This is a genomic window from Leisingera coralii, assembly GCF_049056525.1.
GTDB lineage: Bacteria > Pseudomonadota > Alphaproteobacteria > Rhodobacterales > Rhodobacteraceae > Leisingera > Leisingera coralii.
On the sequence record NZ_JBHUPT010000034.1, the window covers coordinates 1 to 57,671 of the forward strand.

Sequence of the window (57,671 nt, forward strand, 5' to 3'; positions counted from 1 at the left end):
GCTGAACCGGCTTCTCTTCATCGTCTGTCTCCTCGGTTGGAGAACAGGCTAACCTCAAAGCGAGGACATTTCAGGGGAGCACGTCAGTGCTGTAGAACTTCGGCCTGAGTTGATCGCGCAGATGCGCCAAGATGGTGAGAATGAAATCCTAGTTTTTGAAGCTGAAATGCATATGGGACTAAGGCACGAATTTTGAGTCCAAAAAACAACTCGTTCCGCAGCAACAGAATGCTCTTTTAGGCTAATCGGCTGTTCGCTTCGCCTGTGCAGCGAACTTCCGCTTAGCCGCCCGGCCTGCATGTGCTGACCCACCTGACTGGTCACCAGGCATGGGGCCGCTTTGGGTTGGCTCGAGCCGATCACTTTAGCCAGGAACGCTGTCGCGGCGGGCAGCTTGGCGCTGCACCGCCGCAAGGCGGCAGTGAGCCCCAGTTTGACCGATGCTGCAATGTGCATGAATGTCTGGTCACAAATTTTGCAAGGATGGTGTTCATTGAGCGTTTGCATGGTTGGATCTTAGGCAGTCCTGGATTTATTCATTGGCGGGTATTGTCCAACTGAAAACCAGCAATAGAAAGCCTAGCGACTCCGGTGAAATCGGGGGTAACACAGTCCCACGCTGTACAAGCGAAAGGCTTCAATCATTGACTTCTCTAGCTATAAAAAAAGCCCCCAGACTTGGGGGCGAGAGTGTAAGGAGGAGCGATTATTAGGGATGCATTATTGTGGATTTACAACCAAAGTGCCGGACTTCATGGCGTCGATCAGTTTGTTGACTTCATCCACAACGTCCACCGGGATATCTGGGTGGAACGACCCGATCCGCATGGCCAGTTCATTGCCCATATCCGCCCGGTAGAGTGCACCTTCCAGTTTTCCAGCAGCTGCCAGTTCCAGGTAGGACCGCATGTTGCCTCGGACATCCAGAATAGCGGACTGCAGGATTTCCGGCCATTCGTTGATCGCATCACGATAGATGCCGATGCCATAGACGCCTTTTTCCTGAACGGCTTGCATGGAGCCCAGCGTCGCACTGTCCATTGTCGGCCAGACGACATCAGCGCCTTGGGAAATTTGGTTCAAGGCAGCTTCTTTGCCCTTGGCGATGTCATCCCAGTCGCCGGTCCAGGTAACCAGAACTCTGACGTCCGGATTGGCCGCTTTGGCGCCCGCTTCGTAGCCAGCAACCGTGTCGGTCGTGAACTTGAACTGCTGCGCCGCGATGATGCCGATGGTGCCTGTGTCTGACATGGAGCCTGCAACGTAGCCCATCAGATAAGCGATTTGGCTGAAATAGAAATCCGCGTTGGCAATGTTGTCTTTGGTACCCAGTCCGTTGTTCACCATGAACATGGTTTCCGGGAAGCGGGCTGCGACACGTTCCACTGCGTCCTGGAATTCTCCGCCGTGACCGATCACAAGGTCATATCCCCGGCGTGCGTAGTCACTCAGGACTTCGATTTGTTCCGGCTGATGCACGCTTTCGGAAAAGGCGGCTTCAAAGCCGAGCGCTTCACCTGCCTTGGTGAGACCTTCGAATCCGGCTTGGTTCCAGCCATTATCAGAAATCGATCCGGGCATAACGATCGCGGCGCGTTCGATCCCGTCAGCGGCCGCAGGCCCGGCCAACATCAGTGCCACAAGCCCCGCCAATAGTTTGGACATCAATTGCATTGTTGTTCTCCCATATTGGATATGTGGTGTCAGGGTGACGGGAGGATCGCGACGTGAAAAACGATTGTTTCTCACGTCACGCCTGAGATTTATCGATGCTCCCGGTCGTAGGGCAGTCCGACGCTTGCAGGTGCGCTGGCCTTGGCGCCGAGGACCACGAGTGCGATGAGCGATGCGAGGTAAGGCAAGATCAGGAAGAGCTGATAGGGAATCTCTGGCGAGGTGAATTGCAGTTTGAACTGCACCGCATCACAGAAGCCGAAGAAAAGCGCCGCGCAGATCGCGCCAATGGGCGACCAACGTCCCAAGATGATTGCCGCAAGCGCTATGAAGCCTTTGCCCGCGCTCATGCCTTCCGCAAACACATAGACTTGCGACAAGACCAGATGCACCCCGGCCAGCGCCGCGAGGGCTCCGCTGACTGCAATTGCGAGATATTGCATGCGAAAGACAGGCACCCCGGCCAAGTCCGCAGCCTTCGGGTTTTCGCCAACGGCGCGCAGGTCCAGACCCTTGTGGGATTTCATCAGCCAGAACCAGGCTGCTATTGCCAATCCGATCAAAAGGTAGAACAGCGGATCCTGGGAAAACAGGGACGGGCCAACGACGGGAAGATCTGACAAGAAGGGAATATCGATCTGCGAGAACCCGTTTACCCGCGCCCCTCCGGCCTGAGCCCCGAATATCTGACGGGACAGAAAAGCTGTGAGACCGGCCAGCAGCAGGTTGAGCGCGATACCGCCAACCAGCTGGTTGATGCGCAGCCGAATCGACATATACCCAAGCAGCAGGCCTGAGATCAGGCCGCAAATGATCCCGCATCCGAGCCCGATCATGGCGGAGCCCGTTGCGAAAGATCCAGCTGCAGCGCCAAGCGCTCCGGCAAGGATCTGACCTTCGAGGCCGATGTTGTACAGCCCGCCACGTTCCGCGATCACCCCGCCAAGGGCAGCAAAAGCAATTGGCGTACCCAATCGGGCGGTTCCGGCAAGGACGTCACCCAGCAAAACAAGATCAATCATAGCCTATGCCTCTTTCTTTTGGCGTTGTGTTTGGCGGCGCAGCCGCAGGTTTCTTGCCAGGGGTTTCAGAATGGATGTTGACCTGGTTCGCGGTGTCACGAGGGCGGCGGCGACAAGAACCACGACGAGCCCCTCGACCACTTCGATGACGGAACTGTCGACCCCGACGGCACGTTGCATCGTTCCCGCGCCGGCAGAGAGCCCGGCAAGGAACAGCGCGGTCAAAGGCGCGACAATTGGGTTAAGAGCCGCAAGGAAGGCGACGACAATTCCGTCATAGCCGTAGCCATCGCTAAACAGGTGGAACAGGCGGTACTTCAACCCGATCACCTCGATTGCGCCGGCCATGCCTGCAAGGCTGCCGCCAATCAACATGGCGCGGATGACGGTCTTTTTCTGGTCCACACCGGCATAGGCCGCAGCGCGCGCATTGCGCCCCACAAGGTCCAGCTGGAAACCCGATGGCGTGAAGCGCAGCCAGAAATACAAGATGACCGTCATGGCCAGCCCGAATACAAAGCCCACATGGGTATCAGATCGCGGCATCAGAATAGGCAGGCGATAGGCTTCTGAGACTTCCTCCGAATAAGGATATGGCGCGCCTTCGGCCAATAGCGGCCCGGCCACGGCGTAGCTGACGATGTGGATCGCAATAAAGTTCATCAGCAGCGTGACAATGACCTCATTCGTGCCCCGATAGGCTTTGAGATAAGCAGGAATTGCCGCCCAGAACGCCCCGCCGACGGCGGCGGCGAAAAATATCAGCGGCACGCCCAATAGACCGGGCAGATCGGGGATCGCCAAAGCAAAGACGGCGCCGAACAACCCGCCAATATAGATCTGTCCCTCGCCACCGATGTTGAACACACCGGCGCGCATCGGAATGATCACGGCCAGCCCCGCCAGAAGCATCGGCGAGGCTTTAACCAAAGTATTGGAGAAACCCCAGTAATTCAGGAAGGATTCCAGAAACAGAACCTTATAGGCCTCAAACGGGTTGTGCCCGTCCAGCAGGATCAGCACCCCGCCAACGCTCAGCGCTAAAAGCAAAGCGATCGCAATCCGGCGTTGCATGGTAAATCTGTTCATTGTACCTCCTCCGGCGCTGCGGTCATCAAGAGCCCGATATCTTGAAGAGTTGTGTTTTCTGGATCGACAACACCCGTGATCCGGCCAAAGGCCATCACGGCGACGCGGTCAGAGATGTCGAGCACATGTTCAAGTTCAGTGGAGATATAGAGAACCCCCACGCCGCTTTGGGCGACGGCACGGATCTGGTTCTGAACAAATTCCGTTGCGCCGACATCAAGCCCTTTAGTCGGCTGTACGACGACCAAAAGATTGCGCGTCCGGGCCACTTCACGGGCCAGAACGATTTTTTGTTGATTACCACCGGATAAAGCCGAGGCGTTCAGTTTCGGGTCAGGGGGCCTGATGTCAAAGGCCGCGACCACGTCGCTTGCGATCTCGTGCATCGCGCGCCGGGAAATCAGACCGCCAGACATGAACCTGTCTTCGCCAATGGATCGAAAGGCCATATTTTCTTCGACACTGAGCGACAGGACCAAGCCCTCGGCATGGCGGTCCTCGGGCACGAAGCCTATGCCATCTGCAATGCGCGAAGCGATGGAGGCGCTTGATATCTCCGTGCCATTAAGGTGGATGGCGCCGCTGGTTTGCCTTTTGAGGCCGGTGATCACCTCGCTCAACTCCGTCTGGCCATTGCCGTCGATCCCGGCGATTCCAAGGATTTCGCCAGCCTTCACGGAGAGGGTCACATCTTGCAGGATTTCCGCACCGCCTGGATCGGTCAGGCAGACATCAGAGACAACCAGAGCGTCCGGTGCTGAGCTGGTGTCGTTGCGCGCCTTTTTGGCCTTGGGCGTCTCGACCGTTTCGCCGGCCGGCTTTTCTCCCATCATAAGCGCTGACATATGCGCCATGGGCGTGGTCGCAACCGGAAGAACTCCCTCGACATGCCCATGGCGCATTATCATGACGCGATCGGCAATTTCGCGGATTTCATCGAGCTTGTGGCTGATGAAAAAGACAAGGCAGCCGTTGGCGACCAGCTTGCGCACCCCTTTGAGAAACGGCGCGACTTCGGTCGGGGCAAGAACGCTGGTGGGTTCATCCAGGATCAGGATCGATACATCGCGAAACAGCGCCTTAAGGATTTCCACCCTTTGCTTCATGCCCACAGGCATTTCCGTTACGCGGATGCCGAAATCGACGTTAAAGTCAAAGTCGCTGCAAAGCTGCCGAATGCGCGCCCGCGCTTCGGCACCCCTCTTTGTGCTGGGCAAGCCGATCAGAATGTTCTCTTCGGCGGTCATCGCGCCGACCAGGCTGAAATGCTGGTGGATCATGCCGATCCCATGCTCAATTGCTCTTGCTGGGCTGGTCACCGAAACAGGTGTTCCGCCCAGTTTGATTTCGCCGTTATCGGGCTGATACAGACCGATCAGAACGCTTGCGAACGTGGTTTTCCCCGCTCCGTTCTCGCCCAAAATCGCAATGCACTCGCCCTTCGAGGCCAGCAGATTGACGTCGTGCAATGCACGAACGGCGCCAAACGACTTGCCGATGCCGGTGACTTTCAAAAATGGATCCAAGACAACCTCCCAACTTTCACGCAAATTCAAGAGAGAATGCCCTATCTTCTCAAATTAGATGTTTTCACCTCACAGCTGAGAATTTCGCCCACATGTGAACTGGCAATCGGGTTAGAGTAGAGCGACGAAATAGCATCGCATCAGGAGAGCAAAGCCGCGCGTCATGGCGAAGATTCCGTCGTTGAAAAGCATTCAGGCCTTCGAAGCGGCCTGCCGGCATCTGAGTTTCAAGGATGCCGCCGATGAATTATGCGTTACTCCGACTGCCATTTCCCATCAGATCAAATCGCTGGAGGATCAACTTGGGGTGCCCCTGTTCCACCGGCTGACCCGCGCCTTGAAACTGACGGAGGATGGGGCCAATTACGCGCCCCACATCATTGAGGCCTTCAAGAACATCGAAGCCGCCTCTCTCGCGCTGGAGGAAGACGACCTTGCGGGCACATTGACAATCTCAACAACCGGGTCTTTTGCCGCCAATTGGCTTAGCCCGCGGCTGCGAGGCTTTTACGAGAAATACCCAGAGATTTCGGTAAGGGTTCTGTCAAGCGATCAGCTGGTGGATTTCAAATCCAGCGATGTGGATGTGGCCATTCGGTATGGCTTTGGCGATTATCCTGACAGCAATGTGGCTTGGGTCTTGAATGACTGGGTGGCCCCTGTCTGCAGCGTGGAAAAGGCGAAGTCACTGAGTTCCCCCGAAGATCTTCTGAAGTCTCGTCTGATCGAATACCAGTGGAGCGGGTTTTCCGATGCGGATCCGAGTTGGGAGCGCTGGATGGACGCGGCTGGCTTGCAGACTGGTGATGTCGAGCCCTATGTCACCTATTCCGAGGAACACATCTGCTTGCTGACGGCAAGCGATGGTCATGGTGTGGCCCTGGTCAGCCTTTTGGCCGCCGCGCGTTTTCTGGAACGCAATATGCTGGTCGCTCCCTTTGACACGGCATTGAAGAACAAGAGCTATTTTCTCGTCTGCCCGGAAACTTACGCCAATCGTGCACGCGTTCGTGTGTTCCGGGAATGGCTATTGGACCAAGCAGATGAGTTTCGCGACAGCGCCGTAGGTCAAAGGTTTTTTGAAGATTAGCGCGTCCGCAACGATCTAATCCGTCGCTTGAATTTTTGTCATTTCTAAATTGCCGAGAAGCATGCGTTTCTGAACCCCTAATCAGGAGTTCTTGCGCATGCAAAGTTTTGACCCTTCCCAACCCGATGGTTTCAATCAAACACTGGACAGCACGGTCTCTGCCGACGGCGTCCCGGTCATTGCAGAACGGTATACAGTGCCAGCACGTTGCGGTGTCGCGGTGCGTTTGACAGCCGGGCAGACTTTGACCATCACCAATCCGACCGGCTGGCAAGTCTGCGATTTCTGGGCGTTCAATGCGGCAGAGCTGCATGAATATATGTCAATGCCGCATGTGCACACGGATCTTCTGTCTGTTTTCCCAAAGGTCGGCGACAGGTTGGTCAGCAATCTGCGCAATCCTCTTTTGACGCTGACCCAAGACACATCGCCGGGTGTTCATGACACAACGATCGCCGCTTGCGATGCCAACCGGTACAAGCAATTGGGCGTCACTGATTACCACGACAATTGCGCCGACAACTTGAGGCAGGCCTTGCTTGCTATCGGGAAAAAAGCACCGCATGTGCCAGCGCCCTTCAATCTGTGGATGAACGTCCCAGTTCACCCTGATGGCAGCCTTGCCTGGGCTGCGCCAGTGTCAAAGCCGGGGGACAGCATGACCTTCAAAGCTGAGATTCCAGTCTACGCCGTGATGTCGGCCTGCCCGCAGGATATCACTCCAGTCAACGGGGACGAAGGCAAGCCGAGCGCGCTGGAATTTGTTGTTCATGACGGCTGATGGCGGCGACATATTTTCCGCCCGCTGGATCATCGAAGATGCCTTTCACAGTCACAACGACTACGCGCTTTATGTTCTAGACGGCAGAATAGCTGGCTTGGCGCCTCTGGCCGAATTAAAGTCACGTTATCCCAGCGCAAGGGTGCACTCGGACACAAACACTGCGATCCTGCCCGGGTTTGTGAATGCGCATCACCATTGCTATGGGGTGAACCTGATCAACCAAGGGATACGGGATGACCTGTTAGAGCCTTGGATTTTCGCCTCCGCTAGCGCAGCTGACGTTGCGCCGCGCCTCGCCACCGAATACGCGGCAATGCGCTTGCTGAAGAATGGGGTAACAGCTGTTGTGGATGCCTGCACCGCGGGTCACACAGCGGCCTTTGCCGAAGCGAAGATAAGGGACAAAATCACCGTATATAATGGGCTTGGCCTGTCCTGTGCCATCGCGCCGGGCGAGAGATGGCACAACCAGCTTGTGCATCCATACGGGCAAAGCCAGTCGTTTCTGACCACCTTGCCCGAGGTTCTGCGATGCAAACTGCAGCGCCAGCACGTTGCGCGAACACGTATTGATCCGCAAGGCTTTGTGCGGCTTCTGTCCCGGATGCATGGCGAATACGCGGCTTCTGAATGCGCTGATGTGTGGTTTGGCCCCACGGCACCGCATTGGACGGGCCAAGAGACCCTGCGCGACATCGCCAGGGAGGTTCGCGAAAGCGGCCAGCGCATTCACACTCATGCCGAGGAGTCTCGGCTGCAACACCTCTCGGCTACGGCCTGGAGTTTTCAGGGTGCCATCGCAGAATTGGGCAAAGCTGGCCTGCTCTCTGACGGCTTATCCTTGGCGCATATGGTCTGGGCGGACGAAAAAGATCTGGCGCGAGTGGCCGAGGCGCGCGCGCATATCGTGTGCAATCCCAGCTCCAATTTGCGGCTGCGGTCCGGCATTGCACCCGCTCCATTGATGAAGCGGATGGGCATCAATCTCGCACTGGGGATGGATGGGACCAGCCTGGCAGGCGATGACGATATGTTCGCCGAAATGCGTTTGGCGCAAGGCCTTTATTGGTCAAGTGATCGGGCGAACCCTAGCCTGACCGCGAAGGATGTATTCGACATGGCCACTATGGGTGGCGCGCGTTTGATGGGTATGGATCACAGCATCGGAAGCCTTTCCGCCGGCAAACGCGCCGACTTTGTGATCCTGCGCCTGGACCGTATGGAAGGGCCCTGGTTGGACCCCGGCTTTGATCCGGTTGAGCTGTTGGTCAGCTCGGCAAAGTCCACGGATATCCAGAGCGTCTTCACCGGCGGACAACTGGCCGTTTCGCACGGCGAAGCCAAAAAGTGCGACGAAAAGAAAATTCTTCAAAACATCACCGACGGCATGCAGCGCGCCGCTGATCAAAGGCTGAGCGCCAGTGAATATGCCGCCGTCAAATCCGCATTGCAGCGCTGGTATGACGATTGGCTGACGAAAAACGCCCCGCAATAGTGACAGAGGAGCAAGACCATGCAGAAGAAAATTATCTGGCCGAACGGCGCGCGATGCGCCTGTGCGATCACCTTTGATATCGATGCGGACAGCCTGATCCATATCGCAAAGCCGGTCGACGGGCATGATCGCCTCTATCCGATCTCCATGGGGCGCTACGGGCCGACAGTTGCCATCCCTCGGATTCTGGAAACCTACAAACGTCTCGGGCTGAAACAGTCCTTCTTCGCCCCCGGATGGGTCGTGGAGCAATATCCGGATGCTATGCAAGCCATCCTGAAAGATGGTCATGAAATCGGCCACCATGGCTATTTGCACGAAGACCCGACAAACCATAGCGCGTCTGAACAAGCCTATTGGTTTGAACGCGCGCTGGAGTCGCATAAGCGGGTTCTGGGCAATGTGCCAAAAGGCTATCGCGCGCCGGTTTACAATGTGACGCAAGCCGTCATCGACTTGCTGAACAAGCATGAATTCGACTATGACAGTTCGCTGATGGCGGATGATGTGCCATACCTCATGCGATCCGGCGGGCGGACTTTGGTCGAACTTCCATCGCATTGGGGGACCGACGACTGGCCGCAATTCGCCCATTTTGAGGAGATTGGCTACATGATGCCCGTCGCCGGGCCACGCGCCGGGCTGACCCCATTTTGGGAGGAATTCGAAGCCCAATACGAAGAAGGCGGCTTCTGGATTGGCATCTGGCATCCCTTCCTGACCGGGCGTTTGGCGCGGTGGCGGCAGGTGGAAGACTGGATGGAAACTATCTTGAACAGGGGTGACGTCTGGTTCGCCACTCTCGGAGAGATCGCGCAGCACGTGCGCACGCAATATGAGGCAGACCGGCAAAGCGTACGGGTTGAAGAACTGCCCTATTATCAGGCGCCGGTCCTGACGGCATGAATATCCTTCAACGGGCGCGCGACTTCCTGGCTTCGCTCGACGCGCAGCGCGAGGTATTCCTTGGCGTTGCGCCAGATAGACTGTTGCAGGATGCCCGATCCGCCGCCGCGCGGCAGGCCGCAGGGAAGCTGCTTGGCCCGTTGGACGGCCAGTTTCTTGCGGTGAAGGCCAATATCGACGTGCAAGCGCTCCGAAGCCATGCGGGGTCTTTGGCCATCGATCCTCAGCCAGCAGACAATGACGCCCCGATCGTGGCAAGGCTCCGTTCCGCGGGCGCGATCATTCTGGGCCATGTAAACATGTCGGAATTCGCGTTCTCCGGGCTCGGAGTCAATCCGCATTTCGGCACCCCTCTGAATGCGTTGGATAGCACAATGGTGCCTGGAGGGTCCTCGAGCGGATCGGCGTCAGCCGTTGCCTTGGGCTTGGCCGACATCGCCTTGGGCACAGATACCTCCGGCTCCGTGCGCATTCCGGCCGCCTGTCAGGGCCTGGTTGGGTTTCGCCCAACTATGGACCGCTATGAAAGCGTCGGGATTTTACCTCTGGCGCCTTCTCTGGATACGCCAGGCTCACTCGCTTTAAACGTCAGTCAGATTTGCGCTGTGGATCGCGTTTTGTCGGATTGCAAAGAAACCGGGCACGCCTGTCGTCAAATTCTGTGCCTGAGGGAAGATGCCCTAGCGGGATTTACCCCGGAAATCAAAGCAATGTACGAACATGTCCTGCAGCATTTGTCCGATCATGGCATCGAATTGGAAAGGGTTGGCATCCGAAGTTTCACTTGTGTCACGGAGATCTTCCAAACCTATGGAACGCTGGTGAGTGCCGAAGCCTTTCGTCTTCTGCCAGGTTTGGTCGGAGACCAGCAGGCCAGACTGGACCCAAATGTGCAGGATCGCCTTGCTCAGGCGGCTTCAATCCTTGGCACAGATCTGCAGGCATTGCTGGAAATCCGGCGGGCCCTCATCCCGGACTTTGGCAGGGAACTGGCAGGGAAGATGCTGCTTTACCCGACATTGCCGTCGTACCCGCCGTCTGTTCAGGCCGTGACCCGCGATAAAGGGGTCTTTGCACGGGAAAACGCCCTTATCCTGTCGGTATCGATGAAAGCCGCTTTCCTCAATGCCCCAACAATTTCCATTCCATTTGGAGAACGGAGACCGGGGAGCAGCCTATCCTTGAGCGGCGGCGCAAACAGGGACGCGGATGTACTTGCGACGGCGTCTCATCTGGAGAAGATTTTTTCAGCGATTAGAGATGGATGAGGTCAGTTCACTCTATTCAGAATTCTCTTCATTTGTACCTGCGCGTCACTGGCTTCACCTTTGAATGGTCCATTGCAAACTGACTAGGTGACAAGATGACCACAATCCTGAGAATTGACGCCAGTGTGCGCCGCACCGACAACCCTGTTGCGGCCTATAACTCCATTTCCCGCGCTTTGGCGGACAGTTTCGTGGAAGAATGGAAAACGGTTGATCCGGACGTCGAAATTATTCTGCGTGACGTCGGAATGACCCCGCCGGATTTCATTTCCAACGATTGGATCGCGTCCGTCTTTACAGCAGAAGAGGAACGCACTCCTGAACAGAGCGCTTTGGTCAGCTTGTCTGATACGCTGATTGACGAGCTCGATCGCTCCGACATCCTGCTGATTTCGACGCCCATGTACAACTACGGCATGCCCGCAGCCCTGAAGGCTTGGTTTGATCAGATCATCCGGATCAACAAGACATTTACGTTTGATTTGGCGCGCGGCGACTTCCCTCTGGAACCGATCATGTCCGGCAAAACACTGGTGCTGCTGACATCGGCTGGCGAATTCGGCTTTGAGGAGGGTGGAATTCGCAATGACTCGGGTCACCTTTCTGCGCATATCAGCACATTGCGCAAGTACCTGGGCGCAGAACGCATGTTCGAAGCTGCGGCCGAGTATCAGGAATTCGCCGATGAGCGTCACAAAGCTTCGGTCGCCTCAGCTCAGGCCCAGGCACGTCACATTGCGCGTGAGCTTGCCTAACCGTTAGCCAGTTTATGGAAAGTAGAACCTGATGAAATGAACAGGTTCTACATTTCCAACTGGTCACAGCTCAAGGTGTGTGAGGCAGGTGGTTGTGTCCTACGCCCTTACTTGAGTGGTTCAAGTCGCTAAAGATACGAAACGGCAGCGAATGCAGTTGTAAACCTTCATTTCGGATTGGCGGACAGTTTAAACCAATTTCTTGAATCAACATCCCCGCATTCGAACTCCAGGTTCGAAAGCGGACTTCGCTATGCTGCGTTTTAACGGCAGATTTGTCCGGCACTGTGTGAATGCGCCGTTGGCCTCACCGTGCGCCTGCAGCGAAAGACCGGTTCGGTGAAGCTGCGCAGCGGCGGCGAGAGGTGATGCGAAAGACCGCTGTGGGTCGGTCATGTCTGTTGACCTGGCCACGGCGCCACAGCTTTGAAAAGATCGGTACCTGCAGCTTCGCCGACGCTTGTGCAGGACGCGGTGAAGGGCAGCTTCCCGCCAGCACTGTTCGCAACCTCAGTCGGCAGCAATGGCCGGGCGATTGTCGAGTTTGGGCTGGCTATTGCACTGCGCGCGCCAGGAAAACGCACAGTGAGCCACGCCTTCTCAACGCCCAGTGTGTTGGTATGTTTACTGGAGCATCTAGCTCTCCGCAGACACGACAACGCCGCGCATTCCGCAAGATGCGCGGCGTTGTCGTGCCTGCCCGTCGGGGACGCCGAAGGGGTGCAGGGGGCGTGGCGAACGAGCCCCTGCGAGCAGGGGGACGCAAGGGGGAGTGCGGAACGAGGACCCTTGCTCCGGCTGAAGGCCCCGAGAGGGTCAGGGAGAGCGGCGCGTCTCCCTGGCGGCGCGGCAGCGGCGCTGGGGTCCAGGGGTCTCCCCTGGCGAACGACAGCCTGTGCACTAAGGCGCGCGCAGCGCGACGACTGCGCAGGCTGATTAGTGAGTTAGAGGGCCAGGCTCACACCGCATCGGGACCGTGAGAAGGGCGCGATTTCCGGATCGCGTGCATCAACAACATCTCCCTGTCTCCTGTCCTTCCGGAGATGCGCCCCATGGTCCACCAGCCCAGCCCAGAGTTCGCCGTCGTTTGTCGCTTCCAGGGTTTGTTCCCTGCCGATCTTGCCGGATACGAGAAGCATCGCACTCGCAATGGAGGCGATCTCGGCCATGTCGACCACACTCGTTCCCACCTGAACCGACCCGTGATCGGCAAGGCGGATTGGGCGGCAAGCACGGCCGCGATGATCGAGGACATGAAGGCGGAGAACTTCGCGGACGAGATCGAAACGCTCACGCGGCGGCGGCGGAAGAAACAGATCAAGGAGCGCATGGCAGAAGGCCCGCGCGATCCGTGGCAGGCGACCCGCCATGGTCCCCTGCGGGAGGTCATCCTGACGGCAAACCGCAAGTGGTTCGACGCTCCTGAAAGCGAGGCCGCTCGTGAGGCCCGCGCGTTGGCATTCCAGGATGCAGCCCGGGATTGGCTGTTGGAAAACTTCGGCGAGGATGTCGTGCATGCGCGCGCTGATCTCGACGAGCAGGCCTTTCACATCCACGCGGTCATCGTGCCAAAGGCCCAGGTGGACCTGAACGGCACAAAGCGTTGGATGCTCCAGCCGTCCAAGCATGATCTGATCAAGGATTACGAGGCGGCGCAGGATAGTGTGGGCCAGCATTTTGCCCCGCTCGGCCTTATGCGTGGTGAGCGGCGCGCAGCCGCCGTGCGCAAGGCGCGGCAAAACGGGGAAGAGGCACCGGCCTACCGGCAGCATGTGCGGACGGCCGACTGGCGCAAGGCCGAAGATACCCGGATCGCCGAAACCCGCGCGAAACTCGACCAGCGCGCTGAAGCCATGATTGCCGAGAAAGCGGCGATCGAGCAGAGACAGGACGCGCTCACGAGCCGGGAGAACGCAATAGAAGTGCGCGAGAAAGCAACCGCTGCGAAGGAGCAGGAAGCCGATGCGGTACTGGCTGTCGGGCAAGGATTGGCCGCAGGCGCCTTTGACATCGAGGACAGGCACGGAACGCCAGCGCTTGTCGAGACCCCGGAAGCCAAACCTGGGCTCCTGTCGAAGCTGAGGTCGCGGATGGCCCTGTCGTCTTCTGGCCGTGCTCGCGCGCTGCATGTGTTCTCGAAGGCGTTGGCGCGCTTGCGCAAACAGTCCCGTGATGAGGCGAAGACAGCCGTGGCTCGCGATACGGCCGAGATCGAAGCCGCGGATGAGAAGATCGTCGAGATTGCCTCTCGTCTTCCCGACGCCGAGCGCCGGTCCATCGGCAAGATCAGGCTCTCTCTCAGCGCACGCATCATGGCTCTGACCGGTCGCAATACGGCTCGCGAAACCCCAGAAAAAGGCGGGAATGACGGACGGCCGTAGTCGATTTTTCGATCTTTGTTTTGCGTGATTTCAACAACTTAACGCGGCCCTCTAAAAAAGAACGCGAAAATCGCTCCCGTTCAAAAAAAACGGTCGGACTATTCTTCTGTCCGAGGCGGCAGAGGTCTCGGCAGACACAACCAGAAACAGTCCTAAGAGGAAGACATGACCATGAAGATCCTGCTCGACACCACCCGTTTCCACGCCCCCGCCGATGGCCGCGGTAGCGGCAGTGACCGCCCCAAGTTGACCGCGAAACAGAGGGCAATTGCGGCGCTGGAAAAGGCCATCGACAAGGATGCCAAGGCCGAGGAACGCCTTGAAGCGGCCCGCCGCAAGGCCATCGGCGAACACTTCACCACCTGGATCGAAGGTGCCGATGCCTCGCTTATCGTCGAGGTCTTCGCCGGCCTTGAAGTGGCGGCCACGAAAGTCAACCGCAAGCGCATCGCCTCGCACCCGCTCCGGCCCGAGGCGGTCGATGCCATCGTTGAGAAGCGGCTCGCCGAGATCGAGCGCATCAAGCCGAAGAATCCGCAGAGCGTGAGCGTGAACGCCAGATGAATGACGGCGCGGCCGACGCGGCCTGATCATCGCAAGAACATTCCGCCCTCCGTGATTGGAGGGCGGCAAATCCCTCAGCCATCAACCACCCCGTCGAGCCGATACAATGCACGCCACCCTCGCCACCCTCCCATCGCAAGGACCCGGTTCCGCCGGTCCTGCCAAGCGTGGGATGGCGACGGAGGCAGCAAAAGCGCATCAGCAAGAGGTCGCGCGCCTCACCGCAGCCCGCGACAAGCTGGCGACTCTTCTGGCGGGCGGTGAAATCTGGGCGCTCCCGCTGTTCACCCGGCTTGAGGCCGAGCTGGCCCAGTTGGAGGCACGCGGGGATGTGCTCGCCCGCGCCCGGCAGATCGCCGAAATGGCGGCGCGCAAGGCGGCTTGAACGCGCCGCGTCCCTCTCAGGTCAGGTGCGCTGGCACCTCCAGCGCCACCGCTTGGGCCAGCTCCAGCTTTCGCTCCAAGGGCATCTCGTCGCCATAGAGCTCCCGGTTACGAGCCGACGCCACACTGTGGCCCATCATCTCTCCGCGATCATCCGAAGCAATCCCAGCAGCCTTCAACCGGCTTTCCCAGGTATGCCGCGTCCCGCCGGCCGTGTGCTTCGGCGACGGCATCAGGTCGTGGCCGCGCAGGTAGCCGTTGATGAGCGCCGAGTAGCTGCGCTTGTAGCGATAGCGCGGGAACCCGTCCGGATGCCGCCGCGCGGCCGCCAGCGCCACCCCGACGAGCGGCACCAGTCGGACCGAAGAGGTGTTCTTGATCTCACGCTTTTCCTCGCCGTCCTCGAAGGCAATCCGCAGATGCGGGATCACCGCATCCAGCACGATGGCATCGGACGGCAGATCGTGGATCTCCGCCTGCCGGCAGCCGGTCTCTATTGAGATCAGCAGAATATCGCGGGCCTCGTCGTTGAGGCCGTCGAGGGCACCGGGCGCGAACCACTTCTCGACGATCCATTCGACTGGAATCTCTGGCTTGCGGCTCTTGACCGCGTGGCGGTCCCGGATCGTGATGCCGATATAGGGGCGCGGGGGGTCTGCCATGTCGAGGCTCTCGTAGTAATGCGCCAGCATCGACGACATATTCGAGAAGTCCTTCTTCGCCGTTTCCGCGGTCTGGCCCTCCTTCTCGATCCGCTTCTGCCACCATGCCTTGTGCCGACGGGCATCCGCAGCCTCAAGCGACAGAACGGGCCGGTCGCCGCCAAGGGCGGCCATGAGGTTCGTCACCGCGCGCGTCCGCGGATTGCGCCACAGGCGCATCTGCGTGTCGCTTTTGTAGCGGTTGTCATGCGCACAGATCCGTTCGACTTCCTCGATGAGTTCCGACAGCATCAGTTGGGGTGCCTCAACTCCGCCGAGCAGCGCTCGCGCCGTCTCAGGGGTGTCCGTCGGCTTTAGGGTGTCGAGGCGCGCGAGGATCTCGTCGAGCGGCCCGCTCGCGAGGTCGTCGGCTTGGCGGTAGGTGATGCCCCGCGTTGCAGCCAGCGCGACCGCAGCCGAGAAGACGTCGCCCGGCTGCTGCGACTGGCCCATCGTCAGGCGGGCATCCAGTTCAGCCAGCACCGCCGCCTCCGCCGCCGGAAGGCGCGCACGCGCCTCCCGGTCGCTATCAGTGCGCAGGCTGCGATGGATCTCCGTCCGAGGCTCCACCCCGGTATAACGCTTGGGCACACGCATCCGCAGATGCCAGGTCCCGTTCCGCTTCGTTATGCCTGCCATCTGCCTGTCCGTTTCGTCAGTAATCAACTGGTATTGAGACCGTCTTCCGCGATCAAGGGTGCTCCACATTTTGCTACACATTTTTCTCGCGTGGCGAGCGATGAAGCTCGACCTACTTCCATAAAAAAATGAAGTTTATGGCCATCTCAGGGACTTATTTGAATCCTGTCTCTCCGCCATAACCCCACAGATCAGCTCGGATGAGAGGCGATGGCCTCTATCTGTATGTGTTTCAGCTAGCTGCGCGGATCAGATCTGCGGGCCGGATCAGTTCGGCCGCACCGCCACCAGAACGACGCCCAGTTCCTCTTCCAGTTCCTGCAGTTTCTTGAGCTGGTCTTCCGGCAGCGCGGCGGTATCCGCTTCCACCTCGGCCAGCGCCACGACAGGGCTTCCGATATCTTTCTCGAGAGCCTTGATCGCGTTGAGCTTCTCAGTTTCAAGTGTGGCGAGCGGGTACAGCATTGTTGTCTCCTGTCTGTTGATGAGGTTGAGTATAGCCGGTTTTTCCCGGTGCGGGCCGATTGATTTCAGGCTGGGCCGCGCGGCGGCCTAGTGTGCGCGGGTTTGAATAAAACGCTCAGCGTTATTTACTTTCCGGGGAGGCTGCACTGACCTTCCGGTCAGGCGGTTTGATTCGAAACTGCGGCCGGACCGGTCCGGCGCCCGGGCGGAAACAAACGCCGCAATCTGAGGGGATTGGAGGGGGATCCTGCCCATTTCTCTGCCGCCAGCCTGACCGCCGCCACAAAACCCGGCTCTATTGCCACAATTCATGCTTGTTTCGGTTGTGGAAACAACTGCCGCTCGAATGCCGCCGCCGCATGCCGGAATGCGCATGTTTGCCCGGTTGAATGATGGAATTACGCCTGATTGCGGAAACAATGGGGGCGGTTTCAGGCCGGATTCAGGCCGCAATCTTCAGCCGGCGCTGCCGAATGGGGGTAATTTTAGGCAATTTTTTGGCTTTGAGGTCGCAAGGACCTAAAGTATGCATGGATTAGCCCATTTGGGGGGGCGAGTTCTGCGAGCTGCTGGACTGTGGTGGACTGCTAAAAATTGAATCAAGTCCCGGTGCCGTGTTTTCGGGCACACCACTGATCAGAAAGCTGATGCTATCCGATTGCGCGCTGTTCTAGCGCGCAAACCAGTGCGTGCGCGTTCTGGCTCCCAACCCGCGTGGGCTGGTGGTTCCGGCTGCGGCAGTCCGCAAGGCTGTCCGGCGGACCCGGCAGATGGGGTTTTGCGCCTGACCGGTGAGGAGAGGGTAATGACAATGAGTAACGATAAGCCGAATCCGGCGAAGGACGGGATTGTTGAGGGCACTTCGGGCGACGACCTGATCGATGCCGCCTACACCGGCGATCCGGAAGGCGACATGGTCGACCACGGCGATGCCATCGACCCGGCGGCAGGGCCGGATGACGATGTCATCCTTGCCGGGGACGGTGACGACAGCATCTATGCGGGCGCAGGCAACGATACCGTCGAGGGCGGCAGCGGAGATGACCTGATCCTGGGCGACGGTGTGTCAGGCGCCACCCAGCCGGTCACCATTACCATCGACTGCACCACCGCGGGGATCAGGAACGAGGTATTCGCCTATACCATCGACCCGGACACCGGCGAGATCAGCAACGTCGTGGTGCTGACCGAAAACGCCAATAAGAGCGTTGGCGACAGCTTCACCTATGACGCGCCCGAAGGCGCCATTGTCGGGGTTGGCATCACCAACGTCAAAGGCACCTACTTCTCGTCCGGCTACGGCAGCAATGCGGATTTGAACTCCGACGGGCTGGTCCACACGCAGGGCTTTGGCCAGAACCCGGACGGCTCCGTGAAAATCGGCTTCGAGGATCTGCCCGGCCTTGGCGACCAGGATTTCGACGACGTCAAGCTGACCGTCGACCTGGGCGACTCGGGAACCACCTTCGACAACCCCCATTTCGACTATTCCTCGGATCCGCTGGACCCGGTGGTGCCGGGCGATGACCTGCTGATCGGCGGTGACGGCGATGACACCATCCTGGGCGGCGGCGGCGATGACACAATCATCGGCGGCAACGGTTCGGACTTTGCGGACGGCGGTGACGGCGACGATGTGATCGACACCTCCAAGGACAGCAGCGTGCCGCTGCCGGACCGCGGCTTCCCGGGCTACACCGGCACCAACCCGGACATCCCCTTTGTCCCGGCCGACCCCGATCCGTTTGACGACAGGGACACGGTCCTGGGCGGCGAGGGCAACGACACCGTCTTCACCGGCGACGATGCTGACCTGATCGACGGCGGCGCCGGCATGGATGTGATCGACGGCGGACTCGACGACGACACCATCGAAGGCGGTGCGGATGGGGATGTGCTGATCGGCAGCGAAGGTTCCGACATCCTCGTGGGCGGCGGCGGCGATGACACCATCTTCGGCGGCCTGGACCCGGCTTTCCCGGATGTGCTGAACATCACCGACGACGGCGGCGACGGCCGCCCCGCGGATCCGGATCCCACCAACGGGATGGATATGATCAGCGGCGGTTCCGGCAATGACGTGATCTTCGGCCAGGACGATGACGATGTCATCACCGGCGGTTCGGGCGATGACACCATCGATGCGGGCATCGACGACGACGAGGTCCGGGGCGGCTCCGGCAATGACGTGATCACCGGCGGCCACGGCGCCGACACCCTGCTGGGCGGCGCCGACCGCGATATCTTCCTGGGGGCCACGGCTGGCGATATCGTCGACGGCGGCTCGGATGGCGATGACTTCGACATTCTGGACCTGACCGGCACCGGCCCGTTTGAGCTGACCGGCGTTACCGTGGATCCGGACGGCAACAGTATCTCGGGCACCGTCAACTTCCTGGACGGTGACGGGGAGGTGACCGGCTCGATGAGCTTTGGCGAGATCGAGCAGATCATTCCCTGTTTCACGCCGGGCACCCTGATCGCCACCCCGCTGGGCGAGCGCCGGGTCGAGGATCTGCAGGCTGGCGACCGGGTGATCACCCGCGACAACGGCATCCAGGAGATCCGCTGGATTGCGGCCCGCACGCTGGAAGGCCAGGACCTGGCCGGTGCCTCGCATCTGCAGCCGGTGCTGATCCGCCAGGGCGCCCTGGGCAATGGCCTGCCGGAGCGCGACATGATGGTCAGCCCCAACCACCGGGTGCTGGTCGCCAACGACAAGACCGCGCTGTATTTCGAGGACCGCGAGGTTCTGGTGGCGGCCAAGCATCTGACCGGGCTGGCCGGTGTTGACCGGGTTGAGCTGACCGAGGTCACCTATATCCACTTCATGTTCGATCAGCATGAAGTGGTGCTGTCTGATGGTGCCTGGACCGAGAGCTTCCAGCCCGGCGACCATTCCTTGCGCGGTCTGGACAATGCTCAGCGCAACGAGCTGTTTGAGCTGTTCCCCGAGCTGAAATCGGAACAAGGCCGCGCGGCCTATACCGCGGCGCGCCGGTCCCTGCGCAAACACGAGGCGCATCTGCTTGTGCATTGAATAATGCAACTGCCGTTTTGGGGGAGGCGGCAGCATCAAGCGTAGCGCAGGAAGGCAGGGCCCCGTGCCCTGCCTTCTCTGTGTCTGAGGAATCAGCGGCGGCGCCAGGCGGCCCAGTCCTCCGGCGTGTCCAGATCGGTCAGCGCGTGGGCCTTGGGCAGGGCAACCAATTTTACGGCTTCTCCTTTCAGCACACCGCGGGCGCCCTGATCGCCGCTTAGGGCCTTCAGGGCCGCAAAGCAGCGGCTTGGGAACAGCACCGGGTGGCCCGGGGTTCCGTCTTCTGCCGTGGCGCGCAGGATGGGGCTGCTGCTGCCGCGGAAGCGGGCTGCCAGACGCAGCATATCCTGGGTCTCGACCTCCGGCATGTCGGCGGGCAGGATCATCACGCCGTCGCATCCCTCGGGCAGCGCCGTCACGCCGCGGCGGATCGAGGCGGCCATGCCTTCATCCGCGTCCGGAACCGGAATGGGGACCGCCGTGCCAATGGCGGCTGCGCGGGGATGGGTGGAACTGGGTAATGTCACGTAGACCTGCAGTCCGGTCAGGGCGGCGCGGCGGCAGATACGCGACAGCAGGGGTTCGCCGTCCACCTCCTCCATCAGCTTGTCACGGCCCTGCATCCGCGAGGAGGCGCCTGCCGCGAGCAGGAGAATGGCGATGGCGGTCATGGAATCCCGGTCCTTTGGTCTGGGGCTAAAGGCCGGATGCCTCCGGCGGGGATATTTTTAGCCAGATGAAGAGGCGGATCCAGTGAAAGCCGCAGGGGGAGCGTGAATGTAGGTCAGCAAAGCTGACCAAATGTTTCGCGCGCGAAACATTCGGGTAAGGGGGCTGACGTAACCGTTGCGGACCGGACGCGAGGTCACCGTGCGCTGGTGCGGCAACAGGGGGCAGGCAGGTCAGGCTTGCTGACCTGCCTGAGGGGCATCAGCCGCGCATCCGGGCGCCGCCGGCGTCGAACAGCGGCTCGGTAATCAGGCGGGCCTTGTACATCTTGCCGAGGATTTCGATCTCGACAGCCAAGCCTTCCTTGGCGCGCTCCGTCGGCACGAAGCCCAGCGCGATGGATTTCTGCGCGTGGTGCGAGTAGCCGCCGGAGGTGCAGAAGCCGGCCACCGTGCCGTCGAGCCAGATCGGCTCATAGGCGACCACATCGGCGTCGTCCGCCTCGACCTCAAAGGCGCAGAGCTGGCGGGCGGGGCCTGCGTCGCGTTCGGCCTCAGCGGCGGCGCGGCCAATGAAATCAACGGGTTTCTTGAAGGAGATGAAGCGGTCCAGCCCGGTCTCCGCGGCCGTGTAGTCGGGCGAGAATTCCCGCAGCCAGGAGCCGAAGAACTTGTCGAGCCGCAGCGACATCATTGCCCGCATGCCGAAGGGCTTCATGCCGTGCGGCTGGCCGGCGGTCCAGAGCGCGTCCCAAAGGGCGCGTTGGCTGGGCAGGTCGCAGTAGATCTCATACCCCAGATCGCCGGTGTAGCTGACGCGCTGCACAATGCAGTCGGCCATGCCCACGGTCAGGCGGCGCACATCCATGAAGCGCATGTCCGAGATGTCCTGGCGCGTGCAGGCCTGCAGGACTTCGCGTGCCTTGGGGCCTGCGATCTGGAAGCCGTTGCGGGTGTCGGAGATGTTTTCGAGGGACACACCGTCGTTCAGATTCTGCAGGAACCAGCGCATGTGGTAGGCCTGCGAGCCGTAGGAGGCAGTGAGCTGGAACTCCTCTTCCGAGAGGCAGGAGATGGTGAAATCGCCGATCAGACGGCCCTTGGGCGACAGCATGGGTGTCAGCGACAGGCGGCCCGGCTGCGGCACCCGGCCTGCCATGATGCGGTCGAGCCAGGCGCGGGCGCCGGCCCCCTTGACCAGGTACTTGCCGAAGTTGTGGACTTCGTTGATGCCCACGTTTTCGCGCACCGCCTTGACCTCGCGCGCGGTGGCCTCGAAGGCGTTGGAGCGGCGGAAGGACGGGGTCTCATACCGCGGCTCGTCACCCTCGGCGAAGTAGTTCGGGACCTCCATGCCGTATTGCGCACCCCAGACCGCGCCCATGCCGTCGAAGATGTCATACATCGGGGTGGTGCGGAACGGGCGGGCGGCGGGCAGCTCCTCGTTCGGGTAGGCGATGGAGAAGCGTTTCTGATAGTTTTCAATGACTTTCGGCCGCGTGTAGCCCGGGGTGATCCAGTCGCCGAAGCGGGCGCAGTCCATCGCGAAAGTGTCGCGCTCGCATTCGCCCTCGACCATCCACTGGGCCAGCATCAGGCCGACGCCGCCGCCCTGGGAGAAACCGGCCATGACCGCGCAGGCGGACCAGTAGTTGCGCATGCCGGGCACAGGGCCGACCAGTGGGTTGCCGTCAGGGGCAAAGGTGAAGGGGCCGTGGATCACCGATTTGACGCCTGCGGCCTCCAGCGCGGGGAAGCGTTTGTAGGCGAAGGCGATGGAATCCTCGATCTTGTCGAAGTCATCGGGCAGCAGCTCGTGGCCGAAGTCCCAGGGGGTGCCGTCGACCGCCCAGGGTTTGCAGGGCTGTTCGTAGAAGCCGATGCAGAGGCCGCGGCCCTCTTGCCTGAGGTAGCTTTCGCCGGCCGGGTCCATCACGTGCGGATGCTCGCCGCCGCCGTCGATGATCTCGGCAATCATCGGCACCTCGTCGGTGACGATATACTGGTGCTCCATCGGGTGCAGCGGGAAGTAGACGCCGGCCATGGCACCGACCTCGCGGGCCCACAAGCCGCCTGCGTTGACAACGTGTTCGGCGTGGACAGTGCCCTTGTTCGTCACCACGTCCCAGGTGCCGTCAGGGCGCTGGTTGGTCTCGATCACCTTGCAGTGGGTCTCAATCGTGGCGCCGCCCATGCGTGCGGCCTTGGCATAGGCGTGGGTGGTGCCGGACGGATCGAGGTGGCCGTCGAGCGGGTCATACAGGCCGCCGATGATGCCGTCCACATTGGTGACAGGGGCGATCTTCTTGATCTCTTCGGGGGAGACAATTTCGGTCTCCAGCCCCATGAAGCGGTGCTTGGCGCGCTCGGCCTTCAGCATGTCGAAACGTTCCTGGGTCTCCGCCAGGGTGACGCCGCCGACGTGGTGCAGGCCGCAGGACATGCCGGTGATCTCTTCCAGCTCCTTGTAGAGCTTGATGGTGTAGCCCTGCAGCGCCGCCATGTTGGTGTCGCCGTTGAGCGTATGAAAGCCGCCCGCTGCGTGCCAGGTGGAGCCGGAGGTGAGCTCCGAGCGTTCGATCAGCATGACGTCGGACCAGCCGAGCTTGGTCAGGTGGTAAAGGACAGAGCAGCCGACGACGCCGCCGCCGATAACTGCCACGCGGGTGGTGGTTTTCATGTGGGCCTCCCTGAATAGGTGTTGCCTGCATTCTGTACAGAAGTGAACAGTAGTCCAGCACAAAAACGACCCCGCGTGACGCTGCGGGGAGGGCGGGCCGCCGCAGGGTCACTCGGATGTACGGAAGCGGCTGTTCTGGATGACAAAAATTGCGGTGAGCGGCGCCACCAGGAGGATCACGCCAACGGTGATCAGCAGCGTGCCGAGCTGGGAATAGTCGGCGGGGGTGGTGATGGTGCCGGCCGAATCTGTCACCTCGCGCGTCACCACGAAGATCTCGTTCAGGTATTTGGTGCCCAGGCTGGAGGCCGAGAGCGCCAGGTTGGTGAAGGAGGCCATGACGGCAAAGAATGTCGCCTTGAGCCCCGAAGGCGCGTTGCGGGCGATCCAGGCGAGCATCGGGATCATCGCGACCTGGCCCAGCGGCGATTCAACCGCAGTGTCGACAATGGCGATGAAGCGGGCGTCGACCACGCCGCCGGTCATTTCGGAGGTCCAGTGGTGGGCGCCGTAGTAGAGCGCGATGTTGGGCAGGCTGAGCACGGCTTCGGTGATCGCCAGGAAGGCGACGATCCAGGCGATCGGGCGGCTGGCCATCATCGGGCGGAAGATCAGCATGCCCGCCAGCGTCAGCAGCGAGGTGATCAGGGACAGGACCGACAGGAATTGCTGGTCAAAGCCCAGCACGTCGATCTCAAACCAGGTGGCGCCGGGGCCGCGCAGCGGGGTGGCACGGTAGACAAAGATGATGATGGCGGTGCCGATCAGGGCGCGGGCGTGGTCCTTGGGCAGGACCGCCACCAACTGGCGCATCAGGAACAGCACGATGGCCATGGAGCCGGCAAAGACGATTTCCTGCGAGTAGGGCACGTCGCCCAGGCCGACGGCGAGCGACAGCGCGACAAAGGCGCCGCCGCCGATGAAATACCAGTGGTTCGGGGTGACCGGCTCGCGCGGCAGTTCGATGCGGCTGCGGATCTCGGCCTCGTCCACGCCCGCGCGGCGCAGCCGGGCGGCCTTGCGCCATTTCTGCCAGACCGCCAGCGCCACGCCGGACAGGGAGATCACCGGGATCAGCAGGGCGAGGGTGAAGACAAAGCCGTAAAGCGCGCCCTTTTCCGGCTGCGGCAGCGCGTCGGCGCCGTCGAACAGGGCGACGTTCAGGGCCGCGGCGGCGCTGGAGCCGCCGATCAGCGCGATGCGCCCGAAGGTCTGCATGGTGGTGTGCAGGGACTTGGTTTCGGCCTCCGGCAGCGGATTGCCGTACGCGTCGGTGTGCGGCACGGCCTCCACCGACATGGCATCGGCCACCACGTCCTGCAGCACGAATCCGCAAGGCGCGAGCAGCGCGGCGGTAACATACCAGGCGTTGAGCGGCATCACCGCGCCCATCATCGCCGGTTCCAGCACAATGGCGGCAAGGATGCCATAGCTGCCGGCCATCAGCCCGGCGCCGGCAAGGATCAGCAGGTATTTCCAGCGCCAGATCAGGTCGACCAAGTGGCCCAGCGGCATCTTCAGCGCCCAGGGCAGGCCCACCCAGAATGCCAGTCCGGCCAGGAAGGCAGCCGACAAGTCCAGGTATTCCTTGACGAAAAACGAGGCGGCGACGGTGGTGATGCCCTGCGCGCCAAAGGCGAAATAGATCATGAGCGGCGGCAGGAAGGACCAGCGGAGCTGCCGGAACAGCTCCAGAACGACCCGGTCGAAGCCATTCCAGGCCAGCACCGCCGCGCGCGTCATGACTGCACCTGATGCATGACAGGACGCATAGCGGGACTCACGACAGGGGCCGGATCTTGAGCCCCGTGACCCGGTTGCCTTCCCGTTCGGTCACCTCGAAGCGGAAGCCGTGGAAGGAGAACACCTGGCCCTTGGTGGGGATCATCTGGGCCTCGTGGATCACCAGGCCCGCGATGGTGTTGGCCTCGTCATCCGGCAGGTTCCACTCGGTGGCCCGGTTCACGTCGCGGATGGTGGCTGCGCCTTCGACCAGATAGGAGCCGTCAGAGGCTTTCTTGACGATGCTTTCCTCGTGCGGGTCGAATTCGTCGGTAATCTCGCCGACGATCTCTTCCAGGATGTCCTCCAGCGTGATCAGCCCCTGCAGGGCGCCGTATTCGTCCACCACCAGCGCAAAATGCGAGCGCATCCGCAAGAACTGGCGCATCTGCTCGTCCAGGGTGGTGGTTTCGGGCACGAAATAGGGGGCCTTGGCGACCTCGGTGATGTCGAAGGACTTGAGCCGTTCGGTATTGCCGTCGGCGCCGCCGGCCTCGGTGTACATCGACCGGAACAGATCCTTGGCGTGGACCACGCCGATGATGTTTTCCTGTTCGCCGCGGAACACCGGCAGGCGGGTGTGCTGGCTTTGCAGGCACTGCTCCAGGATGGTTTCCGGCTCTGCGTCCGCGTCGATCATCTCGATGTTGGAGCGGTGCAGCATGATCTCCTCGACAAAGCGGTCGGAAAGGTCGAGCGCGCCCAGGATGCGGTCGCGGTCCTCTTTCTCGACGACGCCTTCGGAATGGCCCAGGTGCAGGGCGCCGGCAATCTCCTCGCGCACCGCCATGATGTGGCTGTCCGGATCGATCTGAACGCCGAAGATGCGCAGCACGCCGCGCACGAAGAGCCGCACCGCGCCCACCACCGGCGACAGCACCTTGACGATGATCGCGATCGGCGCCGAGACGGCGGAGGCGGCCTTTTCAGCGTTGGAAATGGCGTAGGTCTTGGGCAGAACCTCAGCAAAGATCAGCACCAGCAGGGTCATCACCAGCGTCGCCATTGCAACGCCGCCTTCACCGAACAGGCGGGTGAAGAGCGCAGTCGCGAGCGAAGCCGCGAGGATGTTGACGACGTTGTTGCCCAGCAGGACCGAGCCGATCAGCCGCTCGTTGTCTTCGGTGATCACAAGCGCGCGCCTGGCCCCTGCAGAGCCCTTGTCGGCCTGGCTGCGCAGCTTACCGCGGGAGGCGGCGGTCAGCGCGGTCTCGGAGCCGGAGAAAAAACCGGAGCAGACCAGCAGCAGGGCAATCGAGCCCGTGGTGATCCAGAAATCGCTGTCAAAAACAGTAGTGGCGGGGTCCATTTTTGGTCCGTTGTTGAGAATGTCTGCACAGTTATGGGGGCTGGCCCGCGCCGCTTCAAGCGTCAGGCCTGATCCTGTGCCAGCGGGTGATGCTCCAGCACCAGTTCCTGCAGCCGGGCGTCCAGAACATGGGTGTAAATTTCGGTGGTGGCAATGTCGGCGTGCCCCAGCAGCGCCTGGATCGCGCGCAGGTCGGCGCCATTGGCCAGAAGATGGGTGGCAAACGCATGGCGCAGCGTGTGCGGCGTGACCTTGTCCGGTGAAACGCCGCCGGTCACCGCCAGTTCCTTGATCAGCAGGTAGAACCGGTGCCGGGTCAGGTGGCCGGATTTGCCGCGCGAGGGAAACAGGAAGCGGGAGGCCGGGGTGCCCTTCGCTTCGCGCCCGGCCTCTGCGTCGTCACGGACCAGCAGCCAGGCCGCCAGCGCCTCGCGCGCGGGCGGCGACAGCGGCACCATGCGCTCCTTGCCGCCCTTGCCCATGATCAGCAGCATCCGGGGGTCGCCGCGGGCGGCCGAGACCGGCAGCGAGACCAGCTCGGTCACCCGCATTCCCGTCGCATAGAGCAGTTCCATCAGGCAGGTGTTTCGCAGCCGGTCGGCCTCGCTGCGGCCGGTCTTGCGGGCGGCCTCCAGCAGGCGGTCGACCTCGATCACCTCCAGCGTTTTCGGCAGCCGTTTCTCGCGGCCCGGGCCGCGGATCTGGATCGCTGGATTGTCCTCGCGCCAGCCTTCCTCAAAGGCGAAACGGTAGATTTGCTTGACGGCCGACAGCCGCCGCGCCCGGGTGGAGCGGGCCAGCCCCTGGGCGTCGCAGTTGATCAGATAGGCCTCGATATCGTCCTGGGAGGCGGTGAGGAAATCCAGGGAGCGGTGCTCCAGCCAGGCGGTCAGGTCCTTGAGGTCGCGGCCATAGGCCAGCAGCGTGTTCTGCGAGGCGCCGGTCTCTGCCGCCTGGGCGTCGAGGAACGTGGAGATCCACTGCAAATTGTCGCGCGGTGCGGCCATGTCACTGCCGCTCCAGCAGCATCAGCTGAAGCGAGGCGCGCCGGGCGGTGTCTTCCAGCCCGACGGAGCGGAAGGCGGCCAGCGCGGCGGTCAGGTCGCCCAGATTGCCGTCGGACCCTTGCGCAAACAGCACCATGCTGCGCAGGATCGCCTCGCCCAGCTGGCCGTTGTCCAGCTGCTGCCGGATCGCGGCGGGAACCGGCGGCTCCGCAGCAAACCCCAGCGCGATGGCTTCCGCCAGCGGCGACGGGGCCGGGGCGTTGCCGGGCCGTCCCCGGGCAAGCCCTGCCAGGAACTGCTCCTGAGCGCCATCGGCGGGCATGTCATGCGCGGCCAGCTCATAAAGCGGTGACAAGAGGCGAATGCGCCAGGCCAGGGCTTTCTCGGGGCCGTTCAGCTTTGCCCGGGACAGCGGCTCGGCAAAGAGGTCGGCAAAAACGGTTTCTGTGCCCGCTTCCTGCATCGCCTCCCAGGCGCGGGGCAGGGAGGCGGCAAGCGCATCTGCACTGCCGGAATTCAGATCTTGCTCCAGCTGCTGCACCGCCGCAACCCGGTCCCAGATGCCGCCCGACGCGGCCGGTTTGCGGTCGCTGAACAGGCCAAGGTACTGGTTGGGATTGAGCGCGCCGCCGCGGGCCAGCCGCTCGGCCGCCTCCAGCTGGGCCTTCCAGCCGACAATGTCGCGCAGGTCTGCCGCGGCAAAGGCCGGCGGCAGCGGCGCCGTGGGCATCGGCTCGCCAATGGTTTCGAACAGGCGGAATGTCAGCGGATCCGGCGCCGCGGGATGGGGCAGGGGCGGCGCCCCCTCGTAGAGGTCGGGGTTGAGGAACCGGTCCAGCAGGTCCATCCGGTCCTTGGGCAGCAGCTCCAGCGCGTGGGCGGTTTCCAGCATCAGCGCCGCGGTCGGCCAGTCGCTGCGCCGCGCCGCGCAGAAGATCCTGGCACCGTAGCTGTCCGACAGATGCGGGGCCGCGGCCAGCGCATCGCAGGAGGCATCCTCGCTGCCGGTCAGCAGGGTGGCATCGAACCAGCGGGCAAAGCGGTCCTTGCTGGCGGCGGGGCCTGCGTGTTCCGCAAGCGCCTGCGACGGATCTGCGGCCCCGAGCGCCAGCAGCCGGTCGAGTCGGGCCAGCAGGATCCGGTCCTTGGAGGCGGCGGGCGGGCGGCTTTCCGACAGCAGCAGGGTGAACAGCAGCGCCTGCATTGCCGGGCTGCCGCGCACGGGAACGGTTTCGATCAGATGGGCGATGTCCTCGGCGCTGCTGCCGCGCCACATGTCCGGCGGCAGTCCGGTTGCCGCGGCCGGAACCAGCCCGACAGGCGGCAGCAGCGCCTCCAGCGGGGTGACCGACACCTGCGGCACCGCGGCGGTGCCGGTGACCGGCGGCTCCAGCAGCACGGTGCCGGGCAGGCCGCTGCGCGGCGGCGGCTGGTTCAGCCATTCAATTGCTGCCAGAGGCTCATTGGCGAAGGCGCTGCCTGCCAGCATGACCCCTGCGGCAGCTGCTTTAATCCGCATTCAGCACCACCGGCTTGCGCACTTCGGTGCTGGGCGCGCGGAAATCGGCGCCGAACCACGGCCCCACATAGGCGTAGCCAACCAGCCCGATCCCGGCGAGAACTACCAAGTAGACCAGATACTTAATCAAACGCCCCATAACGTGTCCAATGCCTGTTTCCTGCTCTTTTGACCAAGTTATATATTCCCTTTTCCGCAAGATCACGTCATTCACTGAAGAATGAGCGAAAAAGAGCAAATCAGCGGCCAGAAGGCAGCAGGCCCGGCGCCTGGGAAACTGAAGAAAACCATCGTGATGGTGGGGATGATGGGGGCCGGCAAGACCGCCGTGGGGCGGGCGCTGGCAGCCCGGCTGGATGTGCCCTTTCTGGACAGCGACCATGAGATCGAGGCCGCTGCCAACATGACGATCCCGGAGATTTTCGCCCGCGACGGCGAGCCGTTTTTCCGCCAGAAAGAGCGGCAGGTGATTGCCCGCCTGCTGGAAGAGGAGCGCGGGGTGCTGTCGACCGGCGGCGGCGCCTTTCTGGCGCAGGAGAACCGTGAGGTGATCACCGCAAAGGGCGTCTCTGTCTGGCTGGACGCAGGTTTGGATGTGCTGTGGAACCGGGTCCGCCACCGCGACACCCGGCCGCTGCTGCGCACCGCCGATCCCTATGCGACGCTTCGGGGCCTGTACGAGCAGCGGGTGCCGCTTTATGCGAAGGCAGATCTGACCGTCGCCTCCGACGGCCAGGCCGCGATCGAAACCATGGTTGACCGCGTGCTGGACGCCTTGAAGGCACGCCCCGATGTACTGGAGTGGGAATGATGGAACGCACGGTTCACGTGCCCCTGGGCGAACGCGCCTATGATGTGGTGATCGGCCCCGGGCTGCTGGCGCAGGCGGGCGAGCGGATCAAGCCGCTCTTGAAGCGGCCGCAGGTGGCGGTGCTGACCGACGAGACCGTGGCGGAGAAACATCTGGACGCCTTGCGCGCCGGCCTGGCGGCTGCGGGCGTGGAGATGACCGCGCTGGCGCTGCCGCCGGGCGAGGCAACCAAGGGCTGGCCGCAGTTCACCCGGGCAGTCGAATGGCTCCTAGAGCAGAAGGTGGAGCGCGGCGACGTGGTTGTCGCCTTTGGCGGCGGGGTGATCGGCGACCTGGCCGGTTTTGCCGCCGCCGTTCTGCGCCGCGGGGTGCGGTTTGTGCAGATCCCGACCTCGCTCTTGGCGCAGGTCGACAGTTCCGTGGGCGGCAAGACCGGCATCAACGCGCCGCAGGGCAAGAACCTGATCGGCGCCTTCCATCAGCCGTCGCTGGTGCTGGCCGATACTTCGGTGCTGGAGACACTGCAGCCGCGCGACTTCCTGTCCGGTTATGGCGAGGTGGTGAAATACGGGCTGCTGGGCGATGCGGCGTTCTTTGCCTGGCTCGAGGAGAACGGCCCGGCCCTGGCCGCTGGCGATGTCGCCGCGCGGGTCGAGGCGGTGGCGCGCTCGGTGCAGATGAAGGCGGACATCGTCGTGCGCGACGAGACCGAGCAGGGCGACCGGGCGCTGCTGAACCTGGGCCATACCTTTTGCCATGCGCTGGAGGCGGCGACCGGCTATTCGGACCGGCTGCTGCATGGCGAGGGCGTGGCGATCGGTTGCGCGCTGGCGTTTGAGCTGTCGGCGAAACTGGGGCTGTGTTCCCAGGAGGACCCGAGCCGGGTGCGGGCGCATCTGAAGGCGATGGGCATGAAGACCGATCTGGCGGATATCCCCGGCGAGCTGCCGGGAGCCGAGGCGCTGCTGGAGCTGATGGGTCAGGACAAGAAGGTTGTTGCCGGCCAGCTGCGGTTCATCCTGGCGCGCGGCATCGGTGAGGCTTTCGTGACCGGAGATGTGCCACCGGAGCAGGTCCTGTCGGTGCTGCGCAGCGCCGGAGCCTGAGCGGCAGGATTGGATAGGAAACCAAAAGGGCAGCCGCAGGGGCTGCCCTTTTTTGTGTTCAGTGCCGGAGGCGGCGGCCCGGCTCAGGCCGCGGCGCTGCCGGAGTCACAGCCGGGCTGATCGGCGTCGAATTCGATTGTCATGTGCGGCTCGCCCCCGCTTGGCGGGCGGGACAGCGCTGGCAGAGAGCCGGACGCCTGGGGAACAGTGAACTGAGTGACGAGCTCCCGCAGCTCCTGCGCCTGTTCCGACAGGGAGGTGGTGGCGGCGGTGGTCTGTTCGGCCATGGCGGCGTTCTGCTGCGCCATCACTTCCAGCTCGCCCACGGCGGTGTTGACGTCTCCCATCTGCACCGACTGTTCCTTGATATTGCCGGCAATTTCCACGACCAGGCTGGAAATCTCCCCGACCTGCTCGTTCACGCTGGACATCGCCTGGCCTGCCTGATCCACCAGCGTGGCACCGTTCTTGACCTGCTCGGAGCTGCGGGCGGTCAGCTCGTCGATCTGCTGCACCGCATCGGCGCAGCGCTGCGCCAGCATCCGCACTTCGCTGGCGACCACCGCAAAGCCGCGGCCTGCTTCGCCGGCCCGGGCCGCCTCGACGCCGGCATTCAGCGCCAGCAGGTTGGTCTGGAAGGCGATATCCTGGATCACCTTGGTGATCTGCGAGATCTCCTGCGAGGATTCCTGCAGCTTGTCCATGGCGACGATGGTGTTTTTCACCACCTGGTCGCAGGAGGCGACGCCATTCTGCGCGCTGTCGGCCAGCCGTTCGGCACGGCCGGCATTTTCCGCCGAATGCTGCACGCTGGCGGTCAGTTCGCGCATGGCGTGGGTGGTCTTTTCCAGCGTGGCCGACTCCGCCTCGGTGCGGTGGGCCAGGTCCATCGAGGCTTCGGCAATCGACTTGGTGCTTTCGTCGACGCTGCTGGTCAGCTCGCCGATGGAGGACACCGCTTCGCTCAGCGCTTTCAGGGAGTCGTTGAAGTCCATCCGGATCGACTTGAATTCCACCGGAAAATACTCCTGGATCGGGTTGTCCAGCCGCTTGTTCTGGAGGTCCATCAGGGCGGCACCGATACGGCGGGCAACCGACAGGATTTCCTCGCGCCGCTCTTCTTCGGCCCTGGTTTCCTCTTCCTGCTTCTGCTGGGTCACGGTGCGCAGCTCGACGACATTGCGGGCGACGGCGCCGATCTCGTCCCGGCGGCTGGCGCCAGGAACTTCGGTGCTGGTGTCACCGCTGGCAAGTTTCTTCAGGGCGCTGTTCAGCACCGACAACCCTTTGGTCATATCGCGCGCGATCACAAGGCTCAGGGCGAGAACGACAGTAAGCAGCACGGCGGCGAAAATGGCCATCTCGGTCAGCAGCAGCTTGTTCTGCGCATCGTAAGCAGCCATGTCTTCTTCGAGGTGCTGAATGAGAATGGATTCCTTGTCCCGCAGAACCTTGAGCATGTCGGTTGCCGCCGAAAACCAGGTTTCCGCGTCCAGGCCGGACAGATCGCCTCCGGTCAATACTGCCTGCCGGATCTCCTCAAATCGCTTCATTTCGGGGGTGGATTTCAGAGTGGCCACGGCGTTGCGGTCTTCGGCTGTTGCAAAGTCGAGGAACCGCTCCAAACGCTCCTTGAAGCGCTCGTGCGTTGCGACGAAAACCTGGAAATCTGCAGGGGTCCAGCCGTTTGCGAAACCGACGGCGCCGGCAGCCCGCTCCAATCCGGCCGCGTCTTTAGCCCGCAAGTACAGCGACAGGGCGACGGCTTCCTGTGAGATCCTAGGATCGTCCACCTTCTGCGCAACGGAAAGACCGGTCTGGATCAGTGCTGTGTTCAAATTGGTATAATACTCAACTGCCGTGCGCACCGGCACGGAACGGCTGGCAATCTGCTGGCGGACTTCCTTTTTGCGGGCCAGCTCGGTTTGGGCGGCGCGGAATGACTGCATGGCTTCCGTGCTCAGACCCTCGCGGTCGACCAGTTCGAGTTTGGAAAGAAAACCGGCCATCGCGTCGTCATTCTGCTGGCGGATCTTGACCAGCGCCTCCGGCATCACCGCGGAGCCCCCGCCGAGGAAGCCGGCGCTGATCCCGCGTTCGACCTGCAGGGAGTGAACCAGGCTGCTGGTGCTTTCCAGCAGTTCCCCGGCCAGCACCGTGTTCACCTGCGCCCGCTGATACAGCTCTATCAGCTTGTTGCCCATGAACCAGAGGCTGAGAAGCAGCGGAGCTGCCAACAGCATTGTGATCTTCACCTTGATCGAGAGATGCTGCAGAAAACGCATACCCATAATTTGAACCCTTGTTACACATTTATCGCGCTGGTTGTGTTCACCTTGCATAATGTCTCTTAATATTCGGCTACCCCGAGCGACGGGGCGGGCTCTGCGGCAAAGCCGCCACCAACCGGCGTTGAGGGCCGCCGTGCGCGGACAGGCGGTAACCGGATTTAGTATTGAAATGAAAAAGAAAAATGCCGCTGCAGGCGGGCTTCAGATCCGCGGCTGAGCCAGGGTTCCCGGAACGGGCAACCCGCTTCCAAATGTGCAGATACCGCGGGGAAAAACGTTAAATCACCCGAAAGCACCGCGATAATTTGAAAAGCCCCCAAGGCGTGGCGCCTGGGGGCTTTGTTGCGATTGCTGTTAGCCGGCTGGCCGGTGCCGCGGGCCTTAGAACGGAATTTCGTCGTCGTCGATATTGTGGGAGGCGCCGCCGCCGTACCCGCCGCCGCCGCCACCGCTGCCCTGCGGGCCGCTGTCATAGCCGCCGCCGTATCCGCCGCCCTGGCTGCCGCCGCCATAGCCGCCACCGCCCTGGCCGCCGCCGTACCCGCCGCCGCCGCCTTCGCCGCGGCCGTCAAGCATGGTCAGGGTGGAGCCGAAGCCCTGCAGAACCACCTCGGTCGAGTACCGGTCCTGGCCGCTTTGGTCCTGCCATTTGCGGGTTTGCAGCTGGCCTTCGACATAGACCTTGGAGCCCTTGCGGAGATACTGTTCGCAAACCCGCACCAGGCCCTCGTTGAAAATTGCCACGGAATGCCATTCGGTGCGCTCGCGGCGCTCACCGGTGTTGCGGTCCTTCCAGGTTTCCGACGTGGCGATGCGCAGGTTGCAGACCTTGCCGCCGTTCTGGAAGCTGCGCACCTCGGGGTCGCGGCCCAGGTTGCCGATGAGCATAACTTTGTTGAGTGAGCCGGCCATAGGGTTCCGTCCTTTAGTTTCTGTTCGTCTTGTCCAGCAGCGGCCGGGCTCGAATCCGGCCCCGCCGCGTTCCGGGGACAGTATAGCCCCATGACCAGCGTGAAAAGCAGGCATCTGTGGATGCTTTCGAGCGCCCGGACGCCGGATTTGCGGCGGTTTACGCCTGTGTTGCTTTAAATTTGTTTCGCATTGGGTATATTGCCCGCAGTGGGACAGTATCAGGACAGCGTAAATGCGCAAAGCCGTTGCGGGGTTGGTGATTGCGGTCGTGGGAGCAGGGCAGCCAGCCGCGGCCGATGTATTGAGCACGAAAAGCCGGCGGGACCTGTTTGCCGCCCATACCAGGGTTCTGGATGGCCGGGCGGCGGCGCAGTACAAGAACTCGGCCCGGCTGCAGCCGAAATCCTACAGCATTCCCTCAGCCGCGCGCACGCTGCCCTATAGCGGAAAGTACCGGGGCCAATACCTGGAGATGGCGCGCGATGCGGCCCGCCAGCATGGTGTGCCCGAGGAGCTGTTCCTGCGCCTGGTGCAGCAGGAGAGCAACTGGAACCCGAATGCCAAATCGCACAAGGGCGCGCTGGGGCTGGCGCAGCTGATGCCTGCCACTGCGCGGGCGCTGGGGGTCAACCCGGCGGTTCCGCAACAGAACCTGGAGGGCGGCGCCCGCTATCTGGCGCGGCAGTTCCGCAAGTTCGGCTCCTGGCGGCTGGCGCTGGCGGCCTATAACGCCGGGCCGGAGGCCGTGGTGAAATACGGCGGGGTGCCGCCCTACAAGGAAACCCAGAACTATGTGAAGAAGATCTGGGGCAGCTGAGGCTGCTGCCGCGGCCTCGCCGCAGCCGCCAGGCTGATCTTTCTGGGCTGGTTAACCTGCGGGCAACCTTCCTTAATGCCCCGTTAACTCCGTCAAGGCGTCACGCATTTGCCTTAATTTTTCGTGAATCTGATCGCAGGTTCAGGAGGAAATGCCGTGCATATCAACAGCTTCGACGACAGGCTTGACCGGATCGGCCGGCAGCCGAGCGCCGTGCCCACGCGTGAGATGATCGACAGCGTGCTGGGCAGCCGCCTGACGCGGCGGCCGCGCAGCGCCGTCCTCAGCCTTGCGGGCGCGGTGACTGGCCTGGTGATCGGGGTTGCCCTCAAGGGCATGGTCCTGCCCGGCTCGCCCTGGGGGCCGGGCACCGGGCTGCCAGGTGCGATTGGCGGCAGCCTGGCACTGGCCGGCCTGGCGGCCTCGGTAGCCGCGGCCCTGTATGTGGCGGTCAAGGCAAGCCAGGCGCCGCGGCTGATGCAATTTGCCTCGATAAACCTCCTGATGATCGTGATGGTTCTCTTGAGCGGACCGTGACGGCCCCCGTGGGAGTGGGGGACTGCCGTGGAGCCCCATGCGCCGCCGCTGTGCCGCGCGTGGGGTTTTGCTTTGCCGGGGGCCAGCATGAAACAGCCCTTGATGCTCGACAAGCCTGAGCAGCAGGGCGCCGCGGGCTGGGAAATGGCGGCGCTATGAGGCGCAGCTGGAGCCGCTCCAGGAGGCCCTGGCCGGACAGGCTTGGGTACTCCAGTGTCAGCAGTGGGACCGGCACGCCGCGGAAGCCGGCGGCTTGAACCGGAACCAGGCTGAGCTGCGCCGGGCCAGGCCGTTCCAGACGCCTCCAAACATGCAGGCGCCGCCGCCTGGACCAGGCAGCGGCGCTGTTTTTGTTTGTGCGGCGGTTGCGGCCGCGGTTACTCCGCAGCGACCTTGATCACTGGCTTCATCCGCTCCAGCACCTCGTCGCTGAGGTGGCATTTGACCTGATGCCCATCACCCAGCTGGCGCACCGGCGGCACTTCGCGTTCGCACAATCCGCCCGGCACCTCGGACTTCCAGCGGCAGCGGGTCTGGAACGGGCAGCCCGGGGGCGGGTTCATCGCCGAGGGGATGTCGCCCTCGAGCACGATGTGCTCCTTCTCAACCGAGGTATCGGCAATCGGCACCGCCGACAGCAGGGCCTCGGTATAGGGGTGGTAGGGCGGCGAGAACACCTGGTCGGTGGTGCCCAGCTCCACCACATGGCCCAGGTACATCACCATCACCCGGTCCGACAGGTAGCGCACGATCGACAGGTCGTGGGAGATGAACAGCAGCGTGGTCTTTTCCTTGCGCTGGATCTCCATCAAGAGGTCGGTGACGGCGGCCTGCACCGAGACGTCCAGCGCCGAGACCGGCTCGTCCGCCACCACGATGCGGGCGCCGCCGGCAAAGGCGCGGGCGATGCCCACCCGCTGCTTCTGGCCGCCGGACAGCTGCCGCGGCATCCGGTCGGCAAAGGCGCGCGGCAGCTTCACCAGGTCGAGCAGTTCCAGCATCTTCTTGCGCCGCTCGGCCTCGGAATTGCCGACGCCGAAGATCTCCAGCGCCCGCATGATCTGGCGGCCCACGGTCATCGACGGGTTCAGCGTGTCGAACGGGTTCTGGAACACCATCTGCACGTCGGAGACAGTCTTGGTGTCGCGCTCCTCGATCGGGATCTGCTCGATATTGCGGTTGTCGAGCAGGATCTGGCCCTCGGTCGCGGTTTCCAGGCCCATCAGCACCTTGGCAAAGGTCGACTTGCCGCAGCCGGATTCGCCGACGATGGCGAGGGTTTCGGATTCACGCGCCTCGAAGCTGAGCGTCTCGTTGGCCTTCACCACCTTCTTCTCGCCGCCGCCGAACAGCGCATTGGCAGCAACCTCATAGTATTTCTTGAGGTTGTCCATCTTCAGCACCACATTGCCGGGCGCGGTCTTCTCCTTCTGCTCGCCGGCAATCAGCGGCGCGTTCCAGTCGATCTCCTCGAACCGCAGGCAGCGGGTCTCGTGCCGGTCGTTGCCATGCACGGGTGCCATCGGAATGACCCGGTCGACATCGCAGCGCCCTTCTTCGAAATAGTCGCAGCGGGGGCCGAAGTTGCAGCCGGGCGGCCGTTCGTGGGGCAGGGGGAAGTTGCCGGGGATCGCCACCAGCGGCCGCGCGTTCTTGTCTGCGCCGGGCAGCGGGATCGAGCGGAACAGCGCCTGGGTGTAGGGGTGCTGCATCTCGTCAAAGACGTCACGGATCGAGCCGCGCTCCACCGCTTCGCCGGAATACATCACGCAGAGCCGGTCGCAGGTTTCCAGCACCAGGCCGAGGTTGTGGGAGATGAACAGCATCGAGGTGCCGTATTTCTTGCCCAGGTCCTTTACCAGTTCGACCACCGCGGCCTCCACCGTCACGTCCAGCGCGGTGGTGGGCTCATCGAGGATCAGCAGCGACGGTTTCGACATCAGAGCCATCGCGATCACGATACGCTGCTGCTGGCCGCCCGACAGCTGGTGCGGGAAGGAGTTCAGCATCCGCTCCGGGTCGGGCAGGCGCACGTCTGTGACCACTTCCAGGGCGCGCTGATAAGCTTCCTTCTCGCCGACGCCCTCGTGGATCATCGGCACTTCCATCAGCTGCTTGCCGATCTTCATCGCCGGGTTCAGCGAGGCCATCGGTTCCTGATAGATCATCGCGATCTCGTTGCCGCGGATGTCGCGCAGCTCTTCCGCGCTCATCTCGCTCAGGTCGCGGCCCTTGAACTTGATGGAGCCGCCGACGATGCGGCCGTTCTTGCCCAGGTCCTGCATCACCCCCAGCGCCACGGTGGATTTGCCGCAGCCGGACTCGCCGACCAGGCCCACCGCCTCGCCCGGCTGCACCGCGACGGAGAAGTCCATCACCGCCGGGATTTCGCGCAGGCGCGTGAAGAAGGAGATCGACAGCTTGTCGATCTCCAGGATCGGGCCGTCATAATCTGCCAGTTTGTTCATGTTCTTATCTCCCTGTTGAGGCTGGAAGGGACCGGATCCCTTTCATCTGGCCTCAAATATCCCGGGGGGGCGGGGGCTGGCCCCCGGTCCCCCGGTTCGGATCAATCCTTCAGGCTCTCTTCACGCAGGCCGTCGGCCAGCAGGTTCAGACCCAGAACCAGCGTCAGCAGTGCGAAGGCAGGCGGCAGGGCCGGGTGCAGGTAGATCGACAGCAGCTTGCGGCCGTCATTGATGGTCGATCCCCAGTCCGGGCTTTCCGGCGGCAGGCCAAGGCCGAAGAAGCCCAGGGTCCCCAGCAGGATGGTGGTATAGCCGATGCGCAGGCAGAAATCGACGATCAGCGGCCCGCGCGCGTTGGGCAGGATCTCCCACAGCATGATGTACCAGGGGCCCTCGCCGCGGGTCTGGGCGGCAGCCACATAGTCGCGGGTCTTGATGTCCAGCGTCAGGCCGCGAACGATACGGAACACGGTGGGCGAGTTGACGAAGACCACCGAGACAAACACAACCAGGATGCCGCCGGGGATGTCGAACAGGTCCATGACCCGCGGCAGGCCCCAGATCGCATAGTCCGGCGTGTTGATCAGATAACCGCCGTTGGAGACCAGCTGCAGGTAGAACCAGATCACCGTGCCCAGCACCACCGGCAGCAGCCAGTTGCGCAGCTTGGGGCGGGTGTAATAGCGCGAGTTCAGCAGCACCCCGATAAAGATGATCGGGAACACGAACAGGATGATCGCCATGTAGTTCGGCACGCCGGTGGCGACGATCTCGGGTGTCACCAGCAGGTAGAACAGCAGGATCACCGGGAAGGCCAGGATCAGGTTGGCGGCGAAGGACAGGGTGGTGTCCAGCCGGCCGCCGTAATAGCCCGCGGGCAGGCCCAGGGTGATCCCCACCATGAAGGCAAAGACCGCGGCCATCGGGGCAATCTTGATGACTTCCCAGGCGCCTTTGACAAGGCGGCTGAACACGTCGCGGGCCAGGTTGTCGCCGCCCAGAAGATAATAGGGGTAGTCGCCTTCGCCGGCACCGCGCAGCGGCGTGCCGGGCAGCTTGTTCTTCATGCCCGAGACCTGGGTCAGCGGGTCATGGGTGACGATTATGTCCATGGCGCCGTAGATGCCGGTGAACACCCAGAACATCACCAGGCCAAAGCCGATCATGCCGATGGGGCTGTCAAACAGCTTGCCATAAAGCCCCAGCCGCCGTTTGAAGCCGATCGAGAGTGCAAACAGGATCACCATCGAAATCCAGACCGGCGACAGCTGGTAGATGATCCGCAGGGTGATTTCAAAAAAACCAAGAGGTTCCATGCTCAGCTGCCTTCCTTAAGAGATCCGGATACGCGGGTTCAGGTACACATAGCCGATGTCGGAGATCAGCTGGGTGACCAGCACCACGACGACTGAGACCACGGAGACGGCCAGCAGCAGTTCGATGTCGTTGTTGCCCGCTGCTTCCACCAGCACCCAGCCGAAGCCCTTGTAGTTGAACAGGGTCTCGACGATCACCACGCCGTTCAGCAGCCAGGGGAACTGCAGCATGATAACGGTGAAGGGGGCAATCAGCGCGTTGCGCAGCGCGTGCTTCAGAACGATGTTGTGGAAGCTGACGCCCTTGAGGCGCGCGGTGCGGATGTACTGCGCTGTCATCACCTCGGTCATCGAGGCGCGGGTCATCCGGGCGATGTAGCCCATGCCGTAAAGCGCAATGGTCAGCACCGGCAGGAAGAAGTTCTCGAAGTTCGGGTTGTCCATCGCCGAGGTGGCGGTGCCCTTGAACCATTTCAGCCCGACGGTGGAAGAGGTGAACACGGCGATGAAGATCACGCCAGAGACGTATTCGGGCGTGGCCGTGGTCAGGATCGACGCGGTCGACAGGCTCCGGTCGGTGGCCGAGCCCTCGCGCATCCCCGCCAGAACGCCGATGATCAGCGCCGAGGGCACCATCAGCACCAGCACCCAGAACATCAGGCGGCCGGTATTGCCGAGGCGTTCGGCAATGATCGCGGAGACTTCATCCTTGAACCGGGTCGAGTAGCCCCAGTCGCCTTGCAGAATGCCGCAGAAGGTGGGCGCCTCGGCGGCTTGCTCGGCACTGACGGCGCCGGTGATGCAGCGGCCGGTGATGCCTTTCTCGGTTTCGCGGGTCCAGCCCGGGAGCACGCCCAGCCACTGGCCGTATTTGGAGACCATGGGGCCGCCATAGCCGTTGGCGTCCAGCCAGCTGGCCACGGCCTCATCCGACATCCGGAAGTTGCCTTGGGTTTTGGCGAGTTTCTCGAGGTTAGGGTAGAGGTTCGTCAGGAAAAACACGATGAACGTCAGGCACAGGGCCGTCAGCAGCATCACGCCCGAACGTCGGAGAATGAAAAGTCCCATGGGGTCCCCTGTCAGTCTGGCGGATCGGACCCGGTTGAAAGCGCGGGTCTCTTATCGTCTTAGCTGGAATGCACCGCCCCGGGAGGGGGCGGTGCAGGAGGCCGGAGCGGTTCCGGGAGCCGGTCAGGCAGCCCAGCCCCACTTGTAGTGGTGATGCTCGAAGGAGATGTGCATGTCGGCACCGGCGACGCCTTCGCGCAGGTGGCGGTACAGCGAACGCCAGTAAGGCTGAATGGTCACGCCTTCTTCCTGGATCAGCGCCTCGCCCTTGGCGGCGATTTCGCGGCGCTTGTCGGCGTCGGCAATCGACAGGGCCTCGGCCAGCAGCGCGTCGAACTCGGGGTTGGACCAGCCGAATTCGTTCCAGGCTTCACCCGACTTGTAGGCCAGTGCCCAGATCTGCACGCCCAGCGGGCGGTGGTTCCAGTTGGTGGAGCTGAACGGGTATTTCGCCCAGTCGTTCCAGAAGGTCGAGCCCGGCAGAACGGTCCGCTTCACCTTGAAGCCCGCGTCGCGCAGCTGCGCGGCCACCGCGTCGGTGGTGTTCCGGCGCCAGTCGTCGTCGATGGACAGCAGCTCGTGCTCGTAGTCCATCATGCCGGCTTCTTCCATCAGGGCGCGGGCAGCTTCCGGATCGGTTTTTTGCGGCGGCAGTTCGGCATACTCCGGATGGATCGGGCCGACATGGTGGTTTTCGGCAGGCTCGCCGCGGCCGCCATAGCCCAGTTCCAGGCAGACGGAGTTGTCGACGGCCATCTGGATCGCCTTGCGGACGCGCTTGTCGGCGTAGACCTTCTTGCCGTCAATTTCGGCCAGCTGGTTCGGGCGGATCACCAGGGTTGCCATGGTGACAACTTCGGACTTCTGGTAGCCGAGGCCGTCCAGCACGTCGATGAATTCACCCACGGATTCATGCAGCATGTCGACTTCGTCGGATTCCAGCGCCGCCATCCACGACGACGGGTCGGTGCCGAAATCGATGTATTCGATGCGGTCCAGGGCCGGCTTGCCGAAGACGGACTCGCCCCACCAGGCGTGATCAGCGTTGCGTTCCAGCGTGGCCTTCACGCCCACTTCCAGCTCGGTCAGCAGGTAGGGGCCGGTGCCCACGTTGGCGAGGAAGTTGTCGTTCTGGTAGCTGGAATGCACGATGGCGGCCGGGTAGTCGGCCATGCCGGCGATCAGCGAGATGTCCGAGGACGGCAGGTTCAGCTTGACGGTGTGGCTGTCGACCACCTCGATGCCGCCTTCCACGGCCTGGCCGGTTTCCTCGTCGATCAGGGTGCCGAAGCGGCCGGCCATCGAGTTGCCCTCGACCGCCTTGTCGCACCAGGCGGCGATGTTGCGGGCCACGTCCTCGGCGGTGAAGTCGTCGCCGTTGTTCCACTTGACGCCCTGGCGGACATTCAGGGTGTAGACGGTGGCGTCCTCGTTGATTTCCCAGCTTTCCAGCAGCATCGGGCTGAAGGAGCCGTCGTTGTTGTATTCCACCAGGTATTCCATGGTGCCGCGGGTCTGGTTGCCCATCTCCGACCAGTCATAGGTGCGCGGGTCCTTCAGCGGGCGCACGCTCATCTGCACGCGCAGGGTGCCGCCTTCCTGCATGTTTTCTGCAGCCTTGGCCGGTGCCGCCATACCGATCATGCCGTAGGCCGCGGTGGCAGTCACACCCAGAGCGGTGGCGCGGGTCAGGAACTCGCGGCGGTCGAGCTTGCCGTCCAGCACTTCTTTGGCGTGCATCTTGGCCGCCCAATGCACCGGGGCTCCGTTGATGGTGTCTTTGGTCATTTAGGTCTCCCTGTTGTAGCGTTTGCTTTTATTATCTTGCGCAACGGCTATCGGCTCAGCGGCTTGCCGAGCGTTTGTGAAGCACGTTTTGGATTAAAGTTTCCCCATAGCTGCATTCGGGCAGAGATATGCCCTTTCGTCAATGCACAGTTTCGCCGTTTCGCTGTAGAAATACGACATTTCCGGCGTCGTTTTTCTGAATTGAAAGGGCATGCGGCTGCATACTGTTCAAAACTGCCCAGTAAAGGAGGCAAATTTCGGAGCCGGCCGGAATGCATGCAAGAATCTGCAGGCGGATCAACCTATTGGGATTTTGCGCGGGCTGTCTTGCGCAGCGCGCTCGGCGGATTGCCGGTGTGCTGGGTGATGAACCTGGTGAAATAGGCGGCGCTGCCAAAGCCCAGCTGGGCGGCGATGTCGCGAATGGCGAGGTCGGAGGCGATCAGCAGGGTGCGTGCGGAATGCAGCTGGCGCTCGGTCAGCAGGGCGGCGGCGGTCTTGCCGGTCTCGGCCTTGCAGACCCGGGTCAGATGTGTCGGCGTCACCTTCAGCGCCGCGGCGTGGTCCGCCATGGTGGCGTGAAGGTTCTGCAGCCCCGCCACGCGCTGGCAATAGGCCTGGCACAGGCGCTGCGCCGCAGTCTGCCGCGCGGGCGGGCCGCCCGGATCCGGCTGGCGGCACAGCGAGATGGCGGCCAGTTCGCAATGCGCCTGCACGGCGCGGCGCCAGAACGGCCCCTGGCTGGCCTGCTCGCGGCTGATGGCCTCGAACAGGGTGGTCAGCCCGGCCTGCTCCTGGAGGCCGGTGAAGCGCTTGTGGCAGGGCGATTCGGGAAAGGGCGGCATCAGCGGCCCGGTCATCTCCAGCACGTGGCCGAAGCATTGGCGGCCGAATTCCGCGGACCACAGCGTGCCGGCCGGGATGAAGATGGCGCTGTGCGGCCCGAAGCCGCGCTGCCCGCCATTGAGCCAGATGCGGCCCTGGCCGCGGGTGATCCAGATCAGCAGGTGTTCGCGGCGGCTGTGCGACAGCGCGGTCTGCCAGGCGCCGTCGGCGTTCAGGCTGGGCAAGGGGGCGGCGTGAATGGCCCCGGAAAAATCTGGATCAAATGGCATGTGTTATCGTGCGGCGGAAAAAAGATTTGCCGCAACAGGCCAGAAAATGCTGATTCTGGCAAGTTTTCGCCGGAAAAACCGGAAATGCCTCAGGTTTTCAGGAAGCGGGCGTCAGGGCAGCGCCACCTGGCGCCAATCCTTCATCCGGGCACGGAACCAGCTGCGCTGGCGTTTGGCAAACTGCCGGGTGGCGATGGCAGCGCGTTCTTCGGCCTCCGCCAGAGTGAGCTGGCCCCGGGCATAGCCCATCAGTTCCGGCACCCCGATCGCCTTGCAGGAAGGCAGGGCCGGGTCATAGCGGTCCTGCATCGCTTCGATCTCGGCCATGGCGCCCTGGTCCAGCATCAGACCGAACCGCTTGCGGATGCGGGCCTCAAGCCAGGCCTTGTCCGAGTTCAGCACCATTGCCGTGCAACGGGACAACGGCAGCGCCGGGGCAGGGGTGTCGTCCTGCCAGCTGGCCAGCGGGCGCCCGGTGGCTTTCAGCACCTCCCAGGCGCGCTGTACGCGGGCGCGGTTCTGCAGGTCGATGCGGCTGGCGGTTTCGGGGTCAAGCTCCGCCCTCAGCGCCTCAAGCGAAAGCTGGTCGCCCTCGGCCCGTACCGCAGGCGGCGTGGGCGGGATCTCGGCCATGCCTTCGGTCAGCGCGGTGAAATACAGGCCAGTGCCGCCGACGATAATCAGCCGCTCCGGGCCGTCCAGCAGCGGCAGCACCTCGCGCAGCCAATGGCCGGCCGAATAGTCCGCGTCATATGGAATATGGCCATAGAGCGCGTGTGGAGCCCGGGCCTCCTCCTCTGCTGACGGGCGGGCGGTGATCACCCGCCAGCAGTCATAGACCTGGCTGGCGTCGGCGTTGACGATGATACCACCCTGACGGGCGGCAATCTCCAGCGCCAGGGCGGATTTCCCGGAGGCCGTGGGGCCTGCAATCAGCACAGGCAGATCCGGGTCGATGTCGGGCAGGTTCATGCGGCTATGATCCGTCTCCAAGGCCAGTTCCGCAAAACTCGGCGGAAACCGCGCTGCGCGCATTGAAACCCGCAGCGATTTACTCCATTTTGCGCGCAAATTAACCCTCACATCTTCTGGAGCGCAACATGCCTCAACCGCAAGACAAGCCGGAGCTGGATCCGGCCGCCGCCTATAAACGCGTCATGCTGAAAATTTCCGGCGAGGCACTGATGGGCGACCAGGGGTTCGGCCTGCACCCGCCGACCGTTCAGCGCATCGCCCGCGAAGTGAAATCGGTGCGCGATATGGGCGTCGAGATCTGCATGGTGATAGGTGGCGGCAATATCTTCCGCGGCCTCTCTGGCTCGGCCCAAGGGATGGAGCGCACCACCGCCGACTACATGGGGATGCTGGCCACGGTGATGAACGCGCTGGCAATGCAGTCGGCGCTGGAAGGCATGGGCGTGTTCACCCGGGTGATCTCGGCGATCCGCATGGATGAGGTGGCAGAACCCTACATCCGCCGCCGCGCCGTGCGCCACCTGGAGAAGAAGCGGGTCTGCATCTTTGCCGCGGGCACCGGCAACCCCTATTTCACCACCGACACCGCCGCCACCCTGCGCGCCAATGAAATGGCTTGCGAGGCGATCTTCATGGGCAAGAACGGCGTCGATGGCGTTTATGACAAGGACCCCAAGGAACATCCGGATGCGGTCCGTTATGACGAGATCAGCTATGACGATGTCTTTGCCAAGCGGCTGAAGGTGATGGACGCCTCCGCCATCGCGCTGGCCCGTGACAACAACCTGCCGCTGATCGTCTTCCCACTGGATGAGCCGGGCGGCTTCCGCGGTATCCTGGCCGGCGAGGGAACCTACACCAAGGTCCAGGGCTAAACGCCCGCCACAGAGGGAAAATCCGAGCGCGGGCTTGAAACACGGCCCGCGTTATTTTTTCGCCGCCGGACCTTGCCTGCTGCTGGCGTCGGCAGGCCGCATTCAGCTTTCACCTTGCCGCAGCAATTGCAGGAAAAACGCTGATGGCGGGCTATTTGCTTGCATGCGGGAGCAGAAACCGCAGCACCGCCTGGCACAGGGTGATGCGGCAAATCCCCCGCATGATCGCTATACATCAGCCTTCCAATGGCTTATGAGCCAAGGGAAGACCGCCTCAGATAAGGGGAGAGAGCAGCATGTCTGATGATTTTGAACTGGATACCGACGACCTGAAACGCCGCATGGACGGTGCGATGGCCAATCTGCGCACCGAATTTGCCTCGCTGCGCACCGGCCGCGCCTCCGCCTCGATGCTGGAGCCGGTGATGGTGGATGCCTATGGCTCGATGACGCCGATCAACCAGGTCGGCACCGTGAACGTGCCGGAGCCGCGTATGGTCACCATCAACGTCTGGGACAAGGGCCTGGTCGGCAAGGTGGAAAAGGCGATCCGCGAATCCGGCCTGGGCATCAACCCGCAGCTCAACGGCACCATCATCATGCTGCCGATCCCGGAGCTGAACGAGGAGCGCCGCCGTGAGTTGACCAAGGTTGCCGGCCAGTATGCCGAGCACGCCCGGGTCTCGATCCGCAACGTGCGCCGCGACGGCATGGACCAGGTCAAGAAGGCCAAGGCCGACGGCATGTCGGAAGACGATCAGAAGTTCTGGGAAGCCGAGGTGCAGGAGCTGACCGACAAGATGATCAAACATGTGGACGAGGCGCTTGAGACCAAGCAAGCCGAGATCATGCAGGTCTGACGGCACATTATGCCCGGAGACGCAAATCCGCAGATGAGAACCGCCGGAGAAGTTCCGGCGGCCCGCTCCGGCCCGCGCCATGTGGCCATCATCATGGACGGCAATGGCCGCTGGGCGCAGGCCCGCGGGCGGCCGCGGCTGTTCGGCCACCATGCCGGTGCGCGCCGGGTTCGTGAAGTTGTCGAGTGCTGCCCGGGTCTGGGCGTGAAATACCTGACCATCTTTGCCTTCTCGACCGAGAACTGGAAACGCACCCAGACCGAAGTGGCCGGTCTGATGAGCCTGTTCCGGCGTTACATTTCCAAGGAAATGAATGCTTTGGCCGACCGTAATGTCCGGGTGCGCTTTATCGGCGACCGGGTGCGGCTGGATGCCAAGCTGATTGATCTGATGGACAAGCTGGAGCAGAAGACCGAAGGCAACGACGGCACCCAGCTGACCATCGCGCTGAACTATGGCGGCCGGGACGAGGTGGCGCGGGCCACCAAACGGCTGGCGCGGGATGTGGCCGAGGGGCGGCTCAATCCTGAAGACGTCGATGAGGAAACCCTGCCGCGGTATCTGGACACCCATGTGCTGCCGGATCCGGATCTGGTGATCCGCACCAGCGGCGAGGCGCGGATCTCGAACTTCCTGCTGTGGCAGTCGGCCTATGCGGAATATGAGTTCATCGACACGCTGTGGCCGGACTTCACCAGCGAGGAAATGGCCCGGCTGTGCAACAGCTTTGGCCGCCGCGACCGCCGCTTCGGGGCCGTCAAGACATGAGCGCTGCCAAGGGCCGCTGGGCCGACCTGCTGCCGCGGGTGCTGTCGGCCATCGTGATGATCGCGGCCGGCGGCTATGCCGTCTGGGCCGGCGGGCTGGTGTTCGACGTAATGATCGCGCTGTGCTGCGGCGGCATGATCTGGGAACTGGTGCGGATGCTGGCACCGGAGCGCGGCGGTTTTGCGCTGCAGCTGGGCGCGGTCTCTGCCGTGGCGGTGCTGCTGGCGGCGCTGCTGCCGGTGATCTGGGTGGTTCCCCTGCTGGCCGCGCCGGTGGCGGCCGGGTTCAGCCAGTTCGAGCGTAACCGCCACTATTTCTCCGGCTGCGCGATATGGGTGCTGTTTGCGGGCTTCGGCTTCATCTGGCTGCGCGGCCAGATGGGGGTTGAGTGGATGCTGTGGCTGATCTGCATTGTGGTGGCGACCGATGTGGCGGGGTATTTTGCGGGCAAGATCATTGGCGGGCCAAAGTTCTGGCCGCGGGTCAGCCCCAAGAAAACCTGGAGCGGCACCGCCGCAGGCTGGCTGGCTGCCGCCCTCGTGGGCGGGCTGTTTGCCGCGCAGATGGGGCTGGGCTTTGGTATCGTGGTGCTGTCGGTGCTGCTGTCGATGGCCAGCCAGGCCGGCGACGTTGCAGAAAGCGCGCTGAAGCGGAAGATGGGCGTCAAGGACTCCAGCGCGCTGATCCCGGGCCATGGCGGGCTGTTCGACCGCTTTGACGGGATGCTGGGCGCTGCGGCCATGTTCCTGGCCGTGACCGCCATCTGGGGATAACCAGGCAGGAAGAACTATGCGGAAAGTTTCGATTTTCGGCGCCACCGGGTCGATTGGCCAGAACACCATCGACCTGATCCGGCGCGCGCCTGAGGCCTATGACGTGGTCGCCCTGACCGGCGGTGCCAATATTGCGAGGCTGGCGGAGGACGCCATTGCGCTGCGGGCGGAGGTGGCTGTCACTGCCTATGAGGACCGCTTGCCGGACCTGCGGGCTGCGCTGGCTGGCTCCGGCGTGGAAGCGGCGGCAGGGCAGGCGGCCTTGGTCGAGGCCGCGGCGCGCCCTGCGGATTGGATCATGTCGGCCATCGTCGGCGCGGCTGGTCTGGCCCCGGGGCTGGAGGCGCTGAAACACGGCACCACCCTGGCCCTGGCCAACAAGGAATCGCTGGTCTGTGCCGGCCGGCTGCTGCTGGACACCGCAAAGGCGCATGGCGCCCGGCTGCTGCCGGTCGACAGCGAGCATTCGGCGGTGTTCCAGGGCCTCGTGGGCGAAGACATCGAAGCGGTCGAGCGGATCGTCATCACCGCCTCCGGCGGGGCGTTCCGGGACTGGCCGCTGGAGGACCTGCCCAAGGCGACCCTTGCGCAGGCATCCTCGCATCCCAACTGGGACATGGGGCAGCGGATCACCATCGATAGCGCGTCGATGTTCAACAAGGCGCTGGAAGTCATTGAAACCCGGGAATACTTCGGTGTGCGCCCGGATCAGATCGAGGTGCTGGTGCATCCCGAATCCCTGGTTCATGCGATGGTCGGATTCAACGACGGCGCGCTGATGGCGCATCTGGGGGCAGCGGACATGCGGCACGCCATTGGCTATGCGCTGCATTGGCCGGACCGCCAGCATCTGCCGGTGGAGCGGCTGGATCTGGCCCGCATCGGCCAGCTGAATTTCCGCGCCCCGGACCCCGCCCGCTATCCGGCGCTGCGGCTGGCCTATGAGGTGATGGAGCGGGGCGGTATGATGGGGGCGGCCTTCAACGCTGCCAAGGAACAGGCGCTGGACGAGTTCATCGCCGGCCGCATCCGTTTCACTGATATGGCGGCAGTGACCGAGGCCGTGCTGGAGCGTTTTGCGGCGGAGAGCGACCTCATTGATGCCGCAATGACACTTGATAACGTGACCCGGGTTGACCATCTCGCACGTCAAGAGGCCGCCAGGGCCGCAGAACAACGCATAGGGTAGATCTTTGGACATACTTGCTTTTGTCCCGCAGTTTGGCGGTTTTCTTTATATGATCGCCAGCTTTGTCATCGCGCTGTCGGTGATTGTGGCCGTGCATGAATACGGCCACTACATCGTCGGCCGCTGGTCCGGGATTCACGCAGAAGTGTTCTCGATCGGATTCGGCCCGGTGCTGTGGAGCCGGGTGGACCGGCACGGCACCCGCTGGCAGATCGCGGCGCTGCCCTTTGGCGGCTATGTGAAGTTCCTGGGCGATGCCGATGCGGCCTCGGGCAAGGATGCGCAGGTAATGCAGGCAGCTGCGGAGGATCCGGAGCACCTGCGCCGGACTATGCATGGCGCGCCCCTTTGGGCCCGTTCCGCAACCGTTGCGGCCGGCCCGGTCTTCAACTTCGTGATGTCAGCTATCATTTTTGCCGCTGTGGCGATGTCGCAGGGGGTGATGCGCGATCCGCTGACGGTCGGGGAACTGGCGCCGCTGCACGGTGTCGAAAGCGGGCTGCAGCAGGGGGATGAGCTGATTACCGCGGGCGGCCTGGCGGTGCCGAGCTACCTGGATACCGGCGCCTGGGAAGATTTCCGCAAGGAGTTGCCGCAGCAGCAGCCGCTGGAGTACCAGGTGCGCCGCGACGGGGCTGAGCTCAGCGTCAGCGGGCCGTATCTGTATCCGCCCTATGTGCGCGGCGTGGTGCCGCGCAGCGCGGCCTCGGATGCCGGGCTGCGGCCGGAAGACTTGATCGTCGCGGTGGATGGCACACCGCTGGTGTCCTTCGACCAGCTGAAGGAGCATGTCGAGGCCGCGGACGGCAAGGTGCTGGTACTGGATGTGCTGCGCGACGGAGAAACGGTCGAAATGGCGCTGGCGCCGCGGCGCACGGATGAGCCGCAGCCGGACGGCGGCTTTGCCACCCGCTGGCGGATCGGCATCATCGGCGGGCTGGCGTTTGAGCCGGCCACCGACACGGCCGGCTTTGGCGAGTCGCTGGCGGCGGGCGCCTATCAGGTCTGGGCGGTGGTCGGCACCTCCCTCTCCGGGCTGAAACACATGATCACCGGCGCCATCAGCACCTGCAACCTGTCCGGGCCGATCGGCATTGCCGAAACCTCCGGCGCCATGGCCAGCCAAGGGGCGGAGAGCTTTATCCGCTTCATCGCGGTGCTGTCCACGGCGGTGGGGCTGCTGAACCTGTTCCCGGTGCCTGCGCTGGATGGCGGCCACCTGATGTTCTACGCCTATGAGGCAGTGGCGGGCCGCCCGCCCAGCGACCGGGCGGTGCGGGTGCTGATGTCGCTTGGCATCGCCATTGTGCTGTCGCTGATGGTGTTCGCGATTGGCAACGACCTGTTCTGCTGATCCGGCAGGCAAGGGTGTCAAAGGGCGGCCACGGTGCCGCCCAACTGCTGCCATATTCCCTCGTTAACGTTTTATCAATCCGCGGTTGCGGCCGGTGCGCGGCACTGCGGACGGGTGGACGAAAACTGGGGGAAGACTGATGCAGACACTCTCGCAATCCTACCGTGGCCTGGGCCTGCTGATGCGGCTGAACTGGGACCGTGCGCTGACCGGATTCGCCATCCTTGGCGCGCTGATCGCAGGCACCTGGCTCGCCACTTTGTGATTCCCGCAACCGGCGCGCAAGCCCGCCGCGCCGGACGCCGCCAGAATGCGCTTTGATGGTTTTGACAAGCGCTTTCAAACCCGGTACGCACTTGCCAAAGCTGCTATAATAATCGGGTTCTGAAAAATGGTTTGGGGGAAGGTCGCAGGCAAGTCCTGTGGTGAGCGCAAGTCGGGCATCAATATCTTGTACCGGAAAGTTTCTGCCATTTCTCTGGCAGTTGCGCTGGGTTATGCATTGTCGCCGCTGCCGGCCGAGGCGCAAAGCTACCGTTTCAACTCGGTGCAGGTCGAGGGTAACCAGCGGATTCAGACATCCACCGTTATCGCCTATACCGGCATCGAGCGCGGCCAGACGGTCAGCGCGGGGGAGCTGAACGACGCCTATCAGCGCATTCTTGACAGTGGCGTATTTGAAACAGTCGAAATCGTGCCGCGCGGCAGCACTCTGGTGATCAAGGTCACCGAGTTCCCGACCATCAACCAGATCAGTTTCGAGGGCAACCGCCGCCTCAAGGATGACGCGCTGAGCAGCATCATCGAATCCGCACCGCGCCGGGTCTTCAGCCCGTCGCAGGCAGAGCGTGATGCGGCCCTGATTGCCGAAGCCTACAGCGTTCAAGGCCGCCTGGCCTCCCGCGTGACCCCGCGCATCATCCGCCGCAGCAACAACCGCGTCGATCTGGTGTTCGAGATTTCCGAGGGCGACACCATCGAGGTGGAGCGGGTCTCCTTTACCGGCAACCGGGTTTATTCCGACCGCCGTCTGCGGCGGGTGCTGGAAACCAAACAGGCCGGTCTGCTGCGCACTTTCATCCGCTCCGACACGCTGATCGAAGACCGGCTGGAGTTCGACAAGCAGGTGCTGCGCGATTTCTACCTTTCGCGCGGCTATGTGGATTTCCGGGTCAACAGCGCCAACGCCGAAGTCACGCAGGAACGCGACGCGGTGTTCCTGGTGGTGGACGTGACCGAGGGCCAGCAGTTCCGGTTCGGCAACATTTCGGTGACCAGCGAAATGCCGGAAGCCGACGCTGACCTGTTCAGCTCCACCCTGAAAATCAGGCCCGGCGTGGTTTATTCCCCGACCCTGGTCGAGAACGCGATCGACCGGATGGAGGGGCTGGCGGTCCGCAATGAGATCGATTTCCTGCGGGTCGAGCCGCGGGTCACCCGCAATGACCGGGACCTGACCCTGGATATCGAGTTTGTGCTCACGCGCGGGCCGCGGGTGTTTGTCGAGCGCATCGACATCGAAGGCAACACCACCACTCTGGACCGGGTGATCCGCCAGCAGTTCCGCTCTGTCGAAGGCGATCCGTTCAACCCGCGCTCGATCCGCAACAGCGCCGAGCGGATCCGGGCTCTGGGCTTCTTTGCCAATGCCGATGTGGAGACCCGCGAGGGCAGCTCGTCCGACCAGGTCATTGTCGATGTGGATGTGGAGGAGCAGCCGACCGGTTCGTTGAACCTGGGTGGTGCATACTCGGTGACGGACGGTTTTGGTGTCAGCGTCGGTTTGACCGAAAACAACTTTCTGGGCCGCGGCCAGCGGCTGTCGTTCAATATCGCCACCGCGACAGAGTCCGACTCCTACGTCCTGGGCTTCACCGAACCGTTCCTGCTGGGGCGGGAGCTGAAGTTCGATCTGGATCTCGGGCTGAACGAGACGGACTCCAGCTTCTCCGAATACAAGACCAAACGCGTCTTCTTCCGCCCGGCGCTGACCTTCAACACGGGCGAGGATTCGTCGCTGCAAGTCCGCTACACTTGGGATGCGGACAAGATGCTGTTTGATGATGATGACACCAATCAGAATCTTGCAGGCCCTGTCATCCGCAGCGAAATCGCCCAGGGAGAACAGACTTCCAGCGCTTTCGGAGTCACCTACCGGTATGACAGCCGTTTGACCGGCCTTGACCCGAATGCCGGGTTCCTGGTGGAAATCGGGGCTGATTACGCCGGGCTGGGCGGTGATTCCGAATATATCAAGGCAACCACCAAGCTTGTCGCGCAGCGGAAAATTCTGAATGAGGAAGTCACGATCCGGGCCACCATTGAGGCCGGCGCGTTCCAATGGGAAGGCAGCGGAAACAGCCGCACGATCGACCGCTTCGTTCTGACCCCGTCTGTCCTCCGGGGCTTTGAGCCCGGCGGCATCGGCCCGCGGGATCAGGGGTCCGGCAACCCGAACGGCGGCAATTACAATGACTTCCTGGGCGGCAATTATTACGCGGTTGCGCGGTTTGACGCGGAGTTTCCGCTGGGGCTGCCGGAGGAACTGGGGCTGCGCGGCGGCCTGTTCTATGACGTCGGCGGCCTGTGGGGATTGCAGAACGTCAACACCTTGGCGACCGATCGTATCGTTGGCAATGCGCAGTCCTTCCGCCACGTAGTCGGGTTCTCGGTCTTGTGGACGACCGGCTTTGGCCCGCTGCGGTTCAACTTCTCCAAAGCTCTCAAGAAAGAGGACTTTGACGAGGAGCAAAACTTCGACCTGACCCTTCAGGCGAGGTTCTGACCTGGTGCGGCGGCAGGCTCCCGGCCGTTGGGCAGCGCGCGGTTTTGCCGTAGCGCTGGCCTGTTTCGGGTCTGCGCCCGCCCATGCCCAGGATCCGGCCCAGCCGGCGCCTGGCCCAGGGCGCGGTTACCAGCTGGGACTGCCGCAAAGCGGCATCCTCACCATCCAGCCGGAGCGGCTGTTTTCCGAAAGCGCCTTTGGCCAAAGGGTCGAGCGGGAAATCGAAGCCGAAGGCGCCGTGCTGACTGCGGAGAACCGCCGCATCGAGGCCGAACTGCGCAGCGAGGAGCTGGAGCTGACGGAACGCCGCAGCGAGATGGAGCCGGAGGCGTTTCGCGCGCTGGCCGACGCCTTTGACCAGAAGGTGCAGGATACCCGCCGCCGCCAGGAGCAGAAGCTGCGCGAAATCACCCAGATGGGCGAAGTGGCCCGGCGCGAGTTCATCAGCGCCTCGCTGCCGGTGCTGCAGCAGATCCTGCGCGAAACCGGCGCGGGCGCGATCCTCGACCATTCCTCGGTCTTCCTGAGCGCGGAAGCGGCCGACATCACCAGCCTGGCAATTGCCCGGATCGACGCGGTGCTGGGCGACGGCGCGGCGCAACAGGATGGCGATCGCTGAGCAGGCGAACTTGCCCAAACGCCGCCTGCTTGCTAGGGACGGCGCAGCACATTTGACGAAGATGGGAAACCAAGCATGACCACCGAGCTGCAAAGCGCTGACATTCACCTGATCCAGCGGATCCTGCCGCACCGCTACCCGTTCCTGCTGGTCGACAAGGTGGTTGATATCGACAGCTACAAGTCGGCGCGCGGCATCAAGAATGTCACCATGAACGAGCCGCACTTCCAGGGCCACTTCCCGGGCACCCCGATCATGCCGGGCGTCACCATCGTCGAGGCGATGGCGCAGACCGCGGGGGTGATGCTGGGGGTTGGCATGGATATGGTCGACACCAACCTGCTGATCTATTTCATGAACATCGACAAGTGCAAATTCCGTCGCAAGGTGGTGCCGGGGGATGTGCTGGAGATGCATGTGGAAACCTTGCGCGGCAAGCCGGGCGGCAAGATCTTCAAGTTCTCCGGCCGCGCCACCGTCGAGGGCGAAGTTGCCGCAGAGGCTGAATTCTCGGCCATGGTCGACGTGCAGAAGGACGGATGAACATGAGCCGGATTCACCCCAGTGCCGTGATCGAAAAGGGTGCCAAGCTTGGGAAGGACTGCGAGATCGGCCCGTTCTGCGTGGTTGGCCCCGAGGTGGTGCTGGGGGACCGGGTTGTTCTGAAGTCCCACGTTGTCGTTACCGGCGATACCGAGATCGGGGATGAAACGGTTGTCTTCCCCTTTGCGGTGCTGGGTGAGATCCCGCAGGATCTGAAGTTCAAGGGCGAGAAGTGCCGGACCGTGATCGGCAAGCGCAACCGCATCCGCGAGCATGTGACGGTGAATGCCGGCACCGAGGGCGGCGGCGGGCTGACCAAAATTGGCGACGACGGCCTGTTCATGGCCGGCTGCCACATCGCCCATGACGCCCAGGTCGGCGACCGGGTGATCGTGGTGAACTCTGCCGCGGTGGCCGGCCATTGCGTGCTGGAGGATGACGTCATCATCGGCGGCCTGTCGGGGATTCACCAGTGGGTGCGGATCGGCAAGGGCGCAATCATCGGCGCTGTCACCATGGTGACCAACGATGTGATTCCCTATGGCCTGGTGCAGGCGCAGCGCGGCGAGCTGGACGGGCTGAACCTGGTCGGCCTCAAGCGCCGCGGTGTGGCGCGCAGCGACATCACCGCTTTGCGCGCGGCCTTCCAGATGCTGGCCCAGGGCGAAGGCACCTTCCAGGAGCGCGCCAAGCGGCTGGGGGATGAGACCGACAGCGAATACGTGCAGGAGATCGTTGCCTTCATCACCGGCGAAAGCGACCGCTCCTTCCTGACTCCGGGAGGCTGATGCCATGCTGGCTTTGATTGCAGGCACCGGCGGCTTGCCGGCCGAAGTAGCGGTGCGTGCTCCGGGCCGTCCGCTGATCTGCGCGATGGCCGGGTCGGAACCCGATGCGGTCGACCCAGAGATCACCTTCCGGTTCGAACAGCTGGGCTCCTTTCTTGAACGGCTGAAGGCTGCGGAGGTTACGGAGATCTGCATGGCAGGCGCGGTGCAGCGGCCGAATATCGACCCCTCGGCCATTGATGCGGCGACCCTGCCGCTGGTGCCGGTGCTGCAGGGGGCGCTGGCCGCGGGTGATGACGGTGCCTTGCGGGCGATCATCGGGATCTTTGAGCAGGCGGGTTTTGCCGTGCGGGCAGCCCATGAGGTTGCCCCGGACCTGCTGATGGCCGCGGGCGTGCCGACCAAGGTCCAGCCGGGCGAGCTGGACAAGGCGGATGCGGAGCGCGGTGCGGAGATCGTCGCCGCCATGTCCGCCGCCGACATCGGCCAGTCCTGTGCCGTGCGCAAGCGGCAGGCCATCGCGGTGGAGAACGTCTTTGGCACCGACTGGATGCTGTCCGCGCTGGCGCAGCGCCCGGACGGGCAGGGCGGTTTGCTGTTCAAAGCGCCGAAACCGGCGCAGGACCGGCGGGCAGATCTGCCTGCGATCGGAGTGGAAACGGTTGAGGCTGCGGCCAAGGCGGGCCTCTCCGGTATCGTTCTGGAGGCGGGCGGCGTGATCGTTTTGGATCAGGATGCGGTGATTGCGGCCTGTGACCGGCTGGGCCTGTTCCTGTGGCTGCGACGGCCGTGAGCCTGCGGGTGTTCATCCTGGCTGGGGAGCCTTCGGGCGACCGGCTGGGCGGGGCGCTGATGGCGGGGCTGAAACAGCTGGCACCGGGTGTCAGCTTCGATGGCATCGGCGGCGCGCTGATGGCGGAGCAGGGGCTGGTCTCGCGCTTTCCGATGGACGAGCTGTCGGTGATGGGGCTGGCGGAGGTGCTGCCCAAGTACCGCCATCTGAAGCGCCGGATCCGGGAAACGGCAGAGGCGGTGCTGGACACCCGCCCGGATGTGCTGATCACCATCGACAGCCCGGATTTCTCCCTTCGCGTGGCGCGGCTGGTCAAAGAACAAAGCCGCATCCGCACCGTCCACTATGTGGCGCCCTCGGTCTGGGCCTGGCGGCCCAAGCGGGCCGGGAGAATGGCGGAAGTGATCGACCATGTGCTGGCGCTGCTGCCGTTTGAACCGCCCTATATGGAGGCGGCAGGCATGGCCTGTGACTTTGTCGGCCACCCGGTGGTTGCTGAGCCGCAGGCCACCGGTGCGGAGATCGCTGCATTCCGGGAAGAATTCGATCTGGGCGAGTCGCCGTTTGTGCTGGCGCTGCCCGGCTCGCGTCGGTCCGAAGTTGCGCGGCTGGCGCCGGATTTCGGCGGCGCGCTGCAGCGCTTCACCGCGGCGCACCCGCAGTACCGGATCGTCGTGCCCGCCGCCGCGCCGGTGGCCGGGCTGGTGCAGGACGCTTTGCGAAACTGGCCCGCGGGCTCGGTACTGGTCGACCCGAACCGGTTTGAGGCTGCCACCGCCAAGGCGCACAAACGCGCCGCCTTTGCCGCCGCGGATCTGGCGCTTGCGGCCTCTGGCACGGTCTCGCTGGAGCTGGCAGCGGCAGCCACTCCGATGGTGATCGCCTACAAGTTTCAATGGCTGACCTGGCAGATCATGAAGCGCATGGCGCTGATCGACACGGTGACGCTTGTCAATCTGGTCAGTGATACCCGCGTGGTGCCGGAATGTTTGGGGCCGGACTGCACGCCTGAAAAGATCGCTGCAAGCCTTGAGGCTTTGGCAGCCGGCCCGGGGGCTCAGCTGGAAGCGATGAAGCTGACCATGCAACGCCTGGGGCAGGGCGGAGAGGCCCCGGGGCTGCGGGCCGCGCGGGCCGTTCTCGACCGGCTGCCCGGGAGATAAGCAGGAAGCGCGCCGGATGCAAAGCCTCCGCCGCGCGGCTTCTGGTGGCGCGGGCGCTGCGCGCCCGCGCGGTGCGTGCCGCCTCGCAGTCACAGAACGCGGGCGGCTGGCAATAGTACAAATGCCGGAAATTTTTTACTGAGAAGCGCCTAAGGGCAGGTCTGCCCTCAGGCGCGCAGTCCATTTTGGACAGATATGCCGCGTCAAGGGCAAGCCGCGCGTGCCGCGCGGAGGCTTGGGCTCCGCCCGTTCTCAAGCGAAACGTTCCCCCGGAACGTTTCCAGGAAGCTTGCTCACTCCCTTGACCCGGCGGGGAGGGGATCAGTAGCCGCGCCAGATCCAGCCGCCGCCGTAGATGCGGGAGCCTTCGTTGGCGTAGAACACGCAGGCCTGGCCGGGGGAGACGCCCTCTTCCGGGGTCAGCAGCTCCACTTCCGCGGTGGTGTCGCTGAGCGGCCGGATGATCGCCTCGCGCGGGGGGCGGGTGGAGCGGACCTTGACCTTCAGATGCCATTCGTCCCGGCTGGTGAAGGGCTCATCGCCCAGCCAGTTGATCTCGCGCACCGGGATGGTGCGGGTCGCCAGCAGCTCCTTGGGGCCGACAACCACCTGCTTCTTGTCCACGTCGAGCTTCACCACATAAAGCGGCTCGGACAGCCCGCCGATGCCAAGGCCGCGGCGCTGGCCGATGGTGTAGTGGATGACCCCCTCGTGGCTGCCCAGCACCCGGCCGTCGGCATGCACGATCTCACCCGGCTCCGCCGCGCCGGGACGCAGTTTCTCGATCACGCTGGCATAGTTGCCGTTGGGCACAAAGCAGATGTCCTGGCTGTCGGGCTTGTCCGCCACCGCCAGCCCGTACTGGGCCGCCATTTCGCGGGTGGCGTCCTTGGAGGGCAGATGGCCCAGCGGGAAGCGCAGGAAGTCCAGCTGCTCCGGCGTGGTCGAAAACAGGAAATAGCTCTGGTCGCGGTTGGCATCCTCGGCGGAGTGCAGCTCCGGCCCGTTCGGCCCCATCTTGCGCTGGATGTAGTGGCCGGTGGCCATGCAGTCGGCCTCCAGGTCCTTGGCGGTTTCCAGCAGGTCCTTGAACTTCACCCGCTCGTTGCAGCGGATGCAGGGCACCGGGGTTGCGCCCGCCAGATAGCTGTCGGCGAACTCGTCGATCACCGCATCCTTAAAAATGTTCTCATAATCCAGAACGTAATG

The 57,671-nt window shown here is 63.0% G+C and carries 49 protein-coding genes (1 of these 49 running past the window's edge); 27 read left to right on the top strand and 22 right to left on the bottom strand.

Features of this window, described 5'->3' with window-relative positions; all coding sequences use genetic code 11:
* Positions 1-720 precede the first annotated feature (720 nt).
* The 4 genes from ACFMBG_RS12455 to ACFMBG_RS12470 all read right to left on the bottom strand — a co-directional run bounded on the left by ACFMBG_RS12455 (position 721) and on the right by ACFMBG_RS12470 (position 5,311).
* Entirely contained in the window at positions 721-1,674 is a 954-nt protein-coding gene (locus tag ACFMBG_RS12455) for a BMP family protein (RefSeq protein WP_421055026.1), read from the bottom strand.
* A gap of 89 nt (positions 1,675-1,763) precedes the next feature.
* Positions 1,764-2,696: an ABC transporter permease gene (locus ACFMBG_RS12460; RefSeq protein WP_421055027.1), complete on the bottom strand. Its 933-nt coding sequence runs from the start codon at positions 2,694-2,696 to the stop codon at positions 1,764-1,766.
* Between the two features lie 3 nt (positions 2,697-2,699).
* The gene (locus tag ACFMBG_RS12465) at positions 2,700-3,785 is read right to left on the bottom strand and encodes an ABC transporter permease (protein WP_421055028.1); all 1,086 of its coding nucleotides are present in this window, start codon (positions 3,783-3,785) and stop codon (positions 2,700-2,702) included.
* The gene (locus ACFMBG_RS12470; protein WP_421055029.1) at positions 3,782-5,311 is read right to left on the bottom strand and encodes an ABC transporter ATP-binding protein; all 1,530 of its coding nucleotides are present in this window, start codon (positions 5,309-5,311) and stop codon (positions 3,782-3,784) included. Before ACFMBG_RS12470 ends, ACFMBG_RS12465 begins: the two co-directional genes overlap by 4 nt.
* Before the next feature lie 163 nt (positions 5,312-5,474).
* Between ACFMBG_RS12470 and gcvA the strand changes: the two genes are divergently transcribed.
* From gcvA to ACFMBG_RS12515, 9 genes are all read left to right on the top strand, one after another.
* Positions 5,475-6,401, top strand: a complete 927-nt coding sequence (gene gcvA / locus ACFMBG_RS12475; RefSeq protein ID WP_366663394.1) for a transcriptional regulator GcvA — start codon at positions 5,475-5,477, stop codon at positions 6,399-6,401.
* A 97-nt stretch (positions 6,402-6,498) separates the two neighbouring features.
* Positions 6,499-7,182, top strand: a complete 684-nt coding sequence (locus ACFMBG_RS12480; RefSeq protein ID WP_421055030.1) for a DUF1989 domain-containing protein — start codon at positions 6,499-6,501, stop codon at positions 7,180-7,182.
* Positions 7,172-8,680, top strand: a complete 1,509-nt coding sequence (locus tag ACFMBG_RS12485) for an amidohydrolase family protein (protein WP_421055031.1) — start codon at positions 7,172-7,174, stop codon at positions 8,678-8,680. The genes ACFMBG_RS12480 and ACFMBG_RS12485 overlap by 11 nt, the downstream gene beginning before the upstream one ends.
* Before the next feature lie 18 nt (positions 8,681-8,698).
* A complete protein-coding gene (locus tag ACFMBG_RS12490; RefSeq protein ID WP_259958133.1) occupies positions 8,699-9,586 on the top strand; it encodes a polysaccharide deacetylase family protein in 888 nt (295 codons plus the stop codon).
* Entirely contained in the window at positions 9,583-10,854 is a 1,272-nt protein-coding gene (locus tag ACFMBG_RS12495) for an amidase family protein (protein ID WP_421055032.1), read from the top strand. Before ACFMBG_RS12490 ends, ACFMBG_RS12495 begins: the two co-directional genes overlap by 4 nt.
* A 95-nt stretch (positions 10,855-10,949) precedes the next feature.
* Complete coding sequence (locus ACFMBG_RS12500) at positions 10,950-11,609, top strand: FMN-dependent NADH-azoreductase (RefSeq protein WP_222480377.1); 660 nt, start codon at positions 10,950-10,952, stop codon at positions 11,607-11,609.
* Between the two features lie 1,052 nt (positions 11,610-12,661).
* Complete coding sequence (locus tag ACFMBG_RS12505) at positions 12,662-13,990, top strand: plasmid recombination protein (RefSeq protein WP_421055033.1); 1,329 nt, start codon at positions 12,662-12,664, stop codon at positions 13,988-13,990.
* 165 nt (positions 13,991-14,155) lie between these two features.
* The gene (locus ACFMBG_RS12510) at positions 14,156-14,554 is read left to right on the top strand and encodes a hypothetical protein (protein WP_421055034.1); all 399 of its coding nucleotides are present in this window, start codon (positions 14,156-14,158) and stop codon (positions 14,552-14,554) included.
* Between the two features lie 172 nt (positions 14,555-14,726).
* Positions 14,727-14,939: a hypothetical protein gene (locus ACFMBG_RS12515; protein WP_421055035.1), complete on the top strand. Its 213-nt coding sequence runs from the start codon at positions 14,727-14,729 to the stop codon at positions 14,937-14,939.
* A 16-nt stretch (positions 14,940-14,955) separates the two neighbouring features.
* Here ACFMBG_RS12515 and ACFMBG_RS12520 read toward each other — a convergent pair whose 3' ends face one another.
* Both ACFMBG_RS12520 and ACFMBG_RS12525 read right to left on the bottom strand, forming a co-directional pair.
* Positions 14,956-16,278 (bottom strand): DUF6538 domain-containing protein, encoded by a 1,323-nt coding sequence (locus ACFMBG_RS12520; RefSeq protein ID WP_421055036.1) that lies wholly within the window; start codon positions 16,276-16,278, stop codon positions 14,956-14,958.
* Positions 16,279-16,545: 267 nt separating this feature from the next.
* A complete protein-coding gene (locus ACFMBG_RS12525; protein ID WP_421055037.1) occupies positions 16,546-16,743 on the bottom strand; it encodes a hypothetical protein in 198 nt (65 codons plus the stop codon).
* A gap of 811 nt (positions 16,744-17,554) precedes the next feature.
* On the opposite strand from ACFMBG_RS12525, the gene ACFMBG_RS12530 reads away from it, so the two are divergent.
* Positions 17,555-19,783 (top strand): Hint domain-containing protein, encoded by a 2,229-nt coding sequence (locus ACFMBG_RS12530; protein ID WP_421055188.1) that lies wholly within the window; start codon positions 17,555-17,557, stop codon positions 19,781-19,783.
* Between the two features lie 92 nt (positions 19,784-19,875).
* Here the strand turns inward: ACFMBG_RS12530 and ACFMBG_RS12535 are convergent, their stop codons facing one another.
* The 7 genes from ACFMBG_RS12535 to ACFMBG_RS12565 all read right to left on the bottom strand — a co-directional run bounded on the left by ACFMBG_RS12535 (position 19,876) and on the right by ACFMBG_RS12565 (position 28,887).
* Entirely contained in the window at positions 19,876-20,454 is a 579-nt protein-coding gene (locus ACFMBG_RS12535; protein ID WP_421055038.1) for a nucleotidyltransferase family protein, read from the bottom strand.
* Between the two features lie 259 nt (positions 20,455-20,713).
* On the bottom strand, positions 20,714-23,131 hold the full coding sequence (locus ACFMBG_RS12540) for a GcvT family protein (protein WP_421055039.1): 2,418 nt from the start codon (positions 23,129-23,131) through the stop codon (positions 20,714-20,716).
* A 108-nt stretch (positions 23,132-23,239) separates the two neighbouring features.
* Complete coding sequence (locus tag ACFMBG_RS12545) at positions 23,240-24,874, bottom strand: MFS transporter (RefSeq protein WP_421055040.1); 1,635 nt, start codon at positions 24,872-24,874, stop codon at positions 23,240-23,242.
* 37 nt (positions 24,875-24,911) lie between these two features.
* Positions 24,912-26,222: an HlyC/CorC family transporter gene (locus ACFMBG_RS12550; protein ID WP_421055041.1), complete on the bottom strand. Its 1,311-nt coding sequence runs from the start codon at positions 26,220-26,222 to the stop codon at positions 24,912-24,914.
* A 62-nt stretch (positions 26,223-26,284) separates the two neighbouring features.
* Positions 26,285-27,229 (bottom strand): site-specific tyrosine recombinase XerD, encoded by a 945-nt coding sequence (locus ACFMBG_RS12555; RefSeq protein WP_421055042.1) that lies wholly within the window; start codon positions 27,227-27,229, stop codon positions 26,285-26,287.
* Between the two features lies 1 nt (position 27,230).
* Entirely contained in the window at positions 27,231-28,748 is a 1,518-nt protein-coding gene (locus ACFMBG_RS12560; RefSeq protein WP_421055043.1) for a hypothetical protein, read from the bottom strand.
* Positions 28,738-28,887 (bottom strand): hypothetical protein, encoded by a 150-nt coding sequence (locus ACFMBG_RS12565; RefSeq protein WP_167332331.1) that lies wholly within the window; start codon positions 28,885-28,887, stop codon positions 28,738-28,740. The genes ACFMBG_RS12560 and ACFMBG_RS12565 overlap by 11 nt, the downstream gene beginning before the upstream one ends.
* Positions 28,888-28,968: 81 nt before the next feature.
* Here ACFMBG_RS12565 and ACFMBG_RS12570 point away from each other — a divergent pair, with 81 nt between their 5' ends.
* Both ACFMBG_RS12570 and aroB read left to right on the top strand, forming a co-directional pair.
* Positions 28,969-29,559 (top strand): shikimate kinase, encoded by a 591-nt coding sequence (locus tag ACFMBG_RS12570; protein WP_421055044.1) that lies wholly within the window; start codon positions 28,969-28,971, stop codon positions 29,557-29,559.
* A complete protein-coding gene (gene aroB / locus ACFMBG_RS12575; protein WP_421055045.1) occupies positions 29,559-30,665 on the top strand; it encodes a 3-dehydroquinate synthase in 1,107 nt (368 codons plus the stop codon). Before ACFMBG_RS12570 ends, aroB begins: the two co-directional genes overlap by 1 nt.
* Before the next feature lie 83 nt (positions 30,666-30,748).
* Here aroB and ACFMBG_RS12580 read toward each other — a convergent pair whose 3' ends face one another.
* The gene (locus ACFMBG_RS12580) at positions 30,749-32,956 is read right to left on the bottom strand and encodes a methyl-accepting chemotaxis protein (RefSeq protein WP_421055046.1); all 2,208 of its coding nucleotides are present in this window, start codon (positions 32,954-32,956) and stop codon (positions 30,749-30,751) included.
* 381 nt (positions 32,957-33,337) lie between these two features.
* Positions 33,338-33,868 (bottom strand): single-stranded DNA-binding protein, encoded by a 531-nt coding sequence (gene ssb / locus ACFMBG_RS12585; protein WP_421055047.1) that lies wholly within the window; start codon positions 33,866-33,868, stop codon positions 33,338-33,340.
* Positions 33,869-34,100: 232 nt separating this feature from the next.
* Between ssb and ACFMBG_RS12590 the strand changes: the two genes are divergently transcribed.
* Both ACFMBG_RS12590 and ACFMBG_RS12595 read left to right on the top strand, forming a co-directional pair.
* On the top strand, positions 34,101-34,685 hold the full coding sequence (locus ACFMBG_RS12590; protein WP_421055048.1) for a lytic transglycosylase domain-containing protein: 585 nt from the start codon (positions 34,101-34,103) through the stop codon (positions 34,683-34,685).
* A gap of 156 nt (positions 34,686-34,841) precedes the next feature.
* Positions 34,842-35,222, top strand: a complete 381-nt coding sequence (locus ACFMBG_RS12595) for a hypothetical protein (protein ID WP_421055049.1) — start codon at positions 34,842-34,844, stop codon at positions 35,220-35,222.
* A gap of 377 nt (positions 35,223-35,599) precedes the next feature.
* Here ACFMBG_RS12595 and ACFMBG_RS12600 read toward each other — a convergent pair whose 3' ends face one another.
* The 6 genes from ACFMBG_RS12600 to miaA all read right to left on the bottom strand — a co-directional run bounded on the left by ACFMBG_RS12600 (position 35,600) and on the right by miaA (position 43,949).
* A complete protein-coding gene (locus ACFMBG_RS12600) occupies positions 35,600-37,690 on the bottom strand; it encodes a dipeptide ABC transporter ATP-binding protein (RefSeq protein WP_421055050.1) in 2,091 nt (696 codons plus the stop codon).
* Between the two features lie 101 nt (positions 37,691-37,791).
* Positions 37,792-39,006 carry an ABC transporter permease gene (locus tag ACFMBG_RS12605; RefSeq protein WP_421055051.1) on the bottom strand — a complete coding sequence of 405 codons (1,215 nt, stop codon included), beginning with the start codon at positions 39,004-39,006 and terminating at the stop codon, positions 37,792-37,794.
* Between the two features lie 15 nt (positions 39,007-39,021).
* A complete protein-coding gene (locus tag ACFMBG_RS12610; RefSeq protein ID WP_421055052.1) occupies positions 39,022-40,074 on the bottom strand; it encodes an ABC transporter permease in 1,053 nt (350 codons plus the stop codon).
* Positions 40,075-40,197: 123 nt separating this feature from the next.
* Positions 40,198-41,862, bottom strand: coding sequence for an ABC transporter substrate-binding protein (locus ACFMBG_RS12615; RefSeq protein WP_421055053.1), 1,665 nt, complete (start codon positions 41,860-41,862; stop codon positions 40,198-40,200).
* A gap of 302 nt (positions 41,863-42,164) precedes the next feature.
* Positions 42,165-42,977, bottom strand: coding sequence for a helix-turn-helix transcriptional regulator (locus ACFMBG_RS12620; RefSeq protein ID WP_421055054.1), 813 nt, complete (start codon positions 42,975-42,977; stop codon positions 42,165-42,167).
* Positions 42,978-43,088: 111 nt separating this feature from the next.
* Complete coding sequence (gene miaA, locus ACFMBG_RS12625) at positions 43,089-43,949, bottom strand: tRNA (adenosine(37)-N6)-dimethylallyltransferase MiaA (RefSeq protein ID WP_421055055.1); 861 nt, start codon at positions 43,947-43,949, stop codon at positions 43,089-43,091.
* Between the two features lie 128 nt (positions 43,950-44,077).
* Here miaA and pyrH point away from each other — a divergent pair, with 128 nt between their 5' ends.
* From pyrH to lpxB, 13 genes are all read left to right on the top strand, one after another.
* Positions 44,078-44,827 carry a UMP kinase gene (gene pyrH, locus ACFMBG_RS12630; protein ID WP_421055056.1) on the top strand — a complete coding sequence of 250 codons (750 nt, stop codon included), beginning with the start codon at positions 44,078-44,080 and terminating at the stop codon, positions 44,825-44,827.
* A gap of 296 nt (positions 44,828-45,123) precedes the next feature.
* Positions 45,124-45,687: a ribosome recycling factor gene (gene frr / locus ACFMBG_RS12635; RefSeq protein ID WP_421055057.1), complete on the top strand. Its 564-nt coding sequence runs from the start codon at positions 45,124-45,126 to the stop codon at positions 45,685-45,687.
* Between the two features lie 9 nt (positions 45,688-45,696).
* A complete protein-coding gene (locus ACFMBG_RS12640; RefSeq protein WP_421055058.1) occupies positions 45,697-46,455 on the top strand; it encodes an isoprenyl transferase in 759 nt (252 codons plus the stop codon).
* Positions 46,452-47,228: a phosphatidate cytidylyltransferase gene (locus ACFMBG_RS12645; RefSeq protein ID WP_421055059.1), complete on the top strand. Its 777-nt coding sequence runs from the start codon at positions 46,452-46,454 to the stop codon at positions 47,226-47,228. The genes ACFMBG_RS12640 and ACFMBG_RS12645 overlap by 4 nt, the downstream gene beginning before the upstream one ends.
* A gap of 16 nt (positions 47,229-47,244) precedes the next feature.
* On the top strand, positions 47,245-48,417 hold the full coding sequence (gene dxr, locus ACFMBG_RS12650) for a 1-deoxy-D-xylulose-5-phosphate reductoisomerase (protein WP_421055060.1): 1,173 nt from the start codon (positions 47,245-47,247) through the stop codon (positions 48,415-48,417).
* A 4-nt stretch (positions 48,418-48,421) separates the two neighbouring features.
* Positions 48,422-49,771 carry an RIP metalloprotease RseP gene (rseP, locus tag ACFMBG_RS12655; RefSeq protein ID WP_421055061.1) on the top strand — a complete coding sequence of 450 codons (1,350 nt, stop codon included), beginning with the start codon at positions 48,422-48,424 and terminating at the stop codon, positions 49,769-49,771.
* Positions 49,772-49,910: 139 nt separating this feature from the next.
* The gene (locus ACFMBG_RS12660) at positions 49,911-50,036 is read left to right on the top strand and encodes a hypothetical protein (RefSeq protein WP_421055062.1); all 126 of its coding nucleotides are present in this window, start codon (positions 49,911-49,913) and stop codon (positions 50,034-50,036) included.
* 126 nt (positions 50,037-50,162) lie between these two features.
* Complete coding sequence (bamA, locus tag ACFMBG_RS12665) at positions 50,163-52,556, top strand: outer membrane protein assembly factor BamA (protein ID WP_421055063.1); 2,394 nt, start codon at positions 50,163-50,165, stop codon at positions 52,554-52,556.
* 4 nt (positions 52,557-52,560) lie between these two features.
* Entirely contained in the window at positions 52,561-53,175 is a 615-nt protein-coding gene (locus tag ACFMBG_RS12670) for an OmpH/Skp family outer membrane protein (RefSeq protein ID WP_421055064.1), read from the top strand.
* 75 nt (positions 53,176-53,250) lie between these two features.
* Positions 53,251-53,718, top strand: coding sequence for a 3-hydroxyacyl-ACP dehydratase FabZ (gene fabZ / locus ACFMBG_RS12675; RefSeq protein WP_421055065.1), 468 nt, complete (start codon positions 53,251-53,253; stop codon positions 53,716-53,718).
* Between the two features lie 2 nt (positions 53,719-53,720).
* Positions 53,721-54,506 (top strand): acyl-ACP--UDP-N-acetylglucosamine O-acyltransferase, encoded by a 786-nt coding sequence (gene lpxA / locus ACFMBG_RS12680; RefSeq protein ID WP_421055066.1) that lies wholly within the window; start codon positions 53,721-53,723, stop codon positions 54,504-54,506.
* A gap of 4 nt (positions 54,507-54,510) precedes the next feature.
* A complete protein-coding gene (locus ACFMBG_RS12685) occupies positions 54,511-55,299 on the top strand; it encodes an LpxI family protein (RefSeq protein WP_421055067.1) in 789 nt (262 codons plus the stop codon).
* On the top strand, positions 55,296-56,462 hold the full coding sequence (gene lpxB / locus ACFMBG_RS12690) for a lipid-A-disaccharide synthase (RefSeq protein ID WP_421055189.1): 1,167 nt from the start codon (positions 55,296-55,298) through the stop codon (positions 56,460-56,462). Before ACFMBG_RS12685 ends, lpxB begins: the two co-directional genes overlap by 4 nt.
* A gap of 321 nt (positions 56,463-56,783) precedes the next feature.
* Here the strand turns inward: lpxB and mnmA are convergent, their stop codons facing one another.
* On the bottom strand, positions 56,784-57,671 hold the 3' portion of the coding sequence (gene mnmA, locus ACFMBG_RS12695; protein WP_421055068.1) for a tRNA 2-thiouridine(34) synthase MnmA. Its footprint extends 258 nt past the window's final position; only the last 888 of its 1,146 coding nucleotides appear in the window; the start codon falls outside the window, past its right edge; it ends in the stop codon at positions 56,784-56,786.

Excerpts from the sequence above, each read along its gene's own strand:
- ACFMBG_RS12455 (WP_421055026.1), bottom strand. The coding sequence starts at position 1,674 with ATGCAATTGATGTCCAAACTATTGGCGGGGCTTGTGGCACTGATGTTG.
- ACFMBG_RS12460 (WP_421055027.1), bottom strand. The coding sequence starts at position 2,696 with ATGATTGATCTTGTTTTGCTGGGTGACGTCCTTGCCGGAACCGCCCGA.
- ACFMBG_RS12465 (WP_421055028.1), bottom strand. The coding sequence starts at position 3,785 with ATGAACAGATTTACCATGCAACGCCGGATTGCGATCGCTTTGCTTTTA.
- gcvA (WP_366663394.1), top strand. The coding sequence starts at position 5,475 with ATGGCGAAGATTCCGTCGTTGAAAAGCATTCAGGCCTTCGAAGCGGCC.
- ACFMBG_RS12480 (WP_421055030.1), top strand. The coding sequence starts at position 6,499 with ATGCAAAGTTTTGACCCTTCCCAACCCGATGGTTTCAATCAAACACTG.
- ACFMBG_RS12485 (WP_421055031.1), top strand. The coding sequence starts at position 7,172 with ATGACGGCTGATGGCGGCGACATATTTTCCGCCCGCTGGATCATCGAA.
- ACFMBG_RS12490 (WP_259958133.1), top strand. The coding sequence starts at position 8,699 with ATGCAGAAGAAAATTATCTGGCCGAACGGCGCGCGATGCGCCTGTGCG.
- ACFMBG_RS12495 (WP_421055032.1), top strand. The coding sequence starts at position 9,583 with ATGAATATCCTTCAACGGGCGCGCGACTTCCTGGCTTCGCTCGACGCG.
- ACFMBG_RS12500 (WP_222480377.1), top strand. The coding sequence starts at position 10,950 with ATGACCACAATCCTGAGAATTGACGCCAGTGTGCGCCGCACCGACAAC.
- ACFMBG_RS12505 (WP_421055033.1), top strand. The coding sequence starts at position 12,662 with ATGGTCCACCAGCCCAGCCCAGAGTTCGCCGTCGTTTGTCGCTTCCAG.
- ACFMBG_RS12510 (WP_421055034.1), top strand. The coding sequence starts at position 14,156 with ATGACCATGAAGATCCTGCTCGACACCACCCGTTTCCACGCCCCCGCC.
- ACFMBG_RS12515 (WP_421055035.1), top strand. The coding sequence starts at position 14,727 with ATGGCGACGGAGGCAGCAAAAGCGCATCAGCAAGAGGTCGCGCGCCTC.
- ACFMBG_RS12520 (WP_421055036.1), bottom strand. The coding sequence starts at position 16,278 with ATGGCAGGCATAACGAAGCGGAACGGGACCTGGCATCTGCGGATGCGT.
- ACFMBG_RS12525 (WP_421055037.1), bottom strand. The coding sequence starts at position 16,743 with ATGCTGTACCCGCTCGCCACACTTGAAACTGAGAAGCTCAACGCGATC.
- ACFMBG_RS12530 (WP_421055188.1), top strand. The coding sequence starts at position 17,555 with ATGAGTAACGATAAGCCGAATCCGGCGAAGGACGGGATTGTTGAGGGC.
- ACFMBG_RS12535 (WP_421055038.1), bottom strand. The coding sequence starts at position 20,454 with ATGACCGCCATCGCCATTCTCCTGCTCGCGGCAGGCGCCTCCTCGCGG.
- ACFMBG_RS12540 (WP_421055039.1), bottom strand. The coding sequence starts at position 23,131 with ATGAAAACCACCACCCGCGTGGCAGTTATCGGCGGCGGCGTCGTCGGC.
- ACFMBG_RS12545 (WP_421055040.1), bottom strand. The coding sequence starts at position 24,874 with ATGACGCGCGCGGCGGTGCTGGCCTGGAATGGCTTCGACCGGGTCGTT.
- ACFMBG_RS12550 (WP_421055041.1), bottom strand. The coding sequence starts at position 26,222 with ATGGACCCCGCCACTACTGTTTTTGACAGCGATTTCTGGATCACCACG.
- ACFMBG_RS12555 (WP_421055042.1), bottom strand. The coding sequence starts at position 27,229 with ATGGCCGCACCGCGCGACAATTTGCAGTGGATCTCCACGTTCCTCGAC.
- ACFMBG_RS12560 (WP_421055043.1), bottom strand. The coding sequence starts at position 28,748 with ATGCGGATTAAAGCAGCTGCCGCAGGGGTCATGCTGGCAGGCAGCGCC.
- ACFMBG_RS12565 (WP_167332331.1), bottom strand. The coding sequence starts at position 28,887 with ATGGGGCGTTTGATTAAGTATCTGGTCTACTTGGTAGTTCTCGCCGGG.
- ACFMBG_RS12570 (WP_421055044.1), top strand. The coding sequence starts at position 28,969 with ATGAGCGAAAAAGAGCAAATCAGCGGCCAGAAGGCAGCAGGCCCGGCG.
- aroB (WP_421055045.1), top strand. The coding sequence starts at position 29,559 with ATGGAACGCACGGTTCACGTGCCCCTGGGCGAACGCGCCTATGATGTG.
- ACFMBG_RS12580 (WP_421055046.1), bottom strand. The coding sequence starts at position 32,956 with ATGGGTATGCGTTTTCTGCAGCATCTCTCGATCAAGGTGAAGATCACA.
- ssb (WP_421055047.1), bottom strand. The coding sequence starts at position 33,868 with ATGGCCGGCTCACTCAACAAAGTTATGCTCATCGGCAACCTGGGCCGC.
- ACFMBG_RS12590 (WP_421055048.1), top strand. The coding sequence starts at position 34,101 with ATGCGCAAAGCCGTTGCGGGGTTGGTGATTGCGGTCGTGGGAGCAGGG.
- ACFMBG_RS12600 (WP_421055050.1), bottom strand. The coding sequence starts at position 37,690 with ATGAACAAACTGGCAGATTATGACGGCCCGATCCTGGAGATCGACAAG.
- ACFMBG_RS12605 (WP_421055051.1), bottom strand. The coding sequence starts at position 39,006 with ATGGAACCTCTTGGTTTTTTTGAAATCACCCTGCGGATCATCTACCAG.
- ACFMBG_RS12610 (WP_421055052.1), bottom strand. The coding sequence starts at position 40,074 with ATGGGACTTTTCATTCTCCGACGTTCGGGCGTGATGCTGCTGACGGCC.
- ACFMBG_RS12615 (WP_421055053.1), bottom strand. The coding sequence starts at position 41,862 with ATGACCAAAGACACCATCAACGGAGCCCCGGTGCATTGGGCGGCCAAG.
- ACFMBG_RS12620 (WP_421055054.1), bottom strand. The coding sequence starts at position 42,977 with ATGCCATTTGATCCAGATTTTTCCGGGGCCATTCACGCCGCCCCCTTG.
- miaA (WP_421055055.1), bottom strand. The coding sequence starts at position 43,949 with ATGAACCTGCCCGACATCGACCCGGATCTGCCTGTGCTGATTGCAGGC.
- pyrH (WP_421055056.1), top strand. The coding sequence starts at position 44,078 with ATGCCTCAACCGCAAGACAAGCCGGAGCTGGATCCGGCCGCCGCCTAT.
- frr (WP_421055057.1), top strand. The coding sequence starts at position 45,124 with ATGTCTGATGATTTTGAACTGGATACCGACGACCTGAAACGCCGCATG.
- ACFMBG_RS12640 (WP_421055058.1), top strand. The coding sequence starts at position 45,697 with ATGCCCGGAGACGCAAATCCGCAGATGAGAACCGCCGGAGAAGTTCCG.
- ACFMBG_RS12645 (WP_421055059.1), top strand. The coding sequence starts at position 46,452 with ATGAGCGCTGCCAAGGGCCGCTGGGCCGACCTGCTGCCGCGGGTGCTG.
- dxr (WP_421055060.1), top strand. The coding sequence starts at position 47,245 with ATGCGGAAAGTTTCGATTTTCGGCGCCACCGGGTCGATTGGCCAGAAC.
- ACFMBG_RS12660 (WP_421055062.1), top strand. The coding sequence starts at position 49,911 with ATGCAGACACTCTCGCAATCCTACCGTGGCCTGGGCCTGCTGATGCGG.
- bamA (WP_421055063.1), top strand. The coding sequence starts at position 50,163 with ATGGTTTGGGGGAAGGTCGCAGGCAAGTCCTGTGGTGAGCGCAAGTCG.
- fabZ (WP_421055065.1), top strand. The coding sequence starts at position 53,251 with ATGACCACCGAGCTGCAAAGCGCTGACATTCACCTGATCCAGCGGATC.
- lpxA (WP_421055066.1), top strand. The coding sequence starts at position 53,721 with ATGAGCCGGATTCACCCCAGTGCCGTGATCGAAAAGGGTGCCAAGCTT.
- ACFMBG_RS12685 (WP_421055067.1), top strand. The coding sequence starts at position 54,511 with ATGCTGGCTTTGATTGCAGGCACCGGCGGCTTGCCGGCCGAAGTAGCG.